At 41.3% G+C, this 57,671-nt stretch carries 52 protein-coding genes (2 of these 52 running past the window's edge); 26 read left to right on the plus strand and 26 right to left on the minus strand.

Annotation, left to right across the window (positions count from 1 at the left end):
* The 6 genes from R2Q66_RS07305 to R2Q66_RS07330 form a co-directional block, all read right to left on the minus strand.
* Positions 1–434, minus strand: the beginning of a protein-coding gene (locus R2Q66_RS07305) for a S9 family peptidase (protein WP_316747355.1). Its footprint begins 1,723 nt before the window's first position; only the first 434 of its 2,157 coding nucleotides appear in the window; its start codon is at positions 432–434; its stop codon lies beyond the left edge, outside the window.
* A 76-nt stretch (positions 435–510) separates the two neighbouring features.
* Positions 511–2,943 (minus strand): PQQ-binding-like beta-propeller repeat protein, encoded by a 2,433-nt coding sequence (locus tag R2Q66_RS07310; protein WP_316747356.1) that lies wholly within the window; start codon positions 2,941–2,943, stop codon positions 511–513.
* Between the two features lie 200 nt (positions 2,944–3,143).
* Positions 3,144–4,946, minus strand: coding sequence for a RagB/SusD family nutrient uptake outer membrane protein (locus R2Q66_RS07315; RefSeq protein ID WP_316747358.1), 1,803 nt, complete (start codon positions 4,944–4,946; stop codon positions 3,144–3,146).
* Between the two features lie 13 nt (positions 4,947–4,959).
* Positions 4,960–8,382, minus strand: a complete 3,423-nt coding sequence (locus R2Q66_RS07320) for a TonB-dependent receptor (protein WP_316747360.1) — start codon at positions 8,380–8,382, stop codon at positions 4,960–4,962.
* 178 nt (positions 8,383–8,560) lie between these two features.
* A complete protein-coding gene (locus tag R2Q66_RS07325; protein ID WP_316747362.1) occupies positions 8,561–9,475 on the minus strand; it encodes a FecR family protein in 915 nt (304 codons plus the stop codon).
* 58 nt (positions 9,476–9,533) lie between these two features.
* Positions 9,534–10,079, minus strand: a complete 546-nt coding sequence (locus R2Q66_RS07330; RefSeq protein WP_316747364.1) for an RNA polymerase sigma-70 factor — start codon at positions 10,077–10,079, stop codon at positions 9,534–9,536.
* 206 nt (positions 10,080–10,285) lie between these two features.
* Here R2Q66_RS07330 and R2Q66_RS07335 point away from each other — a divergent pair, with 206 nt between their 5' ends.
* From R2Q66_RS07335 to mazG, 7 genes are all read left to right on the plus strand, one after another.
* Positions 10,286–11,179: a DMT family transporter gene (locus R2Q66_RS07335; RefSeq protein ID WP_316747366.1), complete on the plus strand. Its 894-nt coding sequence runs from the start codon at positions 10,286–10,288 to the stop codon at positions 11,177–11,179.
* Between the two features lie 300 nt (positions 11,180–11,479).
* Positions 11,480–13,513, plus strand: coding sequence for a M13 family metallopeptidase (locus R2Q66_RS07340; protein ID WP_316747367.1), 2,034 nt, complete (start codon positions 11,480–11,482; stop codon positions 13,511–13,513).
* A gap of 116 nt (positions 13,514–13,629) precedes the next feature.
* Positions 13,630–14,292 carry a tRNA (5-methylaminomethyl-2-thiouridine)(34)-methyltransferase MnmD gene (gene mnmD, locus R2Q66_RS07345; protein WP_316747369.1) on the plus strand — a complete coding sequence of 221 codons (663 nt, stop codon included), beginning with the start codon at positions 13,630–13,632 and terminating at the stop codon, positions 14,290–14,292.
* Positions 14,293–14,410: 118 nt separating this feature from the next.
* On the plus strand, positions 14,411–15,361 hold the full coding sequence (locus R2Q66_RS07350; RefSeq protein ID WP_316747371.1) for an aldo/keto reductase: 951 nt from the start codon (positions 14,411–14,413) through the stop codon (positions 15,359–15,361).
* 123 nt (positions 15,362–15,484) lie between these two features.
* The gene (locus tag R2Q66_RS07355; RefSeq protein ID WP_316747373.1) at positions 15,485–16,600 is read left to right on the plus strand and encodes an AI-2E family transporter; all 1,116 of its coding nucleotides are present in this window, start codon (positions 15,485–15,487) and stop codon (positions 16,598–16,600) included.
* An 18-nt stretch (positions 16,601–16,618) separates the two neighbouring features.
* Entirely contained in the window at positions 16,619–16,915 is a 297-nt protein-coding gene (locus R2Q66_RS07360; protein WP_316747375.1) for a hypothetical protein, read from the plus strand.
* Positions 16,916–16,926: 11 nt separating this feature from the next.
* A complete protein-coding gene (gene mazG / locus R2Q66_RS07365) occupies positions 16,927–17,733 on the plus strand; it encodes a nucleoside triphosphate pyrophosphohydrolase (RefSeq protein ID WP_316747377.1) in 807 nt (268 codons plus the stop codon).
* Between the two features lie 140 nt (positions 17,734–17,873).
* On the opposite strand, the gene R2Q66_RS07370 is transcribed toward mazG, so the two are convergent.
* Positions 17,874–19,175, minus strand: a complete 1,302-nt coding sequence (locus tag R2Q66_RS07370; protein ID WP_316747378.1) for a DEAD/DEAH box helicase — start codon at positions 19,173–19,175, stop codon at positions 17,874–17,876.
* A gap of 121 nt (positions 19,176–19,296) precedes the next feature.
* On the opposite strand from R2Q66_RS07370, the gene R2Q66_RS07375 reads away from it, so the two are divergent.
* A complete protein-coding gene (locus tag R2Q66_RS07375; protein WP_316747379.1) occupies positions 19,297–19,764 on the plus strand; it encodes a DUF2059 domain-containing protein in 468 nt (155 codons plus the stop codon).
* A 101-nt stretch (positions 19,765–19,865) separates the two neighbouring features.
* Here the strand turns inward: R2Q66_RS07375 and R2Q66_RS07380 are convergent, their stop codons facing one another.
* The 4 genes from R2Q66_RS07380 to R2Q66_RS07395 all read right to left on the minus strand — a co-directional run bounded on the left by R2Q66_RS07380 (position 19,866) and on the right by R2Q66_RS07395 (position 25,855).
* A complete protein-coding gene (locus R2Q66_RS07380) occupies positions 19,866–20,924 on the minus strand; it encodes a hypothetical protein (protein WP_316747381.1) in 1,059 nt (352 codons plus the stop codon).
* 114 nt (positions 20,925–21,038) lie between these two features.
* Entirely contained in the window at positions 21,039–22,817 is a 1,779-nt protein-coding gene (locus R2Q66_RS07385) for an ABC transporter ATP-binding protein (protein WP_316747383.1), read from the minus strand.
* A complete protein-coding gene (locus R2Q66_RS07390) occupies positions 22,801–24,537 on the minus strand; it encodes an ABC transporter ATP-binding protein (RefSeq protein ID WP_316747385.1) in 1,737 nt (578 codons plus the stop codon). Before R2Q66_RS07390 ends, R2Q66_RS07385 begins: the two co-directional genes overlap by 17 nt.
* Positions 24,538–24,634: 97 nt before the next feature.
* On the minus strand, positions 24,635–25,855 hold the full coding sequence (locus R2Q66_RS07395) for an ABC transporter permease (RefSeq protein ID WP_316747387.1): 1,221 nt from the start codon (positions 25,853–25,855) through the stop codon (positions 24,635–24,637).
* 338 nt (positions 25,856–26,193) lie between these two features.
* On the opposite strand from R2Q66_RS07395, the gene R2Q66_RS07400 reads away from it, so the two are divergent.
* Both R2Q66_RS07400 and R2Q66_RS07405 read left to right on the plus strand, forming a co-directional pair.
* Positions 26,194–27,489 (plus strand): DUF1343 domain-containing protein, encoded by a 1,296-nt coding sequence (locus R2Q66_RS07400; RefSeq protein ID WP_316747389.1) that lies wholly within the window; start codon positions 26,194–26,196, stop codon positions 27,487–27,489.
* A 21-nt stretch (positions 27,490–27,510) separates the two neighbouring features.
* Positions 27,511–27,726: a hypothetical protein gene (locus R2Q66_RS07405; protein ID WP_316747391.1), complete on the plus strand. Its 216-nt coding sequence runs from the start codon at positions 27,511–27,513 to the stop codon at positions 27,724–27,726.
* A 40-nt stretch (positions 27,727–27,766) separates the two neighbouring features.
* Here the strand turns inward: R2Q66_RS07405 and R2Q66_RS07410 are convergent, their stop codons facing one another.
* Positions 27,767–28,822, minus strand: coding sequence for a DNA topoisomerase IB (locus tag R2Q66_RS07410; RefSeq protein ID WP_316747393.1), 1,056 nt, complete (start codon positions 28,820–28,822; stop codon positions 27,767–27,769).
* Between the two features lie 60 nt (positions 28,823–28,882).
* Between R2Q66_RS07410 and fmt the strand changes: the two genes are divergently transcribed.
* Entirely contained in the window at positions 28,883–29,791 is a 909-nt protein-coding gene (gene fmt, locus R2Q66_RS07415; RefSeq protein WP_316747395.1) for a methionyl-tRNA formyltransferase, read from the plus strand.
* Between the two features lie 18 nt (positions 29,792–29,809).
* On the opposite strand, the gene R2Q66_RS07420 is transcribed toward fmt, so the two are convergent.
* Positions 29,810–30,649 carry an aminotransferase class IV gene (locus tag R2Q66_RS07420; RefSeq protein WP_316747398.1) on the minus strand — a complete coding sequence of 280 codons (840 nt, stop codon included), beginning with the start codon at positions 30,647–30,649 and terminating at the stop codon, positions 29,810–29,812.
* On the minus strand, positions 30,650–31,681 hold the full coding sequence (locus R2Q66_RS07425) for an RluA family pseudouridine synthase (RefSeq protein ID WP_316747400.1): 1,032 nt from the start codon (positions 31,679–31,681) through the stop codon (positions 30,650–30,652).
* 346 nt (positions 31,682–32,027) lie between these two features.
* On the opposite strand from R2Q66_RS07425, the gene R2Q66_RS07430 reads away from it, so the two are divergent.
* A complete protein-coding gene (locus R2Q66_RS07430; protein ID WP_316747402.1) occupies positions 32,028–32,912 on the plus strand; it encodes a 1-aminocyclopropane-1-carboxylate deaminase/D-cysteine desulfhydrase in 885 nt (294 codons plus the stop codon).
* A 51-nt stretch (positions 32,913–32,963) separates the two neighbouring features.
* Here the strand turns inward: R2Q66_RS07430 and R2Q66_RS07435 are convergent, their stop codons facing one another.
* The 4 genes from R2Q66_RS07435 to R2Q66_RS07450 all read right to left on the minus strand — a co-directional run bounded on the left by R2Q66_RS07435 (position 32,964) and on the right by R2Q66_RS07450 (position 37,163).
* Entirely contained in the window at positions 32,964–33,800 is an 837-nt protein-coding gene (locus R2Q66_RS07435) for a DUF6266 family protein (protein WP_316747404.1), read from the minus strand.
* A 251-nt stretch (positions 33,801–34,051) separates the two neighbouring features.
* Entirely contained in the window at positions 34,052–36,424 is a 2,373-nt protein-coding gene (locus R2Q66_RS07440; protein ID WP_316747406.1) for an alpha-L-rhamnosidase C-terminal domain-containing protein, read from the minus strand.
* Positions 36,425–36,561: 137 nt separating this feature from the next.
* Entirely contained in the window at positions 36,562–36,819 is a 258-nt protein-coding gene (locus R2Q66_RS07445) for a hypothetical protein (RefSeq protein WP_316747408.1), read from the minus strand.
* An 86-nt stretch (positions 36,820–36,905) separates the two neighbouring features.
* Positions 36,906–37,163 (minus strand): hypothetical protein, encoded by a 258-nt coding sequence (locus R2Q66_RS07450; RefSeq protein ID WP_316747410.1) that lies wholly within the window; start codon positions 37,161–37,163, stop codon positions 36,906–36,908.
* A gap of 318 nt (positions 37,164–37,481) precedes the next feature.
* On the opposite strand from R2Q66_RS07450, the gene R2Q66_RS07455 reads away from it, so the two are divergent.
* The 6 genes from R2Q66_RS07455 (at position 37,482) to R2Q66_RS07480 (ending at position 41,759) form a co-directional block, all read left to right on the plus strand.
* Positions 37,482–37,802: a metalloregulator ArsR/SmtB family transcription factor gene (locus R2Q66_RS07455; protein ID WP_316747411.1), complete on the plus strand. Its 321-nt coding sequence runs from the start codon at positions 37,482–37,484 to the stop codon at positions 37,800–37,802.
* A 1-nt stretch (position 37,803) separates the two neighbouring features.
* Positions 37,804–38,271 carry an SRPBCC domain-containing protein gene (locus tag R2Q66_RS07460; protein ID WP_316747415.1) on the plus strand — a complete coding sequence of 156 codons (468 nt, stop codon included), beginning with the start codon at positions 37,804–37,806 and terminating at the stop codon, positions 38,269–38,271.
* Positions 38,272–38,295: 24 nt separating this feature from the next.
* Complete coding sequence (locus tag R2Q66_RS07465) at positions 38,296–38,862, plus strand: DUF4256 domain-containing protein (protein WP_316747533.1); 567 nt, start codon at positions 38,296–38,298, stop codon at positions 38,860–38,862.
* Between the two features lie 283 nt (positions 38,863–39,145).
* Positions 39,146–39,766: a hypothetical protein gene (locus R2Q66_RS07470; RefSeq protein ID WP_316747417.1), complete on the plus strand. Its 621-nt coding sequence runs from the start codon at positions 39,146–39,148 to the stop codon at positions 39,764–39,766.
* 257 nt (positions 39,767–40,023) lie between these two features.
* Positions 40,024–41,355 carry an L-lysine 6-transaminase gene (gene lat / locus R2Q66_RS07475; RefSeq protein ID WP_316747419.1) on the plus strand — a complete coding sequence of 444 codons (1,332 nt, stop codon included), beginning with the start codon at positions 40,024–40,026 and terminating at the stop codon, positions 41,353–41,355.
* Positions 41,355–41,759, plus strand: coding sequence for a hypothetical protein (locus tag R2Q66_RS07480; RefSeq protein ID WP_316747421.1), 405 nt, complete (start codon positions 41,355–41,357; stop codon positions 41,757–41,759). Before lat ends, R2Q66_RS07480 begins: the two co-directional genes overlap by 1 nt.
* A gap of 37 nt (positions 41,760–41,796) precedes the next feature.
* Here R2Q66_RS07480 and R2Q66_RS07485 read toward each other — a convergent pair whose 3' ends face one another.
* The 4 genes from R2Q66_RS07485 to R2Q66_RS07500 form a co-directional block, all read right to left on the minus strand.
* On the minus strand, positions 41,797–43,158 hold the full coding sequence (locus R2Q66_RS07485) for an acyl-CoA dehydrogenase family protein (protein ID WP_316747422.1): 1,362 nt from the start codon (positions 43,156–43,158) through the stop codon (positions 41,797–41,799).
* 77 nt (positions 43,159–43,235) lie between these two features.
* Positions 43,236–43,952: a bacillithiol biosynthesis deacetylase BshB1 gene (gene bshB1, locus R2Q66_RS07490; RefSeq protein WP_316747424.1), complete on the minus strand. Its 717-nt coding sequence runs from the start codon at positions 43,950–43,952 to the stop codon at positions 43,236–43,238.
* Between the two features lie 26 nt (positions 43,953–43,978).
* Entirely contained in the window at positions 43,979–44,476 is a 498-nt protein-coding gene (locus R2Q66_RS07495; RefSeq protein WP_316747426.1) for a glutathione peroxidase, read from the minus strand.
* A gap of 3 nt (positions 44,477–44,479) precedes the next feature.
* A complete protein-coding gene (locus tag R2Q66_RS07500; RefSeq protein ID WP_316747428.1) occupies positions 44,480–45,097 on the minus strand; it encodes a DUF4294 domain-containing protein in 618 nt (205 codons plus the stop codon).
* Between the two features lie 344 nt (positions 45,098–45,441).
* Between R2Q66_RS07500 and R2Q66_RS07505 the strand changes: the two genes are divergently transcribed.
* The 4 genes from R2Q66_RS07505 (at position 45,442) to R2Q66_RS07520 (ending at position 50,850) form a co-directional block, all read left to right on the plus strand.
* Positions 45,442–47,652 carry a bifunctional (p)ppGpp synthetase/guanosine-3',5'-bis(diphosphate) 3'-pyrophosphohydrolase gene (locus R2Q66_RS07505; RefSeq protein WP_316747430.1) on the plus strand — a complete coding sequence of 737 codons (2,211 nt, stop codon included), beginning with the start codon at positions 45,442–45,444 and terminating at the stop codon, positions 47,650–47,652.
* A gap of 64 nt (positions 47,653–47,716) precedes the next feature.
* Entirely contained in the window at positions 47,717–48,208 is a 492-nt protein-coding gene (locus R2Q66_RS07510) for a transcriptional repressor (protein WP_316747431.1), read from the plus strand.
* A 32-nt stretch (positions 48,209–48,240) separates the two neighbouring features.
* Complete coding sequence (locus R2Q66_RS07515; RefSeq protein ID WP_316747433.1) at positions 48,241–49,518, plus strand: adenylosuccinate synthase; 1,278 nt, start codon at positions 48,241–48,243, stop codon at positions 49,516–49,518.
* A gap of 78 nt (positions 49,519–49,596) precedes the next feature.
* Positions 49,597–50,850 (plus strand): anthranilate synthase component I family protein, encoded by a 1,254-nt coding sequence (locus R2Q66_RS07520; protein ID WP_316747434.1) that lies wholly within the window; start codon positions 49,597–49,599, stop codon positions 50,848–50,850.
* Positions 50,851–50,911: 61 nt separating this feature from the next.
* On the opposite strand, the gene R2Q66_RS07525 is transcribed toward R2Q66_RS07520, so the two are convergent.
* From R2Q66_RS07525 to R2Q66_RS07540, 4 genes are read right to left on the minus strand one after another with little or no spacing between them, the layout of a single operon-like run.
* The gene (locus R2Q66_RS07525; protein ID WP_316747436.1) at positions 50,912–51,739 is read right to left on the minus strand and encodes a M48 family metallopeptidase; all 828 of its coding nucleotides are present in this window, start codon (positions 51,737–51,739) and stop codon (positions 50,912–50,914) included.
* A 12-nt stretch (positions 51,740–51,751) separates the two neighbouring features.
* Positions 51,752–52,399, minus strand: coding sequence for a glycerol-3-phosphate 1-O-acyltransferase PlsY (plsY, locus tag R2Q66_RS07530; protein ID WP_062550114.1), 648 nt, complete (start codon positions 52,397–52,399; stop codon positions 51,752–51,754).
* Between the two features lie 52 nt (positions 52,400–52,451).
* Positions 52,452–53,294: a carboxylating nicotinate-nucleotide diphosphorylase gene (gene nadC, locus R2Q66_RS07535; RefSeq protein WP_316747438.1), complete on the minus strand. Its 843-nt coding sequence runs from the start codon at positions 53,292–53,294 to the stop codon at positions 52,452–52,454.
* 36 nt (positions 53,295–53,330) lie between these two features.
* Positions 53,331–53,723, minus strand: a complete 393-nt coding sequence (locus R2Q66_RS07540; protein WP_316747439.1) for a DUF4783 domain-containing protein — start codon at positions 53,721–53,723, stop codon at positions 53,331–53,333.
* A gap of 173 nt (positions 53,724–53,896) precedes the next feature.
* On the opposite strand from R2Q66_RS07540, the gene gpmI reads away from it, so the two are divergent.
* From gpmI to R2Q66_RS07560, 4 genes are all read left to right on the plus strand, one after another.
* Positions 53,897–55,417, plus strand: coding sequence for a 2,3-bisphosphoglycerate-independent phosphoglycerate mutase (gene gpmI, locus R2Q66_RS07545; RefSeq protein WP_316747440.1), 1,521 nt, complete (start codon positions 53,897–53,899; stop codon positions 55,415–55,417).
* Positions 55,417–55,947: a hypothetical protein gene (locus R2Q66_RS07550; RefSeq protein ID WP_316747441.1), complete on the plus strand. Its 531-nt coding sequence runs from the start codon at positions 55,417–55,419 to the stop codon at positions 55,945–55,947. The genes gpmI and R2Q66_RS07550 overlap by 1 nt, the downstream gene beginning before the upstream one ends.
* Before the next feature lie 312 nt (positions 55,948–56,259).
* Positions 56,260–57,471, plus strand: coding sequence for a PAS domain S-box protein (locus R2Q66_RS07555; protein WP_316747442.1), 1,212 nt, complete (start codon positions 56,260–56,262; stop codon positions 57,469–57,471).
* A 59-nt stretch (positions 57,472–57,530) separates the two neighbouring features.
* A protein-coding gene (locus tag R2Q66_RS07560; protein WP_316747444.1) for a response regulator crosses the window boundary here: on the plus strand, positions 57,531–57,671 show its 5' end (the start). Its footprint extends 255 nt past the window's final position; 141 of the gene's 396 nt are visible here — the first part of the coding sequence; the start codon lies at positions 57,531–57,533; the stop codon falls past the right edge of the window.

Here is a 57,671-nt window from a genome sequence, read left to right on the forward strand (position 1 = left end):
ACTTCCACATTTGTTTTGGAAGCCAATTCTGCACTTAATATGGTTTTAAAAGAATTATTAGCAGGATTAAAGGCCACTTTAGCCCCTTTCAGGTTCATCATCCAATCTGCACCCTGGTTAAACTGAATCACCGGCATCGCCTTTAGCGTGTCCTGTTGAGCTGTTCTAAGCTTTTGGTTTAACTGAGCCAGAGAAAGAAATGCTTTTTCTTCTTTTGCTTTAAAACTTCCCGACATCCATACCGCGCCATTGGCCTCACGTTTAGCATATACATAGTTTTCAGTTCCGTAAATGAACTGTAGCTGAGATAAATTTTCAGGGGCAAGAGTGGTACGTGCATTACTCATTGCGTCCTGCATGGTCAGCATTTTATTCTGGGCAATCCCATAAAATGAGAGGGCCACCAACTGACATAGTAAGATTAATTTCTTCATTGTTTTATAATTGATGGCCCAAATGTAGCAATTAACCAGCTATAGCTGGTTAATTGCTACAACATTGCAACATAAGCTACTTGAGCTCAAAGCCATAAACATTGCCTGCAAAATCAGCCAGGAAAAGCTGTTTTCCATGTAATGCAGGATCGGCAAATACCGGTGCACCAAGGTTTAGTTTTTGCAATACTTTTCCTGAATCTTCATTGATCCTATATAAATAACCATCAGAAGCGGCAAATAATAACTGCTTGCCATATTTTACCACCGTACTTTCTACCGTGCCGGATTCCGGACCAGTATAAGGTGCCGAATATACCAGGGCATTACCCGTTGGCCTGTTCCAGACTTCTTTTAATGTTTTCAAATCATAAGCCACTACTCCATCAACTGAAGTTGGCATAATCAGGTATTTATCAGTGATTAAGGGAGTAGCCATTACTTTAAAATCGTAAGTACCCTCAATTTTACCGATGTTCTTTCCGGTTAATGGATCAAGGATAAATATGGCATTTAAGCCCGTGATGTACACTTTTCCACCCGCGTAAATTCCGGTGCTGCTTCTGAAACGAAGACCTTCATCACTTCTTTTCCAAAGTAATTTCCCGGTTTTACGGTCGTGCCCAAACAAGCTCTGCCAGTTACTTCCGGTGATCAGCACCTCTCCTGCCATTGTCATTTTCTCTGGTGTACCTTCGCCACCATTCCAGTCTTTATTGATCCAGATTGTGTTTCCGGTAGCCACTTCTAAGGCTTGTAAATAAGAACCGTAACCGGTATAATAAATCCCTTTGTCTACAATACCACCAGAAATATAGCCTGGCAGACTTTTCATTCCAAGGTCTTTTTTCCAGACCAAAGTACCGTCAGCAGCCTTTAAAGCATAGGTAAAACCTTCCATATCGGTACCTAAAATAATACCACCATCATAAGAAAGGGCATTTTTTACCGAGTTACGGGTTTTATAATGCCATAAGATTTTACCGCTTACCGGATCTAAAGCAGTGATCCCACATTTCAAGTTATTGGCATCATCAATGGTGGCGACAAATAATTTGCCATCGGCAAGAATCGGACTAGCTTTCCAAACGCTACCTTTAATGTTATTTACCCATTTTAAAGCCAATGAAGCTGCTTGATCATTACCTGATTTACCAGATAAACCTGCATTTGCAGTCTTCCCTGATGGTGTATTTAAAGGCATTGTAAAGCCTTGTTTCTGAATGTACTCCCTGCCATCCTGATAAATTACTTCCGTCTGAATCGTATAGCTTTTCCCTTTACTCATTTTAGCGACAGGCACTTTTCCGTACCAGCTCCAATCAGTGTTTGCCACTAATGGCGAAGTCGCAATCTGGTTCCCTTTCTCATCATAGATGATACTTTTCGCTGATTTCACCGTAGTTTCAGAATCATAAATATTGGCACTAATCAGCAGCTGACCATCTTTCACTAAGACCATATCCGAAGCATTAGGACTGTTTACCACCAAATGATCGTGCAAATACGTATAATGAGGCTTGATTTCTTTAATCCCATCCTTATCAATTTCAATTGATAAAAACTGTGCGGCAGAATTGTCAATTCCACCCATGCTTGGAGAAGCAGTAGAAACATACTGGATACCCGTTTTATCACTCTTTCTCACAAAGTTATTGTGCCAGTGACCGTAAACCCAGGCTTTCAAATTGTTTTCATTCAGGTTGATGGAATCCTTTTTTCCTTTCAACACAAACTGGTCGTTATAGGTTAACAGATCATGGTTGAAAATGATCACCGGTTTATTTTTATCGGTAGCAGCAAGGTCTTTTTTCATCCAGCTGATCACCTCATCCACGGTATAAGAAGGTTGTACATCACCGGAACGCATTGGCGTCACGATAAAATGCGCAGGTCCCGCATCAAATGAATAATATACCGGGCCAAAAAGCTCTTCAAACAACTCCTCACCATAAGCACCTTTAACCAGGTCATGATTTCCAATGCAGTAAAAAATCTGTTTTCCCAATGCTTCCGGAGTGACCTGACTGGCATGGAAATTAAGTCCTTTCTCATAACAAATATCACCCGTATGGACGATAAAACTGACATCCTGTTTCTTAGAGAAGTTCTTCAGATTGGCAATCCAGTCGTTGTATTTAAAAGTTTCTGTATCGGTAATTTGCAACATCTTCACCGAAGAACCAGCGCTGGTTGGGTCAGGAAGCAGTCCGAAGTTATAGGCGGCTACCTTATCGTCAATTTTAAGGTAATGTTTGTCCGACAGCTTATATCCGGCAGGAACAGTTACAAATACAAAGCGGTTTTTAGCATGTCCCGGTAAAAAGAAATTACCCTCTGCGTCGGTTTTCAATACGTTTTGTCCGTCAGAAACGGAAACGCCTTTCATTCCTTTTTCTCCGCTCTCCCAGGTCTTATTTTTATTCTCATCCAGGAAAACTTTTCCTTTGTATTGCGCTCCCGCAGCCGAGGCCAGGAAAGCAAAAACTACTGTAAAAATTAATCTCATTGGGGTTTCATTTTAGTGTTTATAATAATGGTGTGTGGTTCGTATCCTTAAAAAATGGTTGGTACCATAATGGTTGCTGACCTAATGGTTGGTATCATAAAAAAGCAGCAGGTATTTAAACCTGCTGCTAGATGAGGGCATTAAATCATAGGTCTAAACTACCTTTTCTTTGCTAAACTACCCGCAAGTTCTTTGCTACATTACCAGCCAAAAACTTGTTTCAACTGCGGGTTAACTACAGTTTCTCCAATTGGAATCGGTCGGTAATAATATTTAGGGCTAATAAAATTCCTTGGCTGATCTCTGTCCCTGGTAAAGGCGATGAAGCCTGAAGTACCATTGGTCAGGTAGAAATTCTGATCTTTTCCTGTTTTATCTTTCAGGTAATATTTAGACAACTTGTCTCTTTCCACAGCTGGAATATTGGCAATAGAAGATTCATCATCCGGAGAAGGCAGGATCGCAATATCAGGTTTACCATCACCGGTTACATCCAGTCCACCCAATGCAGGAACATACATTCCCTGCTGACTATCCTGGAATAAGTTACCGCATTTCCAACGATTTAAATCATTGAAACGGAAACCTTCACAAGCGGTTTCTACCCTTCTCTCGCGACGGATTTCGAGCAATACTGCACCGCTTGCATTTGGATAAGCAGCGGCTAAAACAGGGTCTAAAGCAACACTCATCGTCAATGCAGGCATTTGAACCCTGTTACGTAACAGGTTAATCGTCTGGTCAAGGTCTCCCTGATTGATATTCCCTTTTTCTGCTTTAGCTTCTGCATTGATCAATAAGATCTCTGCATATCTGAAAATCGGCAAACCCGTATAATTCATCTCCCAACCTAATCTTAGCGCAGGATCACGAGGATAAAACTTGATTTGATTGTAGCCACCTAAAGTAGGTTTGATCCGGTAAGGCTCATCAATAGTACTTGCACCTCTAAAACCCGGGTTAATAATTGTTTCAGCCATTCTCGGATCACGGTCTGCGAAAACTTCCGTATATACCTTCGTATTAAATCCTGGAGTTGAGGTAAAAGGCGTACCATCTTTTTTCAGATAAGTATCTGCCAGATTTCTGCTCAATGACCAGGTATAATCCAATACCGTATGGGTATTATTTCCTACGTTTAATTCCTTATTATAATCCGCCCACATGATCATTTCCTTATTCGTGGCCAGACTTGGGCTTACAAACAGAGATCTATAATCCAGCGCACCATTACCAGTACTCACTAAAGTAAAACCACCCTCTTTCATGATCTTGTCGGAAGCGGCAACTGCTGCATCCAGGAAGCGCTGATAATCACCAGTCAGCCCGATTTCATCATGATACTTTCTGAAAGTACCCTCATGCAAAGAGAACCTCGATAATAAAGCCAATGCCGCCCATTTAGTGACCCTGGTATTCGCAGCTTTTGTTTTTGAATCATCTTTGATATTGGCTACCGCATAATTCAGATCGCTTAAAACAGAATCTACCACCAATGCTCTTGGGTCTTGTCCTTTGTATAAATCAGGATCCGTTTCCGACAATACATGGCCATACCAGGGTACATTATGGTATTTCTTTATCTTCTCAAAGTAGAAGTTAGCGCGGAAAAACCTAGCGATTCCAACAAAGTGTTTGATCAGGACCGGATCACCTTTAACCTGTCCGATATGATCCAACATGAAGTTGATTTTTCTTAAATTTTCCCAGTCCTTTTTGTCCCAGCCACCAATATTAGAGGAAGATATACTCCCTCTTAACATGATATCAACTTCCCCATCTGCGTTATAATTGGAAATATTGTCGGAATTGATATCAGAATAGCTGGCACCAAGCTGGCCGTAAAAACCATTGCTATAAGTCTCCAAATCTATTGGTGATTGAAAAAAAGCACCTTCAGTAATTTCAGTTTGTGGGTTCCTTTGCAGGAAGTCCTTCTTGCAGGCAGTTAGCCCTATGGTCATTAATCCTAATGCAAGGATATAAGTTGTTTGTAATTTCATGATCCTTCTTGCGTTAAAAATTAAGGTTTAAACCAACAGAATAGGTCTTTTGGAAAGGATAAATCGCGCCATCCAATCCTTCAGGGTCTAGCCTGGCTTTGATGTGCGAAACATCAAAGATATTCTCTGCACTGAAGTACACCCTAAGCTTATCCATTTTCAACTTGTTGGTTAACGATTTTGGAATTGTATAACCGAGGGTAAGATTTTTCAACCTCAGGTAAGAAGCATCCTGAAGGTATTTCGTTTGTGGATTTCCCAATTCCGTAGCGTCTTCGGCGATATAAGCCTTCACACGTGGGAAATAAGCATTCGGCGTTTCCGGAGTCCAGCGATCCAGGTTATGCACCTGCACATTGGTCCATGGTTGCGCATATACGCCCCAGAAGTAATGATTACCCGCACCAGGGTACCAATCTCTTTTGCCTACACCCTGGAAGAACACACGAAGATCGAAACCTTTCCATCCGGCACCAAGATCGATTCCATACTGATATCTGGCCTCGCTGTTTCCGATGATTTTCTGATCTCCATGATCTGCAAGCGTATTTTTTCCCTTATTAATTTTACCGTCGTTATTGAGGTCTCTAAACTTTAAATCGCCTACATCAAACTTGTAACCGGTATCATCGGCACCAACTGCACTCTGGTCGGCATGACTCGCCAGTTCTTCTTTCGACTGGAAGAAACCTTCTGTTTCTAATCCCCAGATTTCACCGATTTGTTTTCCTACGTAATAATCACTGATCACACCATTAGGGTTATCAAATTTGGTGATATAACTGCGGCTATCTCCCATATTGAAACCAACATTATAGTACAGCTGACTGTTGTTGACCATGAAACCATCTTTCCATCCGATTCTCAATTCCCATCCTTTAGTTTTCAAATCAGCGGCATTTACCTTCGGTTCTAAGACCCCAAAAGCGCCCGGAAGAGTTTTTCCTCTGGTCAGCATTCCTTTGGTATACCTGGTATAAGCATCAAAAGTCAGGTCCAATCTGTTTTTAAACATGCTGATGTCTCCACCAAAATTCATCGTAGAAATCCTTTCCCAGGTTAAACTCTGGGCCACTGATCCCGGAGGATTTACGGTGGTCGGTCTGTTACCGTCCAGAATCTGACCGATTTGTCCGGAGCTCATCGTTGGGATATAAGAATAAGCGCCCACATCCTGATTACCCAAAGCACCATAAGAAGCACGGAATTTCAACAAGTCGATTTTCAGTTTTTCTGCTACAGGCTTAAAAAAGTTTTCATTACTGATCACCCAGGCCACCGAAGCAGAAGGGAAGAATCCCCATCGGTCATCCGAAGGAAAACGGGAAGTACCATCGTAACGGCCGTTCAGTTCCAGGATATACTTGTTGTCGAAAATATAGTTTAAACGATAAAACCATCCTCTAACCGCCCATTCTTCCATCCGTTCTCCCATGGTCATCGCACCGGTAGCCAGGTTAATAGAAGGCAAAGTCCCGCTGATTAAGTTTGTGCGACTTGCATAACCATAGCTCCAGTTTCTGGTTTCCTGATTGAAACCAGCAAGCACCTGCAGGTAATGTTTCTCGTTAAAAGTTTTATGGAAATCGGTATAGATGTTATAAATATTTTGTCTGAGGTGGCGTTCAGAATTTGTGGCAGATCCGGCTACATTACCACTATAGCTAATGGCAGCATTCGGCCCGGCTTTATAAGGAATTGCCAGATCAAAAGATCTTCCGGTAGTATCAATTTTCCTGACCGTTGCATCTGCTTTTAAATCCCATACGTCTTTAATCAGCGCTGCTTTTGCGGTAAAAGTAGTCTGGAAATTACTGGTTCTGGTTACCCTGCGGCCCCCACTTTGCATTTTCCCCAATAGGGCAGCTCCGGTAGAAGTCCAGCTGCCATCCGGATTAACAGGCACATCCAGCGAACTTTGTCTGTTCACATTATGGAAGAAACCTTCTCCATTGTAAGATGGCTCATCATAAGTACTGGTATTAAAAGCAGTATTATTCCCAATGGTTAACCATTTTGACAAATTATAATCTGCTTTAGCACGAAGGTTGTAACGGTCGTATTTATCATTACCATATTTAAACATCCCTTCATTTCTAAAGTACTCCGTAGACAGATAATAACTCAGTTTATCGTCTTTTTTGGAGATATTCAGGTTGGCATTATACGTAGGTGCGTTAGCATTATAAACCTCATCCATCCAGTTTGTACTTCCATAATACATCCAGGCATTTGGATCCGATGGGGAAACAATCACTGAAGGTAAAGACGGGTTTGCCGAACGTTGTCTGGCATATTCCCTGATGTTTTCCGGATACAAATCGTACAAAGGATAAGCAGCATCATGTTTATACTCCATTACTTTCAATGGGTCGGTCACAATATCCGGTACTTTACCTAGCTGTCTGATCGCATAATACGTATTAGCATTTATTTTTAAATCTTCGCTCTTAGCTGATTTTGTAGTAATTAATACGACACCAAAAGCACCTCTGGCCCCATAGATCGCTGCCGATGCGGCATCTTTCAATACGGTTACATTCTCGATATCTGCCGGATTTAAAGCCAACAGTTCCTCACTGGTATAGGGTACGTTATCTACCAAAATGTATGGAGAACCACCATTTAAGGAAGTAAATCCACGGATATTAAATTTAGGGGCTTTGTTCACCTGTCCGTTGGAAATGGTGATATTCAGGTTGGGAATCAAGCCTTGTAAGCCTGCGCCAACACTGGTAATTGGTCTGTTTTCCAGATCTTTTCCGGAAACACCGTCCACCGCACCACTCAGGTTTACTTTTTTCTGCGTTCCGTAACCCACCACCACAACTTCATTCAGGAACTTATCATCGTCTTTTAACACGATATTGATTTGTTTGCGTGTACCGATCACCACCTTTTGCTCCGTAAGACCAACATAGCTGAACACCAATACATCTGCCGGCGAACCTGCTTCAATCTGGTAATTACCATTTCCGTCGGTCGTGGCTGCTTTCGCTGTTCCCATGATCCGTACAGATACACCTGGAATAGGCAATCCTTTTTCATCCGTCACCATCCCTTTGATTAAAATGGCTTCATTGATCCAGGATAAAGTTGGCAGGGCATCCTGATCACGTCTCTTAAAAATCACGATGTTGTTATCGGATTCGCGGTAAGAAAAAGGAGTCCCCTTCAACAGGTCAAATAATACTTCGTTTAAAGGTTTACCAGAAACCTCCATTTCAATCCCTTTCACCTTTCTCAATTCGTTGTTATTATAAGAAAAATCCAGTTTACTGGTCTTACTGATTTTCTCTATAGCTTTTTCTAAAGATTCGCCTTTTAAGTGAATACTCACCTTAACATTCTTAAGCCCCTGGCTTAAAGCTGTTTCCGCAAAAATGGTTCCAGCGGAAGCTAGCAATGTGGCAAACACTATTAATCCTACTCTCATTATCTTAAGAATTAGTGTAGTAATGTTTTTTTTCATATTTTTAATTCGTTTTAAAATTTCATTGAAACATAGCACGGCCTTCTGGTGAATTTTTCGAAGAGTTTCCCAATTGCTGTACATTCTGATCAGTATCTGTTAGAGCAGATACTGATCTTCTTTTTTTGAGTACTATTAAAGTTTAATTACATCCACTACCTGTGATCAGCACCTCCTTTTCTTCTTTAATCTGATAAGTAATTCCTTGTATTTCCTTGATGAGGTCTAAAACCTCTTTTAAGCTTTGTTTCGTATTGAAGCGAATGCTATTCTGGCAGTTTTTAAATTTCTGCTGATCATATTTGATCTTCACCTGGTAGGCGTTTTCTACAGCGAGCACCAGGTCTTCAAAATAAGCCGCATTCAGGATCACATTGCCATCATTCCAGGCTTTGCGCTCAGTAGCTTTTACTTTGACTACGGTCGGTTTCCGGTGATCTTTGTTATAAATTGCTTCCTCATTTTGCTCCAATACGCTGGTCTGTTGATGATCGTCACTTACGGCAACTTTTCCGCTGACCACTGCTACACTCATGGTAGACAATGCCTGATAAGATTTCACCACGAAAGAAGTCCCCAATACATTGGTCTTAATTCCAGCGGCTTCTACCACAAAAGGAACCTTATCGTCATGTACGATATCAAAGAAACCTTCACCTTCTAACAGGTAAACCCTTCTTTTCTCTCCGAATTTCTTTGGGTATTTAAAGGTGCTGGCAGAATTTAGCCATACCGTAGAACCATCCGGCAGGACCAATTTTCTGGTCTCCCCTTTAGCCACGGTAACCGTAATATAGCTATCGCCGCCAAATGGTTGTAAAAACAACAAGCCTGTGGAGATCAAGACAAAACCAACTGCCGCAGCGATAGTCAGCATTGTTTTTTTCCTTCTCAGTTTTAGGATTCGATCCTGCCCTTCCCGGATTTCTTTAGTCGCCTGGATACGTTCCAGAATTTCCTGACCTAAGCTTTCCTTCTCCTGTAAATTTTCAAATACACCAGCAGCGTCATCAATTCCGAATTCTTTATATAGCTCGTTTTTTTCTTTCTCGTTCATATACTAAATACATAACGAACGAGGCGGAAAGAGGTACTATGAGAAAATAATCTTTTTTTTATCCCTGGAATGGATACTTGAGGCGCAGTCTTTTCAGGGCGCTGGTAATTTGATTCTTTACCGTTTGGGAAGAAATAGAAAGGTGACTGGCAATCTCATTCACAGAAAGTTCTTCTTCTCTGCTCATTTGAAAAACTTTACGCATCCCCACAGGCATGCTCTGGATTTCCAGTCTCAAATGACCGGCCAGCTCTTTAGTCGTGTATTGTTCGAAAAGGGAATGATCAGTTTCGTCGGTAATCTTTACAAACTCTACATCGTGCTTCACACGCAAAGTTTGCCGGCGCTGGAGATCCGTCAGTTTATTTTTTAATATGGTATAGATGAACCCGATAAAAGTGGTGGTAATTTTTAAAGAATGGCGTTTCACCCAGATCACCATAAACAGGTCATGAACCACATCTTTTGCTTCTTCCCTATTGTTCAGCTTCTTACAGGCAATTGCATACACCACCTCCCAATAGCGCGAATAAATCTCATTAAACGCGTCGTTATTGTCTTCTCTCAATAAGGCTAGCAATGCCAGGTCTGTTAGCTGTTTCAATAAAAAAGGTATTAGTTTGATTTATTTGGTGATCCAATATATAAATTTAAATGCAAAAGTACAGGAATAGAAAAATAGAGCGATCATACTAACCGTTAAGTTTTCATTAAGTTCTTACACAGAAAATTGACTAAAAACTCTTTTTATCGCTTTCTTAAGCTTAAAAGCTTCCAAAAAATCAGCAAATTTCTTAGGTTTAAATCGAAATGACAAAAGGGACAATCAAGACCATTGGGATCGGGGTATTATTTTCAATGCTTTGGGCATCTGCATCTGTAGCTACTAAATTCGGGGTACGGTCTGCACCGCCACTGATCCTGGCCAACCTTCGTTTTTTCCTCGCGGGAATCGTGTTACTCGGCTATTGTTATGGGATCAGTAAAGATAAAATCTATCGCCTGCCCAATGCGACAGAATGGAGACAGCTGGCCATTTTCGGCTTCCTCAATACCGCGGTTTACCTTGGATTGTATGTCTATGCCATGAAATTTACCGCGGCAGGCATTGGTAGTTTAGCCGTTTCCACCAACCCTTTACTCATCGTGCTTTTTTCTTCCTGGCTGATGGGGAGAAAACCTTCCGCAGCAGAAATATTAAGTATTGTACTTGGCATGACGGGGATCGCTTTCGCCACCTATCCATTATTAGGGAATCAAAGTACCAGCCTGATGGGAATAGGATTGCTCATGCTCAGTATGGTGGTCGTTTCTTTTGCCAGCGTTTACTATGCAAGAGTCACCTGGACCTTACCAAATCTGCTCATCAACGGATGGCAGGTTACCCTGGGTGGCTTCTTCCTGCTCCCTGTAACCATTGTTTTTGGTGATTTATCTTCCTTCCAGCCTGACACCACCTTTTGGTATTCGGTACTATGGCTAAGTCTTGCCGTTTCTGTAGTCGGCCTGATCTGCTGGTTTTTCCTCCTCAAACTCGATACCGTAAAAGCCTCTTTATGGCTGTTCCTTTGTCCGCTATTCGGTTTCTTTTATGCCTGGTGGCTGATGAATGAACCCATCACCTGGTATACCATCTGCGGAACCTTCCTCGTGGTTTTAGGCCTGTATATCGGTCAGCGACAACGCCTTAAAAAAGCAGCATAAACAAATTCTTTTGGATCTTTATATCATAATTTTCATAGCATCACACAATAAATTGTGTTAAAATATGTTAAATAGATATTAAAACCCAAGACATGAAAGCGATTAAGGTAGTTGTATTTACGGGGGTCATATTCAGAATGCTAGGTTTAACCAAGATATATTACTGGTTCAATAAGTAATATTTTTAGTAGATATATGATTTGTTTCCAGCGATTTCCTACATTCATCCATTGATGGATAAGGCCAGAATTGTTATGGGATAATTACAACCCGATCCATCTACTATTAACTAACTATTTTATGACTACTAAACTGAAAAGCTATTTTGCTGCTTTGGGGATTCTGGCTGCCAGCTATTCTGCAAATGCTCAAGCACCAACGAAATTCATCGATCCTGCAAATATGGATCTTACCGTTAAACCAGGTGATGATTTCTACCAGTATGCCAGTGGCACCTGGATCAAAAACAACCCTGTTCCTGCTAAAGAAACACGCTGGGGAAGCTTCAATGCGCTCCGCGATTTCAATATCAATGCTGTAAAAGGATTGGTAGAAGATGCAGCTGCCGACAAATCCGCGCCCGCTGGTTCTGTAAAAAGACGTGTAGGTGATTTCTATGCCGCTGCAATGGACAGTATCACCATTGAGAAACTAGGTTATACACCGATTAAGGCCGACCTGGAGAAAATCAAGCAAATCAGAGACCTTCAAGGTATTCTTGACCATGCCGCTTACCTGAGAACTACCGGACTGGCTTCGCCAATGTTTAGTTTTTATATTGGCCAGGATAGAAAAAACGTCAACAAATATATGCCACAACTTGGACAGGGAGGAACTTCCTTACCTGACCGTGATTATTACCTGAAAGATGACAGCAGAAGTGTCAAAATCAGAGAAGCTTATGATAAGTACATGACTACTTTATTTACTTTAACAGGTTATAGCCCTGCTGAAGCAAAGAAAAAAGCCGCTACCGTAATGGCCATTGAAAAGCAACTGGCAGAAGCGCAAATGCCAAGAGTGGAAATGCGTGATCCACATAAAACCTATAATAAATTTACCGTTGCTGATTTTAGCAAATCTACCCCTCAGTTGAACTGGGTAACGATGCTCCCTAAATTTAAAGTCAACGGACAGGATACGATATTGGTTTCTACCCCTAAATTCTTTGTCAGCCTGGACGGTTTACTAAAAACTATTCCTGTGGCCGACTGGAAAACTTACCTGGAGTGGAATGTTTTAAAATCATCTGCATCTAACCTGAGCAGTCCTTTTGTAAATGCTTCTTTTGCCTTTACTCAAGCACAAACCGGTCAGAAAGTACAAACGCCAAGATGGCAACGCATGTCGCAGCTTACCGATGGTACTGTTGGCGAATTGCTGGGACAATTGTATGTGGCGCAATATTTCAAGCCAGATGCGAAAGTCCGCATGACCGAATTAATTGCGAACCTTAGAAAAGCATTTGAGATCAGAATCAACAATCTGGACTGGATGAGCGACGTAACCAAAGGAAAAGCACTGGAAAAATTAAACGCTTTTGTTCCTAAAATCGGTTACCCGGACAAATGGAAAGATTATGAAGGTTTAACGATTACCCGTACTACTTACCTGCAAAACCTGCGTAATGCTGGTGCATGGGGCTATAATGAGATGGTTACACAACTGGGTAAACCAGTAGACCGTACCCGTTTCGGAATGACACCTCCTACCGTAAACGCGTATTACAGTCCAACGATGAATGAAATTGTGTTCCCTGCAGGAATTCTACAGTTCCCTTTCTTCGATCCTAATGCGGATGATGCAGTAAACTATGGCGGTATCGGTGCAGTGATTGGTCATGAAATGTCTCATGGTTTTGATGATTCCGGAAGTCAATATGACAAAGACGGAAACTTACGCAACTGGTGGACAGCAGAAGACAAGGTTAAATTTGAAGCAAAAACTAAAGCCCTGGGCGAGCAATTCGATGCTTACACCGTTTTAGATACGATTCATGTGATCGGGAAACTAACCATGGGCGAAAATATCGGTGACCTTGGTGGTTTAAATGCAGCTTACACCGCCTTTAAATTAACCAAACAAGGACAATCAGAAGATAAAATTGATGGTTTCACACCTGATCAACGCTTCTTCTTATCCTGGGCTCAGGTATGGAGAGGAAATGTATTGGATGAAACCGCAGCACAGCTGATCAAAACAGATCCACACTCGCCTGGTCCATTCAGAACCATTGGTGCACCCGTAAATATGGATGCCTGGTATAAAGCTTTTGATGTGAAACCAGGTGATAAATTATACAAAAAACCTGAAGACAGAATCAGAATGTGGTAATTCAGATCTATCTTTAAAATTCGTTCATTAAGCTAAAGCGCGGTCTCCTGTTTAAGGAAGGCCGCGCTTTTTTGTTATCTTGCGGCTTATCTATAAAATGCCGCTCAACTGTAAAAATGAATATCATAACTTTAACTGCCGACGGTTCCAATACGTTATTTAACGAAACAATTGGCGAACATTACCACTCTAAACATGGTGCTTTACAAGAAAGTAAACATGTATTTATTGATGCCGGATTAAAACACGTAGCCGAAAATCAACGCGAAATCTCCATTCTGGAAATCGGATTCGGTACAGGACTTAACTTCCTGATGACGCTGGAATATGCAATAGCGAATAACCTGGAAGTTAAATACACCGGATTAGAGGCTTTCCCTTTAGAAATGGATGCCTTAAAATCTACCGGTTATCAGCAATATGTTCCTGAAAACATCTGGAATAGTTTAGAAAACAATTATTTAGCAGCCCTAAAAGCACCGGTAACCCTTTTGCCTGGTCAGGAGTTAACGATCCCTCATATCACCTTAGACCAGTTTCAAGCCCCGGCTACATTTGACCTGGTTTACTATGATGCCTTTTCCGTACAACACCAACCGGAAATGTGGTCGGATGACATCATTGCCCATACCTGTAGCTTCCTGAAACCTGGTGGAACCTTCGTCACCTATGCCATCACCGGAAAATTAAAACGTGCTTTAAAAAGCAATGGCTTTACCATTGAAAAGCTACCTGGCGCACCTGGAAAAAGAGAAATGCTACGTGGAACCAAGTTGTAACTAATGTCATTTTCCATGGCTGAATTATCGGTCGTACAACAATTTCTTCTTTTTTGTTGTTAAATAGATACGCCCTTAATAATTAAAGACGAACAATTAAAACAACAGATAGCTGGCAATGGAAAAAAGAAAATTAGGCAACTCCGATTTATTTGTATACCCGATCACTTTTGGTGGGAATGTTTTTGGCTGGACCATAGACGAAGCGAAATCCTTCGAAATATTAGATGGCTTTACCGAAGCCGGTTTCAATTTTATTGATACCGCAGATGTGTATTCCCGATGGAATCCCGGCAACTCCGGTGGAGAATCGGAAACTATCATCGGTAACTGGATGGAAAAACGAAAAAACCGTACGGAGGTGATCATTGCCACTAAAGTAGGCGCAGATATGGGTCATGGGAAATCGCTTTCCAAAAAGACCATCCTGGAAGGTGTAGATGCTTCCCTGAAAAGATTAAAAACAGACTATATAGACCTTTATCAGAGTCATTACGACGATCCGAATACGCCGATAGCGGAGACGCTGGAAGCTTATGACGAGCTGATCAGAGCAGGGAAAATCCGCTGGATTGGTGCTTCAAACTACTCCGCAGCACGTTTACAAGAATCTTTAGAGATCGCGCAGAAATTGAGTCTCCCTAAATACCAGACTTTCCAGCCTGAATATAATCTATATTCCCGTGAAGGATATGAGAAAGAACTAGAAGCGGTAGTGCTGGAGCATAAACTTGGTGTCATCAATTATTACGCCTTGGCCAGTGGTTTCTTAACCGGAAAATACCGCTCCGAGGCCGACTTAAATAAAAGTCAGCGTGGCGGTGGAATTAAAAGTTACCTGAACGACAGAGGTTTCAAAATACTGAAAGCATTGGATGAAGTATCCGAACAATACAATGCCACACCGGCAAGCGTATCCCTGGCCTGGCTCCTTGCCCGACCTTCGATAACCGCGCCTATTGCCAGTGTAACAAGCCTTTCTCAATTGGAAGACCTTAAAAAAGCAGCAATGCTAAAATTAAATATAGAAGATATCGCCATTTTAGACGAAGCAAGTAGCTGGAAATAATCCTCCCCTACCTGTAAAAATAATAAGACATCTTTCTAAATGCCTTGCTAAAGAATATTTGGCAAGGCATTTGTCTTTATCTGTAAATTACTAAATTAGCCTGGCTTAACACCTAAAACAGATATGAAGAACAGCTCTAGTCAACCATTTAACGCTAAATTAGCGATAGTCCTGTTCTCTATTATTTCTTTAGGATACCTCGCCATATTAGGACAAACGATCCTTGCACCCTTACTGACCTCCTTCTTACTGGCGATTTTACTGTTACCAATGGCCAATTTCCTGGAACAGAAATGCCGCCTGAAAAGAAGCATGGCCTCCATCATTTCCGTAGTACTGATGATTGCGGTGATCTCTAGCATCCTGTTTTTTCTGGTAAATCAACTCACAGACCTTTGGCAAGACTGGCCCTTATTAAAACAGCAAGGCGAAACCTCCTTCCATGAGCTGCAACAATGGATCTCTTCCAATTTTGGTGTTAATGCACAAAGACAAATCGAATACGTGAAAGAGGGCGCTTCAAAAGCATTGTCTACCAGCGCAGTTTTTGTCGGCGCCACCCTACTCACCTTATCCACTTCCCTGTTATTCCTGTTTTTCCTGTTGCTGTTTACTTTCTTCCTGCTAAACTACAGAAGGGTCTTGTTCAGCTTTTTAACTTCCGTATTCGAAGAACAACACACGGAAAAGGTAAGTGAAATCGTTAGACAAATTCAATACATTATCAAGAAATACATCACCGGACTTTTCCTGCAAATGGTCATTGTAACCAGTTTAATGATGCTGGTGCTTTGGTTATTAGGCGTAAAATACGCGGTTTTACTCGGTTTAATCACCGGAATATTTAACATCATCCCCTATATCGGGATATTTAGTGCTTTAGTAATCAGCGTACTGATCACCTTTGCCACTGCCGGTGCCGCCAAAGTGCTGCTGGTCATTATTGCCTTTATTGCGGTTCATACCGTAGACGGGAATATATTGATGCCCTTAGTGGTGGGCTCTAAAGTGAAGATCAATGCCTTGTTTGCCTTCATCGGAATCGTAATCGGCGAAATGGTCTGGGGCATTTCAGGGATGTTTTTATGTATCCCCTACCTGGCTATGCTGAAAATCATTTTCGACCGTGTAGACTCCTTAAAACCCTGGGGAATCCTCCTTGGCGGCGAAGATAAACCCGCGAAGAAAAGAAAGGTTTACCGACTTAGCAAGAATATCAAACTAGAAGAACAAGAATAAATTAATCAAGGGGATTTCATGAAAGAAAACCGTTCGCCACACATTTTAAACACTTCAGCTAACCTTTTAGGGCTTTGTTTTATTGTATTGACCTCGATTAAGGTCTCTAAAATGCAGGATGTTACCTTAATTGATGAAACCACTGCATTGGCCATTCTCTTGTTTATGACCAGCTGCATCCTTTCCTTTATCTCTATGGGAAGACCTCCGGGCAGTAGCCAGCGATTGGAAAAAACAGCGGATATTATCTTCTTATCCGGCCTGGTCGTTCTTTTTTTAACCACAATGATGATTACCTTTAACGTCATTAAATAAAACACTATATAATGCCCAATCATATCGCCCCATTAACGGCTGCTGATCCAGCAACCGCCTTCCAAAGGTTATTAACCGTATTAGATACCCTTCGTACCGACTGCCCATGGGATAAAAAACAAACCATGGAAACCCTTCGTCACCTCACGATTGAAGAAACTTACGAATTATCCGACGCCATCCTTGAAGGTGACCTGGAAGAAGTAAAAAAAGAACTTGGTGATGTGATGATGCACCTGGTGTTCTATGCCAGAATCGCTTCCGAAACCAATGATTTCACTATCGTTGATGTACTGAACAGCGTTTGTGATAAACTGATTAACCGTCACCCGCATATTTATGGCGACGTGGAGGTTAAAGATGAACATGATGTAAAACGCAATTGGGAACAGATTAAGCTTAAAGAAGGCAACAAATCTGTGTTAGCAGGTGTTCCGGCAGGCTTACCTTCCCTGGTTAAAGCCAGTCGCATTCAGGAAAAAGCCAGAGGTGTTGGTTTCGACTGGGACGATAAAACTCAGGTTTGGGATAAAGTAGAAGAAGAACTTCAGGAGTTCAAAAACGAATACAATACCAAAGACAATGAGGCAATAGACGTAGAAAAGGCAGAAGAAGAGTTTGGAGACCTGCTGTTTTCCCTGATCAATTATGCCCGTTTCATCAATATCAATCCAGAAAATGCACTGGAAAAAACCAATAAGAAGTTCATTAAAAGGTTCCAGTACCTGGAAAGTAAAGCCAAAGAAAATGGTAAAGCGCTACAGGATATGACCCTTGCCGAAATGGACGTGTATTGGAATGAAGCCAAGAAAGTTTAATCCATCAGAACAAGAAAGTTTAGCCAATCAGAAGATCATCCAAACGCTGATAGCTGCTGTAAACCTTGATCACTATACATAAAATAAGCCCTTAGTTCAATTCAGAACTAAGGGCTTATATATTTTAACCGGTTTTTAGATTAACCGTGTTTCTTTTTCATGGTCATTTTAGCCTTCTGGCCGATACCATAGTTATAATCTTTTGTATTGCTTTCCTTCTTGTCGTGGAAAGCGCCACCGCCATTATTAGGGGCAACATTCTTCTCCTTAACAATCCTGCTTTTATCAATACCACCAACTTTTGCTACTTTATCGATCACCAATCCTTCTGGTAAATCCATAAGCGTTAACTTTTTACCAACAGCCTGTTCAATCTTTTTCACTTCAACCAGTTCCATGTCAGTCGCAAAAGTAATCGCTACTACATCTTCGTCGCCGGTTTTAATGACTCTGCTTAGGAAAGTTTCCTTTTGCTCAGGAACCTCGAAATGGAATATGAAAGGAATACCAGAAAGATCCAGACTAGCAGTACCTTCGTTGGCAACGATTAATATTCTGGCTTCAGGAATTTCCTTGAAATCTTCAATATGGTCAAATCCATCCTCGTCAAAGAACAATGGATTCAATACAGAAACATCGCCTGGTCTTGCAGAATGCAAGCTTTTACCCAACTTCTGCGCAGTTAAACGTGTATTTACAAATACTACTACCTTATCAAATACCTCGTCATCTCTCAACAACAGGTTAAGCAAATTCACTTTAGTTTTATGATTAGGAACTGTATACAGGATCAATTCATGCGTATTCGCTTGATTTTCACCAAGATCTTCCACTTCTAAAGTGGTTGGGAAATGTAAGAACTGATCAATCATGTTGTGCAGTTTCTCATGAAGAACAGTTGTAAAGATCAAATGCTGACATTTACCTGCGCTTCTTGCCAGTTCACAAACCGGAAGTTGCATTCCTTGTTTCACAATCATTTCCGCATCGTCTACGATAAACATTTGCAACTTGCTCAGATTTAATCCTAGTTTCAGGTAAATAGCACGTGCTCTTGTTGGTGTAGCCACCACGATATCCACGCCATCTACCAGATCCAGTACATCCTGCTCTGTTCCACCGTTTCCGTATAGACCCATGATACGGAGGTTTTTATTTCTATTTAGCTTCTCAAATTCTTCAATCACCTCTAATACCTTTTCCATGGAAGGAACAAGGATCAGCACTTTTGGCGCTTCATCTGTGCTGTATTTCAGGCGCATTAGAACCCCAAGCACATAGTTCGTAGTTTTTCCTGAACCTTCAGGGCCAACAGCCACGATATCCTGTCCGCCAAGAATTCTTGACATTGTTTTTGCCTGAATCTCTTTCGCAGATATATATCCGGCATCAGTCATTGACATTACCAGTTGCTTGCTTAGTTTTAATTTCTCTAATGACACAGTTTCTCTATTAATATTATTATTCTGCAAATTTACGTAATATTTACTTGAGGTCTGTAGCCTTTTATAATTCGGGAAACATATTACTGGAAATATCAGATAATAGCCTTTAATTTGAAGGATGAAAAACATAATAACTACGATAAAAAAACCACTACTCGTACTTGCATTACTAATTAGTACCAGTATGTTTTCCTTTGGACAGGATAACAATTCCTATAAAGTAAGTCTAAAAGAAATGATGGATGCTTCAGGTTCTGCTGAATCCTACAAAGTTGCCATCATACAAACCATAAAAATGCTCAAATCTCAAAAAAGCACTGTTCCGGAATCTTTCTGGCAGGAATTTGAGGCTACATTCATTAAATCGGCACAAGAAGACCTTTTTGAGCTGTTGCTTCCAATCTACCAAAAGCACATTACAGAGGCCGAAGTTAAAGACATCACTAAATTCTATCACACCCCTACAGGAAAGAAGTTTGCTGAAAAAACTCCTTTTATCCTACAGGATTCTATGGCCGCAGGGCAGCAATGGGGTATGAAATTAGGAGAACAGTTGGCGAAAAAAATGCAGGAAAAGGGTTATTAGTATCCAAACTCCAATTGATCTGATCACCGAATGGTTTATTTTAAACGGTATATTTTAATCTGAAAGACGGGCAGCAATACCCGTCTTTTTAATACTTCCCCCTATAACGTAGCTAGTATTGCACTCATCTTACTCACATATTCATCCATTAGCTTCTTTTTGACCACATTCTTTTTTTCAGTAGTCAACTCTCTTAAAAATTCTTCCCTGACCAATGCCTCATTTCGCTCTTCATGTTCCTTCCACATTCGATCATACGCTGCTTTCAACATTTTTGTTTGGAGCTCTTTAACCATTTCCTTTCTAATTTCATCACCTGCCGGCCCCTGTAATTCTATTCTGGCATTAATCAGCGCTTCTTCCCGCATAAACTCACTAACCGCATCCCATAATCTTCCCATATTGTTTTCTCCTTGTTTTAAGTTATCAATCTCCAGATCAAACTGATGGTTGATCTCCGGATCCTTTATGTAAATAATTTGTTTTAAAAACCCTAAAAAACTCAGCATCTGAGCTGCATCATACTTCCCAGTGGCCAACATTGCCTTGAAAATCATTAGTCGTTCCTTCCCTAGCGCCGCTTCTGACACCTTATTTTCCAAATGAGCTTTCTGCGCCGCTAAAACCACCAATGCAAAAGGATTATCCATAGCTAGTAATTCTCCAGCAGAATGCTGAAAAATCTGATACCCCTGGTATCGGTATGCCAATCCCGTCCCTAATAAACTGGAATGATAAGTATCAGAAAACTGCTGATTTTCAGCGCCGCTAAAGATTGCGAAAGCAATTACCGGAACCTTAAACCGATCTACCAGCCGATAGTAATACTCAAACATCCGAAAAGGGAAACCGGAACTATACTTCCCCTGAATTTCCAGATGTAGCAAAAACCACTGAAAGGCCCCATCCTTCATAAAAACCTTAACCAATACATCCGCCAATCTAGTCCCTCCTCTACTCAGACGCTCTGGATAAATCTCCAGAAGTTCCTTATCCATATACTCAAATCCCCTTTCCATATCGAAAAGCAGATCTGCATCCTTATAAAAAAAACGTAGCATGTGAGGGAAAGACTCTTCCATAGCAGCCTTTAATAAAAGATCCATTTTCTTAGGAATCTTTTGGCCGGAAATAAAGGAAGAATCAGATTTACTAACCATTGTCTTATTGGATCTAATCGAATATTAAGATTAAAAACCAAACAAACAACATTAAGGTAATTTATTTACATCAAAAAGAAATCAAAAACAGGAAATAAGTATAAAAACGACTACTTAACTTTTACGTTTACCTTTAAGTAACAAGTCCATCGCATGATCTAGCGTACCTGCCCTCGTCACCTCACCAGAGTTGACAAAGAAAATCTCATCGGCATTCTCGATCGTATTTAAACGGTGTGCGATGATCACCAGAGTCGTTTCTTTAGGAAGCTTTTTGAGAATAGCACTCAATAACTGTTCGGTAATGGTGTCAATATTAGCGGTTGCCTCATCCAGAATCAGTAATTCCGGATTTCGTAAAACTGCCCTCATAAAGGCAATCAACTGCTTTTGTCCCAGACTAATGTTATCAGAACCAGAAGTAACCGCAGTATCCAGTCCATCTTCAAAAATGGCCAGTAAAGCATCTAAATTCGCTTCCCTGATCACCTCCTCCAACTGCGCATTGGTATAATCTTTATACTTACTATTACCATATAAAATATTATCCCTTACTGTTCCTGTAAACAAGAACGGCTCTTGTAGGATGAAACCAATCTTAGCCGCACGTTCCTCATTACTATATGAACGAATATCCTTGCCGCTCAGTAAAACCGTACCATCCGTAGCATCGTATAAACGCGCGATCAAGGAAGCTGTAGTTGTTTTACCACCACCTGTAGGGCCAATTAAAGCGTAAGTCTTCCCTTTCTCCAGACTAAAACTGATGTCATGCAAAATCTCTTTGTCGGCCGTATAAGAAAAGTGGACATTCCTGAATTCCAGCAGCGCATTAGAAGTTAAGTTACTTCCAGCTAATTGTTGCAGATTTCCATCCAGTTGTTGCAGGTCGTTTTTCATTGATAAAATCTGAGAAATCCTGTCCCAACCAGCCATGGCGACCTGGAAATTGGCCCATAAAGCCGCCAATTGTCTTAATGGGTTGTAGAAGTTGGTGGCATAAGAAAAATAACTCACCAATAATCCGATACTAAACTGCCCTTGAGAAATCAGGAAAATACCAAAAAGCAACACGATCAATTGTGCCATGCTGGAGAACAATCCATAGACCGGCATTAAAATATTATTGGCCAGACCGGCACCTATTGCCGTCTTATAATTATGGCGATTCGCCTCATCAAATCTTTTTCGGAAATAGTCTCTTCTGTTAAAAGCAATGATCACCTTAAAGTTGTTCAGACTTTCCTGAATCTCGGCACTCATTCCGCCAACACTTTTCAGGTTGGAAGCATTTCTTTTTTTCACCCATGGGGATACCAGTGCGGTAAAAACCAGGATCAGCAATGCCGGAACCAGGGCCGCAGCACCCAGCTCAAAATTGATCATCAATAAGAAAATACCGGCACCCGTCATGGTCACAATACTGCCAATAAACTGCATCAGCGATTGGGAGAAGAACTGGTTGATCTTATCCGTATCATTGTTTACTCTGGAAATCAGGTCTCCGGCTTTATTCTCATTAAAAAAGGCCACAGGAAGCTCCTGAAGCTTATTGAAAACCGCATTTCTTAACGTATACAACATCCGTTGCCCTACGCCACCCATCAGTTTCGTCTGGAAATACCCCGTACAGAAAGCCAGCAGGTACATGCACAGGATAATTCCTGTAAAAAGCAATACCCCGTCATAATCTTTGGTTCTGATATAAGCATCAATTGTATGTCCGATCAGTAGCGGTCCGGTTAACAGCAAACATGAGTTCAAAAGAATAATTCCTGAGGCCATCCACAGGTTTTTCTTTTCCTCGGAAATCAATTCAATCAGTTTTTTTAAAGCCTGAAAAGTCGACTGTTTTTCTTCCTGGCCACTATGCTGGTTAAGATTGTAATTCATAATTGCTGGTACTCTGTTGTGAGTTAAAAATTTGAACGTACTCCGGACTGGTTTTCAACAGTTCCTCATGTTTCCCTTGTGCCACGATCTCGCCTTGCATCAACACAATTACCTTATCGTAATGCGTTACTGCGGCAATTTTTTGCGTTACCGACAATAAAGTAATGCCCGGATAATTCTGCTGCACATTTTCTAATATTCTCTTTTCCGTATGATGATCTACACGGGAAGTAAAATCATCCAGTAGTAAAACCTTAGGATTTACCGCCAATGCTCTGGCCAGCATGATGCGCTGTTTTTGTCCGCCGGAAAGGTTAGATCCCCGCTCAGAAACAATGGTGTTCAGCTGATCCGGCAATGCCGTTATAAAATCATGTAATTCTGCGGTAGCGATTGCTTTTTCCAGCGACTGGTCCGTTACCGTATCACTAAACGCAATATTCTCACGGATACTCATGTTAAAGATAATGCTGTCCTGGAACACAAAACCAACCTGCTGGTGGAAAGCTTCCGGATTATATTCTTTAATATCATGTCCGTCGAAGCGAACTTCCCCGGCATCCGGAGGAATCAATCCGGTAAGGATATATAGTAATTGTGACTTCCCAGCTGCTGTTGGACCGATGATGGCGGTTTTAGAACCTGCTTCCAAAGCGAAAGATATATTCTTTAAAGCCGGTTTCTGTCCATAAGACACGGAAACGTCTTTTAACTCGATTGCTCCTTTTAATAATTCGGTAATTTTCCCTTCTGCCGGACTTTCCGCAATATTCAAAACCCCTTCAATTCTTTTATAAGAAGTGGTGGCTTGCGCGATCACATTACTCATGAAACCAATCACCAGAATAGGAAAAATCAGTAAGCTCAGATAACTGTTAAAAGCGGCAAACTCCCCTAAAGACATCGTTCCCTGGATCACAAAATGACCACCCAGAGCCAGAATCGTTAAACCGGCCAGATTGGCAACAAAAATAATCAGTGGAATCAAGCCTGCAAATAACTTTAAAATCGCCAGTCCAAGGTCTCTGGCTTGCGCATTGGCGGATAAAAACTTACTATATTCCAGTTGTTGCGAATTGATCACACGAATCAATGCTGCGCCTAATATACTTTCGTTGATCACCTTATTGAGCCAGTCGATCACCTCCCTCGCCTTTTTAAACAGGGGTTTCACCTTGTTCAATACCAGATAAAAAGAAGTCCCGATAATAGGTACAATGGCGATTACAGCCAAAGCCAGGCGCCAGTTTAAACCTAACAACAGGATACTCGCCCCTATAATCAGGAAAATCGAAGAGGCAATGGAAACGATGGCTTGTGCGACAAAAGATTTGATCGCATCCACATCGGCAGTCAGGTTGGTTAATAATTTTGAAGGGTTTGCCTTTTCTATATAGGCATGACTCTGGCGGGAAATCTGATCAGAAAGCTGCGTTCTCAGGTCTTTAGCCACGCGTTCTGAAGCATAAGTCTGCACCACACTCTGTAAATAAGTAAAGATAAAGATCAGCAGGATGGCCACAGAAAACTCAATCAGCACCGGCTTAATCAGAAAAGTACCTGCCGTATACGCATCAATCCCGTTTGCAATCAATTTAGGTAACAATAAGTTGACCCCATTACTCAGCAATGCCAGGAAGATCAGCAGATAGATCATTCCACGATAAGGCTTCAGCAGGCTAAAAACACTAGATTTTTTCTCTTTTACTGTTGCTTTCATATTTCAATTTTTCTCTATTTAAAAGACCTAAAAGGTCTTATAAAGCTGTATTTCCGCAGCACATAAGTACTGGATATTAAACAAATAACCTAACAGATTACTTAAATCGGATCGCTTTTAACGGTGATATTTTACTCACCAGTAAAGAAGGAAGGATCAATACCACAAAACAGATCACTACGATCCCAATATTCAGGGCAAAAACATCTATAAAGTGGAGTTCGATGGGTACGTAAGATAAATAGTAAGAACCCTGATCTAATTTAAAAACATGGGTATATTTCTGTATAAAGCCCAATCCTAATCCGAGGATATTCCCTAACAACAAACCAATACCAACCAGGTATACGGCATTGTACAGGAAGATTTTGATGACACTATAATCTGTCATCCCAAAAGCTTTCAGCATACCGATCATATTGGTGCGTTCCAGAATCATGATCAGCAAGGCGGTAATCATATTGATCACCCCAACAATCATCATCAGAATCAGTAAAACCCGGGTATTGACATCCAGTAAGGAAAGCCAGGTAAAGATGGCCGGGAAAAATTCAGATACGGATTCCGACCGGAGGTTTACCTCCAGGTTCTCATAGATTCCGGTAGAAACTTCCTTTAATTTAGCAAAGTCTTTAATCCGGATTTCCAATCCACCAATTTCATTCGGTCCCCAGTTGTTCAGTCGGCGAATCACATTCAGGTCGCCCAGCACAAATCCTTTATCGATTTCCTCTACGCCAACAGCATAAATTCCAACAATCTTAAACTTCCGGTTTCTTGGCGGATCCTGAACAAAGTACATGATAAAGTCATCACCGGTTTTCAGTTTTAACCGGTTTGCGGTAAACTGGGAGATCATGATCTCTTTCATTGCCGCGGCACTATCGGCAAAATTGATCACCTTCCCGCTGACCAGATGTTTTTTGATATAATCCCAGTTGAAACTTTTATCGACCCCTTTAAAATTTATACCTTCTACCTCATCGTTCACCGAGATGATAGCTGGTTTTGTCGCATAAGCCTGATAAAACTCCACATTGGGATTTGCCTTTAAATGCTCCAGTGTTTCTCCTCCGGGAACAAAAGGAGTCTGTTCAAAGGAATTATTCAGGTCGAATTTGAAGATGCGTACATCACCGATGTAGCCCCTCACCTTTTCCTGAATCTCGGTTTTAAATCCTTTAATGATGGCTACAGAAAGCATCATGACCGCTAAACTGAGCATTACGCCTGCAATTGCAATGCGAACAATCAGCTTAGAAAAAGTACGTTCAGATTTGATGGCTATACGCCTCGCTATGAAATATTCTATGTTCAAACTTTTGCTATAAATAGTGACTTAGCAAAAATACGCCGGGTGCATTTTTACAGCGATAAAGTTGCGAATATTATATGAGTTTCACCAATTAAATTAAAGCCTGTTAATCCCCTGAAGAACGAAGATTTAAGACACAAAGATATCTAAATATCAAGACACATAAATACCTAAGCATATTTAAATCTTTATCATGAGGATATCTCAATATTTTGATAAGATTGACATCTAAAAATCTTTACATCTTCCCCCATTTAGATCATACCTCATTTTTCTTATCTTTATCCTTCTATAACAAGCGATCAACAAACTAAAACAAGCGATCAACAAACCATTTCCCAATGAAAACATCCCGTTCCTCTTTCCTTTTACTTGCCGGTCTAAGCCTCAATTTAGCCGCCTGCGCAGCGGGTCATCCGACCAATACTGCTCCTACTGCTGTTGTAGCAACAAAAGCAAGCGCAAAAATCAGCAAAGAAAAACCGCTACATAAAGCTAAGGTTCAGGAAAACGACATTCGTACCGGAGCGGAGCAAACGGAGAAATACCTGCCTTATCTGAAAGGTAAACGCGTAGGTATGGTGGTTAACCCAACCTCTGTTATTGGTACAGAAACCACGGTAGACAGTCTGCTAAAATTAGGCGTAAACATTGTGAAGATATTTGGCCCGGAGCATGGGTTCAGAGGAAATGCCAGTGCCGGAATCCATGTTAACGATGCAATAGATACTAAAACCGGGATTAAAGCAGTCTCCTTATATGGCAAACATTCTACACCGAGCAAGGAAGAACTAGCCGATGTGGACGTGATGATTTTTGACATTCAGGATGTAGGTGTTCGTTTTTACACTTATATCAATACGCTGCAACATGTGATGGAAGCTTGTGCAGCACAAAACAAAGAAGTCCTGATTCTGGATCGTCCAAATCCCAATGGTTTCTATATCGATGGCCCTATCCTTGATCCGAAATTGGTTTCCGGAATTGGCTTACAACCCATCCCGATTGTACACGGACTTACCGTTGGAGAATACGCGCAAATGCTGAACGGAGAAGGTTGGCTAAAGAACAAGCAGAAATGCAAAATCAAAATCATTAAAGTGGCCAATTATAACCACGACCTCCCTTATGAGCTCCCGGTAAAACCATCACCCAACCTCAATACGGCACAATCTATTCTGCTATACCCAACCACCTGTCTTTTTGAAGGCACTTATTTAAACCATGGTCGCGGCACCTTATACCCTTTCACCATACTTGGTGCTCCGGCATTAAAAGGAAAATACAGCTTTAGCTTTACGCCAAAAAGCATCAAAGGGATGGCAGAAACCCCGATATTCCAAAATAAAGTTTGCTACGGACTAGACCTGAGAAACTACGATACAGAAAAAATCCGCAGCAGTAAAGCCTTAAACTTAAACTGGCTGATCGAATTGTATCAGGCTTCCCCAAATAAAGCAGATTTCTTCAACTACAAACTCAGCAATCAAATGAATAATTTTGATAAACTAGCTGGTGATAGCAGTCTGAGGCAACAAATCATTGCCGGAAAATCTGAAAAAGAGATTCGTGCGGGCTGGGAGCCTGGCTTAACGCGTTACAAAACAATGCGCAAGAAGTACTTGTTATACCCTTAACAACTCCTTTAAAAGAACAAGATGATGAATAGCGAAGCGAAAAAGAAAAGCGACAAACCGGGTAGCAATTATGAAGAAGAAATTCCAAAGGATAAAGTCCCGGAAGGCGGTAAAGCTGTAAAAAAACCGGAAGACAAGGATTATCAGAAGGAAGAAGCCGACTTTAAAAACCCTGCTAAACAAAGAGAAGAAGGCGAACAGCCTGTTCATCCTGTTAAAAAGGCACCGAAAGAATAATAAAAGAGACTCCATACCCTACCAACAGGCCCTGAATGATTCAGGGCCTGTCTTTTTTCATTGCTTTCAGGAATTGCATCAATACTTTTTCCTGCAATTTGATGCCGGCAGCCGTATCTAACTCCGCTACATTAATTCTTTTCAAATATTTCCCGAGTTGGTCATTTTCAAAAGCTTCCAATAAAACCGGATAAACATACGCACTCTTACAGACGGCACGCGTATTTCCGAGCTTTGCTGCTACACGATCCAGCACTTCAACAATCACCTTTTTTTTAGGTTTTTCAACATCAGAATCTTCAGCAGCACTTACTGCCAGCTGCCGCATCGCCTCCAGCGTACCACCCCAGGTTCGGAAATCCTTTGCCGTAAAATCATCCCCGGTAACTTCTCTGATGTAATCATTCAGCTTTCCGGAGTCCACAGCGCGACGCTCCTTCCCTACGGTATAATATTGGAACAGATCCTGTCCGGGAATCTCTTTGCATTTCTGAACCATGCGCGCCAGCGTTTTATCCGTTAAATTCAACTCCTGCTGGACTCCTTTTTTTCCAGTGAAACTCAATTTCAACCGATTCCCATTGATTTTTACATGTTTATTTTTCAAGGTACTGAGCCCGTAGCTACCATAAAGCTGTTCATAGGTCGAATTGCCAACCCTGATTAATGTTTTCAGCATCAGCTGTATGCAGATGGCCAGCACCTTTCTTTCGTCCATCTCCCTCCGTCTCAAATCCCGCGCAATCTTTTTCTGCGCGGCTGGCAATGCTTTGCCAAAATCCAGCAAGCGGAAATATTTCCTGTCGGAACGTCTGGAAGTCCATGCAGCATGGTAACGGTATTGCTTTCTTCCGGCCTGATCAATACCCGTAGCCTGTAAATGGCCATTCTTACGAGGGCAAATCCAGACCTCCATCCATGCCGGAGGAAGCACCAACTGCTGAATTCTTTCCAGATCTGAGGAGGCGACAATGCTGTTCCCTTCTTTATCTTCATAATGAAAATTGCCGGGCTTACCTTTTCTGTATATCCCAGGTTTAGCGTCTGTTAAGTACACCAAACCGCTCGATTTAAGTTCTTCCGAGGTCTCTACCATACAATTGAATAAAATAAGCGTGATATTATTTGTTATTTTTGTCCTCTAAAACAATGGACAATGAGATTAGTTTTTATGGGTACGCCCGATTTTGCCGTAGCTTCTTTAAATGCTTTAGTAGAAGCAGGATTTAATGTAGTGGGGGTGGTTACTGCCGCCGACAAGCCTGCCGGAAGGGGTCAAAAGCTTCAGGAAAGTGCCGTAAAACAATACGCTGTAGCCAAAGGATTAAAAGTATTACAGCCTTTAAAGCTGAAAGACCCTGAGTTTATTCAGGAATTGAAAGATTTACAAGCAGATTTACAAGTGGTGGTTGCTTTCCGCATGTTGCCGGAAATGGTCTGGGATATGCCTGCCAAAGGAACAATCAACCTGCATGCTTCTTTATTACCACAATACCGTGGTGCTGCACCGATCAATCATGCCATTATCAATGGCGAAAAAGAGAGTGGCGTGACTACCTTTTTCCTGAAACATGAAATCGATACAGGTGATGTGATCTTCTCTGAACGCGTTGCGATTGGCGAAGATGAAACTGCCGGAGAATTACATGATCAGCTCATGAACGTAGGCGCAGGCCTGTTGGTGAAGACGGTAAAAGCGATTGAATCAGGAGATTATAAAGAACAGCCACAGGTTCAAAGCGATTCGCTGAAACATGCACCAAAAATATTTAAGGAAAATTGTCTGATTAACTGGGACCAACCTGCAAAGACGGTTTACAATTTAATCCGTGGATTAAGCCCATATCCTACTGCATTTACCAAACTTGGTGATAAAACAGTGAAAATATTTAAAGCGGAGCTGGATACTGAAATGCCGGACATCGCAGTAGGAAAATTCCTTTCAGACGGAAAGACTTACCTGAAATTTGCCGCGAAAGACGGTTATATTAAACTAACAGATCTTCAATATGAAGGTAAAAAACGAATGACCGTAGAAGAATTTTTAAGGGGTATGCGTTTGTAAACCCCTTACGCCTTCTATTTACATTTCATTTAATCTCGCACTTAACTGTTTCGAGATTTCATTGAAATAACGTTTCCTGCCATATCCCATTACCCACCTGATCCCTCCGGTTGCATTTGTGATGAAGACCTCTTCGGCCGCATTCAACACTTCCGGATTAATCTGAGCTTCGGTTAATGGGATATTATGGCTTTTAGCCATGCCCATGACCACACTTCTCATCACGCCGGCAATACAACCTTCTGATAATGCAGGGGTATAAATCTGCTTGTCATACACCACAAAAATATTGGAACTGATGCTTTCGCATAGAAATCCCTGCTGATTTAAAATAAAAGCCTCATCCAGGTTATATTGCTTCTTATACAAACCCGCCATCACAAATAACAGGGAATTGGTGGTTTTATAGTTAGAAAGCTTATTTACAGGTTTAGTGATTTCATCATAAACATCAATGATTAGTCCTTTTTTATTCAGGTCGTACGTGCTTTGCGGAAGCGGGGTCGCCTCCAGTACATAGCCGGATTTATTGCTATCCGGTGTATATAAACCTGCGCCAGCTCTGTAAACCGATAAGCGGAACCGCACATTATCCTTCAGTTTATTTTTTTTACAGAGTTCTGCTGTTTTCTGTTTCAGGAAATATTCGTCCATCAGCTCGGCACCATCCATTTTCAAAGCTTTCATGCCCGCCTTTAAGCGATCTGCATGGAGCTCTGGAAATTTAAGTACGCCATTGTTCATACGCATAGATTCAAACAGACCATCGCCATATCTGAACGCCCGGTTTTCCACCCCAATTACAGGGTGGTTTGCCGCTACGAACTCGTCATTATGTAAAATATATTCTTGTTGCATTTAGGAAGGCTCCACGATATAGTTTCTCCATTTGTTCAATACTGAATCAAAATCAGCTGGTAAAGGCGCCTCAAATTCCATATACTCCTTAGTTGTAGGGTGGATGAAACCTAAAGTTTGCGCATGTAAAGCCTGACGAGGAATCATGTTAAAGCAATTCTGTACAAACTGTTTGTATTTATTGAAAGTCGTTCCTTTTAATATTTTATCACCACCATAGTTGGCGTCATTAAATAAAGGATGTCCGATGTGTTGCATATGCGCTCTGATTTGGTGTGTACGGCCCGTTTCCAGTTGACAACTGATTAGGGTTACATAACCTAAACGCTCTAAAACCGAATAATGTGTTACCGACCACTTACCTTTTTCTTCTTCATCATACACATCCATCACAATTCTGTTCTTCAAACTGCGACCAATATATCCGGTAACGGTACCATTTTCTTCGATATCACCCCATGCCATCGCAATATATTTACGCGTAATGCTGTGGTCAAAAAACTGTTTCGCCAGTTTAGTCATGGTGATTTCGTTTTTACTGATCAACAGCAAGCCCGAAGTGTCTTTATCGATACGGTGTACCAATCCTGGTCTACCTTCATTTCCCGGCAATTGCGGTAAATTTTCAAAATGGTAGGCTAAAGCATTCACCAATGTACCGGTATAATTATTAAATCCAGGGTGTACCACCATTCCTGCTGGTTTATTCACCACCAACAAATCATTGTCTTCATAAACAATATCCAATGGGATATTTTCCGGATAAACTTCCGTATCTCTTGGCGGATGAGGGAACACGATAGAAATTTCATCTTCCGGTTTCACCTTGTAACTCGCCTTAATTGTAGCTTTGTTAACCAGCACATTTCCAGCCTCAATAGCGTTCTGAATACGGTTACGGGAAGCATTTTCCATACGCCCCATTAAAAACTTATCTACCCTTAATAAAGACTGTCCTTTATCAACAACAATATTAAAATGTTCGTATAAATCCTGCTCTTCTAATTCCTGCACCTCGTTGCTATTTTCCATGAAATCTATGTCTGTTTGTGATTAGGAAAGCCATATATAACAATGGTTCCATACTGCAAAACTAATCTTTAACAATTACATAATTGAAAAAAAATAATTTGGTCTGCTTTTTGTTAACAGGCATAGCAATTCCCGCCTGCAATTTTTTACCGCTTTATCCGTGTTTACACACCCAAAAAGGCTCACAAACTTGCTATGAACCAGGCTGGTTAACTTTAATTACAGGATTATGAAAAACTTTGCACAGAACGTTAAGATCATTCTCAATTTCTTTCCTTACCTATTAAAAATGATCTATTTTAAGCCTTGACCATCAGCTTAAAAAAAGGCTTATATATTTGCAAACATGTTTACAGATATCCATAGCCCACTTCAACAATTAAAACATCCCCTCCTTCCCCAACTCTGGATCAAAAGAGATGATTTGATTGACCCTTACATTTCAGGGAATAAATGGCGTAAACTAAAATATTTATTATCGAAAGCCCGAACGGAGAATAAGCAGCACCTGGTTACCTTTGGTGGTGCTTATTCTAACCATTTACTCGCTACCGCTGCTGCTGCATCCAGAGCAGGATTAAAATCTACCGCTTTTGTACGCGGAGAAATCGTGAAAAATGAAATGTTAATGCTATGCCAGCTTTTTGGGATGACCTTAATCTTTGTCGACAGAACCAGCTATAAAGACAAAACAAGCTTATTTCAACAGTATTTTGGCGAAGATCCCGATGCCTTCTTTATCGATGAAGGAGGCGCAAGCCTGGAAGCTGTAACCGGGTGTGCAGAGATCATCGCCGAACTTCCAACCGATATTGACCATATTTTTTGTGCCGCAGGAACAGGAACTACCGCAGCTGGATTGCTAAAAGGCATCCATGCCCGGGGCTTAAAAACGACCTTACACGTAGTGCCAGCGCTAAAGGGTGCTGAATTTATTGCGGAAGAGATTTTCAATTACCTGAGGCATACCGATCAGTTGATCCTACATACAGATTACCATTTTGGAGGTTATGCCAAAACAAAACCCGAACTGATTGATTTCATGAAAACCTTTATCAGAGAGCAGGGTGTATTAGTTGATCCGGTATATACCGCAAAAATGATGTATGCGATCTATGATCTTGCTGAAAAAGATTACTTCAAAAAAGAAGACAAAATAGTTGCCCTTCACACCGGCGGACTGATGGGAATCCTTGGTATGAAGGATAAATTCCTTTTAAACCCGCTTTAATGACCTCAGGAACTAGCTTATCACAAATTGTGATAAGCTCCTTTTCTCAGATTAGCCATCAGAAACCACATCAGAATCTGGTTGGGGAAAAAGTTTAGTTAAGCTGTCTGTGGAACTTTTATTGGGTTTTAGCCCTGATTTTTGTGTTTTATGTTTGATGACCTCAGCTGTCTGTTTTTTGATTTTGAGGACTCCCTTTGTATCAATGGCTTCCTTTTTAACGATAGCTTCCTTTGTAGCAATGACTTCCTTTTTAGCGATACTACCAGCATAAACACTGTCTGAAATTTCCGCTGCATCCTCACTAACAAAAGAAATATAGGCCACTACGCGTTCATTGGCAAGATTAGGGTCAATGTGAACGCTTTGTTTTCCATCTTTTCTATGGGAACCGCTGAGGATATGGGTCTGTTGACCCTGATCCGGCCAGTAGAGCAATACCATTGCCCGGTCGTTTCGATTACCCCAGGCTAGATCTGCAGGGACTTCCCAGCTGAATTCAATTACTGCCCCTACCTGCTTTATGGACGGTTTTTCTGCCTTTAACAGCGTTCCCATACTCAGCATTGCCTGAGGATAATCCAGTTGAGCCTCAGGATATACACCGCTTACTGCGTGTTTTTTATTATAGGAAACGGCTTCATTATAGTAGTTCCTGTCGGTGCCCACAACTTTTAACCGGAAGCCGACTTTAATAAAAGTGCTGATGGGAAGTAGGAATTTGTTTACGATGGTCATGCGGTCGCAATTGACCTTTCTGGCAGGGCTCAGGGGTTTGCCACTATGACCAATCGTTCTGATGACGTTTTTACCGTTCAGTTCATAGCCGACTAAGTTGCCTACCCGGCCGTTAAATCCACCAAACAGTCCATTTTGTAAACTTCCCATAGTGTTTTATTTTTATTGGCAATCAACATGTTACCGACGGTAATGTAGTCATTATCCCGATCTCTATTCTTGTTAGTTTTGATATAAACTTAGAATATATTAAATCTAAATACAATCTCTGGTCATCCTTAATTCATGGTTGAAAGGTCAATTAGACCTAGGAAGGATTAATCAACCATTAATTGACCATGGTTGAATGATGTAGTGGATTAAGCCACATAAGGGTATCATGCCGGAAGGAGGAGGAAGGATCAGAGCTGAATGTCCTGTTTCCCCCCATGTAGATTAATTTCCTTCCCTTCCCAATAAAAAGTACCGTTAAGTTTTTCCGGCAGCTCTACCTTTCCACGAATCCCATTTCCACTGGGATCTCTTTGCAGGTCTACACGGATCATCCCATCCGGATGAGGCATACAAGCCCTAACCCATTTCAATGCCCCAAGGGCTGGTGCTATATTTACTTTTCTAAAGCCAGGTGCGCTGGGCATAATCCCGCAAATGGTGGCCAGAAAATCATAATCCGGACTAGCACTCCAGGCATGACAATCAGATCGGGTTGGTTCCGGTTTTTCCGCAAAAGTAGTTAAGCTCAGATCCAGCATTTTACGCCATGGCTCCAGTTGCCGCGTATATTCATTGCCCATGCCTGCCCTTTTCAGTGCTTGCACCAGATAAAACCGATAGAAGAAAGTAACCTGACCGATACCCGGCTCGACTAGCAATTTAGCCAACATATTTTTGGCTTCCTGTTGCCGGATAGCACCACTTAATACCGCCCATATACCGGCATGCTGACTATAAGAACGTCCTTCCGGTGTATCGGAAAATAAACCCTTTTCCGTATTAAAACACTGCTGGTAAGTCCCGATATTCAGTTGGTTTGCGTTGACAAATAAAGCCGCAGCCTGTTCTTTTTTCCCAAAAGCATTGAACAAAGTAGCCGCTTGCTTCATCGTATAAGCACATTGCAGGGAAATGATGGACGAATTGCCATTTTCAGCGCCGGGAGCTACGCCCCAATCGTTAAAATTATCCCAATCCACAAAGTTCCACCACTTCATTGGCCCTAACATTCCTTTATCCTTATCGATTCGGTTTTCGTACCAGGTCATTATTTCTGAAATTGCCGGCAGAAACTGTTTTACAAAAGCATCATCTCTCCGATGCATCCAGTAATCATGCACCATAGACACCCAAAACAAAGAAAATGTAGGAATTATTTGTAGCCGGTTGCTCGGATAACGCCCCTGAGTTAGTCCCTCGGGTGTTCTGGAATGATAAAAATCGGTAATGGCCTTCCGCATCAGGCGGTCATCACCAGAAAGATATAAGGATATCAGTGCCTGAATTCTGGCATCCCCTGTATATTGTAACTGCTCATAGTAAGGGGTATCATAATACAATTCTCCTGCACAAAGCTGTGCCGTTCGCCAACCAGTTTCCCATATCTTTTGCAGGGAAGGATCGCTACTTTCAAAAGTTGCCTTTAACTCCAGAGGATAGCCGGTACTTTGTCCATAAAAATCATGAACGACCAAAGGTTCATTTTGCGTAGAGATTTCCATTTCCACATAGCGGTAAGCCTTCCACCACAAAGGCCTGAAGAGTTGTTTCTGACCACCTCCAGCGATAAACAGGTCGTAATTACCCAGAATCTGCTTACCATCCACCTCATTCCGGTTTCCCTTATTGCGATCCTGATCAAACAAGGCTTCTGCATAAGTGAGTTTTATAATTGCCCCTTTACCACCACTCAGCAACAGTTCCGGATAAGCCGTACAAGCCACCTGGTGGTCGAATAATATTTTCAAAGATTGATGTGCGGGTAGCTGAAAGGCAGCCCCGCCTTTTAAAAACGCCGGGGAAACAGACCGCCCTTCCGTCCTTCTAATGACTGGAAAACGGGTTATCTTTTCTGTAAACAAAGGAATGGTTCTGGGCGCCATTGTCCATAAATTATCCGTTCCATAACCAACAGGAACACTAACGCTAACCGGAAGTGCAGCGGACCAATTCCGGTCATCATAACCCGTTTCCTGCCATCCCCAGGGGTACACTGTACCATCCACCCGATCCCCCGGACCAACCACCATATACGCCTGCAACCTTTCCCGATTGTCAAGGGAGGTTGGAGAATAGGCTTTATTTTGTAACACCAGCCAGGAGGAATCTGTATTTACAAGCCCCTCTTTAGCGGTATTTCCCTGTAAAAGAAATCCGGTTTGATTTGATATCTGGGCTACCGGTGCCAGTTCGCCCATATTCCACACCAATGCGGCAATGGTATTTTTCCCGGCCTTTAAATAAGGTGCCAGGTCTACGCTTTCATAATACCAGTTGAATAAATCGCCACGGGCCGGGCCGGAGCAAACCGGGTTTCCGTTTACAAATAACCGGTAGCGGTTATCTGCACTGACTTGGACCACAAAAGATGCTGGCGCCTGATTGAGCTGGAAGTTTTTCCGAAAATGATAAACGCCATAGCCTCTTTGAGGCGCATCGGGATGGGTAATCCAGGAAGCCGCCCAGGAACCAGACAATAAAGAGGCATTTACAGGGATTTCCTGCCCCTGAGCAACGCAGGCTGCCATCAGGAATAGCGCAGTCATAAGTCTTTTAAACATGATTTAAGCGTTAAATGTAACGTCAGTCAACAGCGCTCCTCAAACCATGCATCTCCGACCTCTTGTTGAATTTATGTATTTCCCATAATACAGTGGTTAATTTCAGGCAACAAAAAAAACAAAATAAATGCGGATATCTATTCGGGCTTATTCAAATAATATTGATCAATTTGCTCACCAACCTGAGCAACCAAAGACCTCGCAACCAAGCCCTCAGCACACCAAATCCTACCAAGCCCGGTTTCCTCCGGCCAGACCTGCCCGATAGCCGTTTCCTGATCAAACAACCCATATTTTGATGCATCGAGGTCAGGAATCACTAATAATCTCTCCCATTGCCCCTCAATCAATACCTGAATATCAAAGGGCTCCCCTGGTTCTTCTATCTTTCCCATCTTATTGATTTTTCGTTAAAAAACTAGTACATGATACTGTTTCCTGAGTGCTTTTTACGAAACACAGGAAGCCGCCTTTCTAATGCTCAACTATTCGAAGGGTCGATCACCTGTTCGCTCAATCTCCTGCCTTCGAGTGCCATACCAATATTAATGAGAAATCTTGGGGCTACATGGTGATGATCGGCAGAACGCCAGGCACCAGACTGGGCGATAATAAAAAAACTAGCGCCATTTGGGTATTTAATCCTCATTCCATGCTTGCCCTGATAGTTTTCAGGTTTCGCATCCAGGTGTAATAAAACCCCTGTTCCAGGTTCTTTCACTTCGATTTGCATAATCATTTGTTTGAGTTAAATAATGGATGTCTTTTTCTTAAATCCGGTCTTTAATCATTAATAACTGATTCAAATTTGCAGGATTTTTCCTTTAATTTGGATCAATTATACGTAGTTTCTCCATCTCTAAAAACAAGTATAAAGAAGAATGGTTTCCCGGAATTCCGATTTTAGCAAAGCAATCCTTTATTCAACCGGAAGACACAAGAAACACCTATCCACTTATATTTCAATCGAATACAAACTAAAAAATCACATAAAAAAAACAAAAACACTTGCGTAGTTAAATAACTACACGTACATTAGTAGTCAAATAGCTACACGATGAATTTAAGACGAGATGTATTTCAAGCCATTGCAGACCCGACAAGAAGAGCCATATTGGTCTTAGTTGCCAGCCAATCTATGACTGCGGGAGCTATAGCGGCCAACTTTGATACGGCCAGACCAACGGTTTCAAAGCATTTACAAATACTCAGCGAGTGCGAATTACTGAAACAAGAGCAAAATGGCAGAGAAATTCATTACCATATTAATCCTGAGAAGATGAAAGAAGTGGCCGATTATATTGAGCCATTCCGGAAAATGTGGGAGGAGCGTTTCAACACTTTAGAAAATATCATGAAAACCTATAAAAGTGAATAACATGGAACAGAAGACAAAAATCCATGCCGAAGATGGCAAGCAGGAATTGGTGATCAGCAGAGCATTTGATTTACCCCTGGACTTACTTTTTAAAGCTTATGTAATACCCGAAATTGTAGCGCAATGGATGGGAACGAAAGTGATCGAACTGGAAAATGAAAATCATGGCAGTTACCGGTTTGAAACCAGCGATGCTGCAGGGAATGTAGTATTCAAGGCCAATGGCGTAATCCATGAATGTATTCCAAACCAAAAAATCACAAGAACATTTGAAATGGAAAACTCGCCTTTTGACACGCAGCTGGAATTCTTAGAATTTGAGAAACTTAGCGCCAATACCAGTAAACTCCGTATGCACATCATCTACAGATCCGTTGCCTTAAGAGATCAGATGATGAAAATCGGCTTCGCTCCGGGTCTCAATATGGCGCATAACAGATTGCAGGACATCCTCAGCAAATTAAAATAAGCACACATGGAAAAGAGAAACAATATGAATAGCAATAAAAAGGAGTTATCGGCCCCACAAAGTGAAGCCTTACTAGCCACATTAAAGGATCGTTTTGAGAAAAACATGAACCGTCATAAAGGTATTACATGGGCTGAAGTACAAACAAAACTACAAGCTAACCCTGAAAAACTATGGTCGCTGGAGGAAATGGAAATCACGGGTGGTGAGCCGGATGTTGTGGCTTACGACAAGGAGACCGGCGAATATGTTTTCTATGATTGTTCCGCAGAAAGCCCTAAAGGCCGCAGAAGTATTTGCTACGATTACGAAGCGCTGGAATCCAGGAAAGAACATAAGCCGAAAAACAACGCGATTGATATGGCAACAGCCATGGGCGTTGAGATTTTAACAGAAGCGGAATATCGGGACTTACAAACACTGGGGAAATTCGATTTAAAAACCTCTACCTGGCTGAAAACACCTGAAGAGATCAGAGCACTCGGTGGTGCCATATTTGGGGATAGACGTTATGATCATGTTTTCAAGTATCACAATGGTGCCGACTCTTATTATGCTGCCAGAGGATTCCGGGGAGCGTTAAGGGTTTAACCTTTCCCATACTATCATCATCGATTACGTAAACTCTATTGATCGTGATTTACCCTGATACTTGTCGGACTTTTGAAAACGCTTACCTGGAATGGCATGAAACATACAATGTTATGACAACTGACAGCTAAGTACCTAAAAACCTATTTGCAATACATGATATGTTTTTTAATAGTTATTTCGTTAGGAATGAGCACACATAGCTGAAATCTAAAATATAAAACCACCATCTTCAATTCTTTGGATTAAAGATTGTAACGGAGGCTGTTCTATATAAAGACTAATGGCAAAACAACAAAAACAGACATCAATGGCAGAAAAAGAACAATATGCTGTGTTAAAGTATATCAAAGAAAAAATATTAAAAGATTTTCCAGATGCATCATTGATTAATGAAAATAATAAGACGGTAAACCTTAAAATAGCTGACAGTAAAATACGATTGAAACAATCTTTTGATTTAAGTGGAACATTTCCAATCATCTATACTGATGATATTGATAATGTCCTACATGTGAATGAGTATATTGAAACTTTACACAACATTCATGAAGGAACAGAAGGTAATGAGAACCTTTACACATCATTAAAAACTGGTTCAATTTTAATTAATGGGGCATCTACAGACCTGATCTTTATTCTAAAAAATGTTACCAAAGGATTTCTGGAAGTAACAGGAAAAAAATATGAAGTATCAGCAGTAGTTGAGGTAAACCCTGAAAATGCTCTTTTACAACTAAAATTAGGTGAATATGAATTTGATGTTTTAGTTGAAAATGACCAATTCCTCGTAATCCTGACTCCTGATTATGATGAAAACACACCAACTTCAATTCAAAAGGAAATTAACAATGACGCTTTAAATATTCAACTTGAAGTTACTGCAATACATAAATCAGTTTAATAAAAAATACAACCAGTTTAAGCACCACATTAATTTGATGGTGCTTTTTTTTTAACCTGAAGTACTATGGTATCCGGCTAAAAAAGACAGAATCTCTTCAAAAAAAACAATACAATTTATTAGACCCGAAGTCGATCTATACCAAAATCATACTTTAAACGATTTAAAGTATGATTTTACCATTAGCCTCCAAAAACCGCCTGCATTTGTTTCTTTGGCACATTTTGTTAAATTTGATTAACCAAAAATAAAGCACTATGTATCAACTAACTGTAGGTCCGGACCAGGTAAAAGAGACTTTAAGCAAACATATTTTAGCGGACGGCTACGACCTCACCTACGATATGGAGAAAAGCCATGGCGCTTACATCTACGACTCTAAATACAACAGAAATTTACTGGACTTCTTTACTTGTTTTGCCTCCGTTCCCTTAGGATATAACCACCCTAAAATGATCAATGATGAAGCATTCAAGAAAAACCTGCTGTTGGCAGCCATGGCTAACCCTTCCAATTCTGATGTTTATACGCAGCAGTACGCGCAATTTGTAGCTACATTTTCTAAGATTGGGATTCCTTCCTACCTCCCGCATGCTTTTTTCATTGCCGGTGGTGGTTTGGCTGTCGAAAATGCCCTAAAAGTAGCGATGGACTGGAAAGTGCAAAAGAACTTTGCCCGAGGATATAAAGAAGAGAAAGGTTTTAAAGTACTCCATTTTGAAAAAGCCTTTCATGGCCGCACAGGGTATACACTTAGTTTAACGAATACACTGCCGGATAAGACCAAGTGGTTTGCAAAGTTCGACTGGCCTAGGGTTTCTGTCCCTACCGTAAAGTTCCCTTTGCAGGATGAAAATCTAAAGAAAGTAATCTCGACAGAAGAAGCATCCATTGCACAGATTAAACAGGCTTTTGCAGAAAATAAAGATGAAATCTGTGCGATCATTGTAGAGCCGATTCAATCGGAAGGTGGCGACAACCATTTGCGCGAAGAGTTTTTGATTCAATTGAAAACCCTTGCTGATGAAAATGAAGCCTTTCTGATTTATGATGAGGTACAAACCGGTGTAGGCTTAACCGGAAAATTCTGGTGCCACCAACATTACAGTGAAAAAGCACGTCCGGATATTGTGGTTTTTGGCAAGAAGATGCAGGTATGCGGAATTTTAGTGGGCGATAAAGTGGATCAGATTGAAAACAATGTGTTCCATGTGCCTTCAAGAATCAATTCTACCTGGGGTGGGAACCTGGTAGACATGGTTCGTTCTACTCAGATTTTACAGATCCTCGAAGAAGATCAGCTTTGCAATAATGCGACAGTTGTTGGTCAGTATCTGAAAGAAAACCTGGAACAATTCGCTCAGAAACATGATAAGATGAGCAATGTCAGGGGAAAAGGCTTACTTTGTGCCTTTGACTTCCCAAGCAAAGAAATGCGCAATGCTTTTGTCCAGAAAGGAATGGAAAACAACGTGATGTTTTTAGGCTGTGGAAACCAGACCATCCGTTTCAGACCATCGCTCTGCATAGAGAAAAAGCATATCGATGAAGGAATGGAGGTGATGAATAAAATTTTACCAACTTTATAATGCGTAATAAAAAGTTAAATATTTTTCTGAGTGTACTGATTTTAGTGTTAGTGGGATGGATGATGAAGGGCACCTTTAGTCAACCGGGGATTGACAATCTGAAAGGAGAGTTTACCGAGGTGGCGCATTACCGGAACGAAAACAATACCGGCCCGATCCAATACGTATTTACGGTGACGGTAAAAGACACAATCTGGTCTGAAATGGAGACTTATGGTAATTTCAAACCCCACCACAAAGGGGGAAATACCAAGGTTTATTTCTTTAGGAAAGGTACAGCGGTGCCAGATCAGTTAAGCCCGGGAAAAGTAAACTTTGACCCTTCTTATAATGGTGCTTGTATTGCCCTTTACGAAAAAAGCGCAATGGGCAATACAAGTTTAACCAAATACCCCTTCAGGTAAAACCGCGCTTCCACTAAGGTTTTACCTCAAAAAAAGGTTATACAAAGGCAGAAAAGCCGGTAATGGCTCTGCCTACGATTAAAGTATTGATCTCTTTGGTTCCTTCATACGAGTAAATTGCTTCTGCATCCGCAACGAAACGGGCCACATCATACTCCAGTAAAATCCCGTTTCCACCCATTACCTCCCTTGCCCTGCTCACCACATCTCTGGTTCGCATAGAACAAAACACCTTTGCTAAAGAAGCATGCTCGTCGGTTAACAGGTTTTGATCCTGAAGTTGCGACAAGCGAAAACAAAGCGTCTGCATGGCGGTCAGGTTGGACAACATTTCTACCAGATGGTTTTGTATCAATTGAAAAGAAGCGATAGGCTTACCGAACTGCTTCCTGGTGCGTGTATAATGCAAAGCGCTTTCATAGGCTCCTCTGGCGCAGCCTACCGCCTGCCAGGCCACACCTGCCCTGGTCATCTTTAACACCTTGGCGGTATCTTTAAAGGAATTTGCATTTTGAAGACGGTCTTCTTCTGTTACCTCACAATTGGTTAACGTAATCAGTCCATTCTGCACAATCCGCAGCGCCATCTTGTCCATCATTTTCTCTACCGCAAAACCTTTGCTTCCTTTTCTAACCAGAAAGCCTTTTACCTCCTGATCGTCCAGGTCTCTGGCCCAGATAATGGTGACATCAGAAAAGGGCGCATTGCCAATCCATTTCTTCTGTCCGTTTAAGATCCATTTGTTCCCCTGACGCTTTGCTGTGGTGGTTAAACCGCCCGCTACGCCCGAGCCAACTTCCGGCTCCGTTAGTCCGAAAGCCCCGATAGTTTTCATTTGCTGCATCCCTGGCAACCATTCTTCTTTCTGCGCTTCTGAACCTAACAGATAGATAGAACCCATCGCCAGACCGCTTTGCACGCCAAAAAAAGTGGACATAGAAGTATCTACCCTGGCCATTTCCATCGCCAGTATCCCTTCCATTAAATTCGATTTATTTGGACAACCATACCCTTTATAGGTTAGGCCGCAGATGTTAAGCTCCGCAATTCCGGGGATCAGTTCGAAAGGAAATTCTGCTTTCAGCCAGTATTTATTGACTACAGGTTTCACTTCTCTTTCGAGGAATTCTCTTACTTTAAGCTGTAAGGCACGGTCTTCGGCTTTTAAAGCCTCCTCACCGAGGTGGTAAAAATCACCCTCAATAGGTGGGAGCTCCCGTTGTTTATGCGGTGTCCCGATCATTTTCATGAGCCCTTGCAATTGTGTTTCGTCCAGATTGGATACCGAATCTACAATTTTAGTGAGGTCGACCTTTTTAGAAAGGGCTTCCAGTTTTTGGAAGTCTACACTTTTAAAAAGCGTGTACGCATTTTTAAGGGAAGAAAAGATATTCGCCATATTTCGCTGTTTCTTTTAAAAACAGCGAAAAGACGATTTTGTTAGTTTTCAGCGATTTGTCTGCTTTTAGAACAGGACTAGCTCAAATTGAAAAGATCATTTACACCCAGCAATTTACGGGAAGTAAAACCTTCTCCATAAGTGGCTCCGATAGATTTACCAAACTCACGGGCACGGCCAATCACACTGTCGAAGAACTCCGGTGAAGAGATATAAGTTTCCTGTTCTTCATGATCCGGATTAAAAAACTGTGTTTTAAAAGCTTTGATCGAGTCTATTTTGGTTTGAATATAAGGCGTAATGTCGATGATGATATCAGGCTCGATATACCTGTCCTGAATGTATTGTAATACCAATCTTGGTCTCCAGGCTTCCTGAGCTATCCCATCAATTTCGGTATGGATTTTAGGAAGACCGGATAGGAAACAGGCATCATTACTCAGATCACCGGCACGGCCATGATCCGGGTGTCTGTCGTGCAGCGCATTCGTTAAAATAATTTCCGGCTGATATTTGCGGATCATCCTGATGATGGCCAGGCGATGTTCTTCATCATTGGTAAAGAAACCATCTCTGAAACGCAGGTTTTCGCGGGCATGGATGCCCAGAACCTTTGCGGAGTCTGCGGCTTCCTCATCTCTGATTTCTGCCGAGCCTCTGGTACCCAACTCTCCTCTGGTAAAATCAATAATTCCCACTCTTTTACCGAGGGCAATGTGTTTTGCTATTGTTCCGGAACAACCTAATTCTGCATCGTCCGGGTGAACGGCAAGGACTAATATATCTAATTTCATAACGTTTAAAAATTGTTTAGAAGCGCTTATCCCAATCGCTGGATCTTCTTCTTTACTTTATTGGACAATGGTTTGGTGAAGGGAAAGAAATAGTCCACCACTTCCCCCTTTTTATTGATCAGGTACTTATGGAAATTCCATCTTGGCGTAGACGACACGTTTCCGTTGAGCTTTTTATCACCCAGAAATTTGAATAGAGGATGGGCATGATCTCCGCGTACCATCGTTTTCTCAAACACAGGAAATTCTACCCCATAATTTAGCTCACAGAACTCCTGAATTCCGGCACCTTCTAAAGGTTCTTGTCTGCCAAAATCATTGGAAGGAAAGGCAAGTACTTCAAAATCCTGAGCTTTCAGTTCCTCTCTCAACTGCTGCAATTCCTTTAGCTGAGGTGCAAAACCACAAGCCGAAGCGATGTTGACAATTAGTAAGTTTTTATCTTTAAAATCTGAAAGGTTCTTTTCTTGTCCATTGATTAATTTTACCTTAAACTGGTGTATACTTTTTGGGTGATCCGACATATTTTATTGGTAAAACCCGGAAGAAAGAATGATCGCTTCAATGTCCCGTTCTTCCGATGGGTTGTATTTACTTTTTAGGTTATGGCCAACAACTCTGGCTACTGATTGGTATAAAAAGGCGGTAACGCCTCCTTTAGTTTCTTTTACAATTTCATAAGTGGTACGTCCTACTTCCCGGTCGATCAGCTTCGTTAAAATCTGTCCCTGAGAAATGGTTAGTTCCTTAATTTCGCGGTTAAACATGTCTTTAATCTCTTTATCACACTGTTTAACGAGCACTTTTTGTGATTTTTTATCGGTTGCCAGCGCCAGATCTTTCTCCAGCTGCTCATACCTTCGCTTGGCAAAAAGCGCATAAGGCATCACCTTCATCACATTGTAACGCAAGCGGTTATAAGCGGCACGATCTGCGGGCGTCTTGAATACCCGGTAAGCATAGATCACCACCTCATTTAATGGAATCCAGGGAATCATCTCCCCTCCTTCATTTGTAGAAGCCACACGGATGGTATCATTTTTTCCCAATACAGGATATTTCACGGGTTCAGTACCGGTCTGCGCTTTCGCAGAAGCAGCTGTAATCATGACAATTGACAGAAAAAACAACCTATAAAATTTCATAAATTTATACCTCTTCAAGTTAAGGCTAATTTAATATAATATTTGATTACCAAGTCTAAGATAAAGTTTCCGGTAGAAAAGCTTATCATCCTGACGTAAATTAAGCAAATGAAATGCCAATGGTCTTTCTACAAAATGACCGGTTAAGAACGAACAAGAAATAACGTTAGAAGAAACTTAAAACTGGATGAATTATTGTGTATGTCTATGGGATCTTTACAAAAAGCCTATATTAACAAAAGTATAGGGGCAATAAACTAGCATTTGAGTAAAATTTTAGGTTCATTTGCCATTTGAAGCGCGATCCATAACCGATAACATTACCGAAAAACAATTATAGATTGATGAAGAACACACTAGTGATTGATTTAGAAGCAGAGAAGCAAGAGATACTGAAGCGATACCGTGCGCTTTTGCGTGCCTGTAAGCCAACACTTCAGAGGGGGGATAAAAAGGAGATCAGAAAGGCATTTGATATGGCCTTAGAAAGCCATAAAAACATGCGTAGAAAATCTGGTGAGCCTTATATTTACCACCCTATTGCTGTTGCGCAGATCGCCGCAGAAGAGATCGGACTAGGAACCACTTCGATTGTATGCGCCTTATTACATGATGTTGTAGAAGATACAGACATCACACTGGAAGATATTGAGCGCGAATTTGGTAAGAAAACTGCCAAAATCATCGATGGTCTGACCAAAATATCCGGTGTTTTTGATTACAACAGTTCCTTACAGGCGGAGAATTTCCGCAAGATGTTACTGACACTGGCAGATGATGTGCGGGTGATTCTGATCAAACTGGCCGATCGTTTACACAATATGCGGACGATGGACTTTATGCCCAGACATAAGCAGTTGAAAATCGCTTCTGAAACCATTTACCTTTATGCTCCCCTGGCCCACCGCCTGGGATTATATGCCATTAAATCTGAGCTGGAAGATCTTTCCATGAAATATCTGGAGCCAGACACCTATAAATATATTGCCACACAACTGAATGAGAAAAAAGCCGAAAGGACTTTATTTATCAAAAGATTTGTGGAACCTATCAATGAAATTCTGGCGGAACAGGGACTGACGGCCAATATATATGGTCGCCCGAAATCTATCCATTCCATCTGGAACAAGATGAAAAGTAAAAACATTCCTTTTGAGGAAGTGTATGACCTTTTCGCCATCAGGATTATCCTGGACAGTGCGCCGGAAAATGAAAAAGCAGATTGCTGGAAGGCTTATTCTATTGTTACCGATTTATACCGTCCAAATCCGGATCGTTTGCGCGACTGGGTTTCTTCACCGAAAGGAAACGGTTATGAATCGCTGCATACTACTGTAATGGGCCCTAAAGGTCAGTGGGTAGAAGTTCAGATCCGTACACAGCGGATGAATGAGATTGCAGAAAAAGGTTTCGCCGCACACTGGAAATATAAAGAATCCAGCAATGACAACGGCCTTGATCAATGGATCATGAAGGTTAGAGAGATGTTGAACAATCCGGAAGCGAATGCTTTAGACTTCCTGGATGATTTCAAAATGAACCTCTTCTCTGATGAGATTTTCATCTTTACCCCAAAAGGAGCCTTATTGCAATTGCCTTTGGGCGCTACAGCATTAGACTTTGCCTTTGAAATCCATACCGATGTAGGTGCCAAATGTATTGGTGCAAAAGTGAATCATAAACTGGTTCCTTTATCCTACAAACTACAGAATGGGGATCAGGTAGAGATCATCACCTCGAGTAAACAGACGCCAAAAGAAGACTGGCTGAACATTGTGGTGACGGCTAAGGCTAAATCAAAGATCAAATCTTCTTTAAAAGAAGAAAAAAGAAAAATTGCGGATCAGGGTAAAGAAACTTTGGAGCGTAAGTTGAAATCTTTAAAGATCACTTACAATACAGACAACCTGAATAAGCTGACTTACTTCTTCAAATTACCTTCTACGCAGGAGCTTTTTATTGCCGTTGCGAAAGGAAAGATTGAGTTGAAAGACCTGAAAGATTACCTGGCTAGTGAAAAAGAGATTGAAAACAGGGGTTCTTCGGAGAAAAGCGACAATCAAAAGATTGAAGCTTTACTGAGCAAAGTAAAAGGGCCGGAGTCTGATATTCTTTTGATTGGTGAAGACTTGCAAAAGATCGACTATACCCTGGCTGCCTGTTGTAATCCGATTCCTGGTGATGATGTTTTTGGCTTCGTAACCGTGAATGAAGGAATCAAAATCCACCGTACCAATTGTCCGAATGCCGCACAGCTGATGGCCAATTACGGCTACCGGGTGATCAAAGCGAAGTGGAACCGTCAGCAGGAACTCACGTTCTTAACCGGATTGCATATTATCGGAATAGATGACGTAGGTTTGATCAATAATATCACGAAGGTGATTTCCGGAGATTTCAAGGTAAACATGCGTTCTATTACCGTCGACACAGATAATGGCATCTTTGATGGCTCAATTATGGTCTATGTAAATGATAAAGAACACTTAGACAACCTGATCAAAAATCTGTTGGAAGTAAAAGGCGTAACGGCTGTTACCCGTTTTGATGCCTAAAAAAACGAATAAAACATACAGGTATATATAAAATATTGGTACCTTTGAAAGGAGTTTAAAAACTATGTCTACAAACCACAACAGCGAGTTAGTAAGAAAAATTTTCGAAGCTTATCTCGAAAATAAGAGTCTGAGAAAAACACCGGAACGTTTTGCCATCTTAGAAGAAATATATTCCAGAGATGACCATTTCGATGTAGAGACCCTCTATATCCACATGAAAAACCAAAAATACCGTGTTAGCAGAGCTACTGTTTACAACACGTTAGAATTGTTGGTTTCTTGTGATCTGGTAACTAAACATCAGTTTGGTAAGAACATGGCACAGTTTGAGAAATCTTACGGCTATCATCAGCACGACCATATTATTTGTATTGACTGCGGGAAAGTAGTAGAATTTTGCGATCCGCGCATTCATCAGATACAGAGTATGGTGGGTGAATTGCTGAAGTTTGAAATTAAACACCACTCACTGAATCTTTATGGCGTTTGTTTCGATTGCACTGCAAAGAATGCAATGAACAATCAGAATAACGAAATAAAACATGCAAGTTAACATATCCAATTTATAATATTCAAATTTAAATAATGACGCAAGTAGACGTGCTTCTGGGCCTGCAATGGGGCGATGAAGGCAAGGGAAAAATTGTTGATGTATTAAGTCCTCAATATGATTTGATAGCTCGTTTTCAAGGCGGTCCGAATGCCGGACATACTTTAGAGTTTGATGGCAAAAAGTTCGTTTTAAATACTATTCCATCTGGTATTTTCAATGAAAAAACAATGAATCTTATTGGTAATGGTGTGGTTATTGACCCGATCATTCTAAAAAGAGAGTTAGACAACCTTAAAGCTGCCGGACATGATCCGATTGCAAAAGGGAAATTGGTTATTGCCCGTAAAGCGCATTTGATTTTGCCAACGCACCAGTTACTGGATGCTGCAAATGAGCAAAGAATGGGTAAGGACAAAATCGGTTCTACACTAAAAGGTATTGGCCCAACTTATATGGACAAAACCGGTCGTAACGGATTAAGAGTAGGTGATACTACCCTTCCTGATTTCAAGGAACGTTACAACAAATTAGTAGAGAAACATAAAGAGATTCTTTCTCATTATGAATTCGAATACGATCTGACTGAAAAAGAAGCTGCATTCTTTGAAGCTATTGAGTTTATCAAAAGCATCCCTCATGTAGATAGTGAGCATTATGTAAATGGTTTCCTGAAAGAAGGAAAGAAAGTATTGGCAGAAGGTGCACAAGGAACATTACTGGACATCGACTTCGGTTCTTATCCATTTGTAACGTCTTCTAACACAACTACTGCTGGTGCTTGTACTGGTTTAGGTATTGCGCCAAACAGAATCGGCAATGTATACGGTATCTTCAAAGCTTACTGTACACGTGTTGGTGGTGGTCCGTTCCCTACGGAACTGGATGACGAAGTTGGTGAAAACCTACGTCAGGTGGGTCATGAATTCGGAGCAACAACAGGCCGTGCCCGTCGTTGTGGATGGATTGATATCCCTGCATTAAAATATGCAATCATGTTAAACGGTGTAACTGAGCTGATCATGATGAAAGCAGATGTATTAGATGGTTTCGATACCATTTATGCCTGTACTCATTATGAGCACAATGGTGAAACTATTGACTATATGCCATACGACATCATTTCTGTAAAACCTACGCCAGTTTTAAAAGCGATCGCAGGTTGGAAAACTGATGTAACAAAGATCAATAAAGTAGAAGAAATTCCTGCAAATCTTGCAGCTTACATTGCTTTCCTTGAGAAAGAACTGGAAGTACCGGTAAAATATCTTTCTGTTGGACCAGATAGAGTTCAAACGTTAGAATTGATCTAGAAATTATTTTCTGATATCCGAAAGGCGGCCAATGGCCGCCTTTTTTTATACCCGCTTTTCCCTTACCTTTGCAACGAAATGAGCCATCTGGAATTATCGTTATTTAAAAGTAAGGCGCTACACTGGGCCAATACTTTTGACATCTGCTGCTGTTTAGACTCCAATAATTATACTGACCCTTACGGGAAATTTGATTTTATCATTGCCGCAGGTGCTACACAGGTACTTTCTAAGGAAATTGGAGGTGCATTTGAAGCCTTGCAAGCTTTCTACGAACAGCATAAAACCTGGATGTTCGGTTTATTCAGCTATGACCTGAAAAACGAACACGAGGAGCTGCAATCCAATCATCCGGACTTTCATCAATTCCCTCCCTTATTTTTCTTTGTTCCTCAATATCTGATCGCCTGGAAAGATGGCCTGGCACAGGTAATTCTCGGAGATCCGAAAGTACTGGAAGAGATCGCGAATTTTGAAGTTCCGAAGCCTAAATCCTTCCCTCCTTTGAATATTCAGGCTTCCATGGATAAAGACAGCTATTTAGAGAAAATCAAACAGCTACATCAACACCTCAGCAGGGGCGATATTTACGAGGTTACTTATTGTCAGGAGTTCTTTGCTGAAAACGCAGCCATTGACCCTTTGTCTGTATTTGAGCAGCTCAATACGTTATCTCCTACCCCATTTGCCGGTTATTTCAAAATCAATGACCAGTACATCCTTTCCGCCAGTCCGGAAAGGTTTCTTTGCAAACGCGGTAACCAATTGATTTCTCAACCGATTAAAGGCACTGCCCGACGTAGTCAGGAGGCCCTGGCCGATGAGCAGATCAAACAGGCTTTAAGTGAGAATATAAAAGAACAGGCGGAGAATGTCATGATTGTAGATCTGGTTCGCAATGACCTCACCAAAAGCGCCTTAAAAGGAAGCGTTAAAGTGGAAGAACTTTTCGGTATTTACAGTTTTCCGCAAGTGCATCAAATGATTTCTACCATCAGCTGTGAGCTGAATCCGGAGCTACATTTCATTGCAGCCATCAAGAATACTTTCCCGATGGGTTCTATGACCGGTGCGCCGAAGATTCGTGCCATGGAACTGATAGAAAAGTATGAACTGAGTAAAAGGGGTGCTTATTCCGGCTCTTTCGGCTATATCAGCCCGGATGGGGAATTCGACTTCAATGTGATCATCCGCAGCATCCTTTACCAGGAAAGTAACAAACACCTGTCGTTCCAGGTTGGTGGCGCCATTACTTATGCGGCAAATGCCAATGATGAGTATGAAGAATGTATGTTGAAAGCGTCGGCCATTATCCAGACCTTATCCCTTTAAGAAAAAAAAAAGGCCGCTACCTTGAGGTAACAGCCTGATCATTATATTTTCAAAAGCAGTACTATCTGATTGGTTTTCCGGTACTGGAATTCATATAAGTTTTTGCTTCCGGTAAGAGTCGCTGAATCTGTGCAATACGAGTGGCATCAGAAGGGTGCGTACTTAAAAACTCAGATGGTTTTTGAGCACCTGCACTTGCGGCAGACATGCGTTGCCAGAAAGAAATGGCACTGGAAGGATCATATCCGGCCATTGCCATAAAGATCAGTCCTAATTTATCCGCTTCCAGCTCTTGTTTTCTGGAGTTTGGTAACAAGACAAAACCTTGTGCACCTAAGCCATAAGCCTGGTTGATGATAGATTGCGCCATTTGAGATTTACCTGCCGTAGCAGCGCCTAAAAGACTACCTCCAGCTTGTGCTAAAGTAGCCTGAGAAGCTCTTTCCGAGGAGTGCTGTGCAATCGCGTGCGCAATCTCGTGCCCCATAATCGTGGCTAATCCTGCATCATCCTTCGCAATTGGTAGAATACCGCTGTAAACAGCTACTTTCCCCCCTGGCATACACCAGGCATTGACCTCTTTGCTATCAATCAGGTTATATTCCCAGTTGAAACCTTTGATCTGGTCGGCATAACCATTGGCATTCATATATTTCGTAACCGCAGCCTGAATCTTCTGCCCTACTCTTTTTACTCTTGCCGCATCTGCATTGTTAAGCACCTTGGTTTTAGGATCTCTCAACATCGAGGTATAGCTCTGAGCGGCCACATTCTGCATTTCGCTTTCGCTCACAATACTCAGTCTGCTACGTCCGGTTAAAGGAACTGTAGAACACGAGGAAATGGAAAGCATTGCCGCAGCAATGACCATTAAATTTAAAGCTTTCATGAATTCTTTGTTTTAGGTTGTTTTCTTTTTAAACAGGTAAACTTTGGATTCTTTGCCCATGAGGAGTCGCTCCAGGTTCTTTTGGTGGGTGACCAGAATAAGTATACAAACACACATTCCGTATAGTACTTCCGATTTAACGGAAGAATGGAGAATGAATATAATGCTCAATGGGAAGGTAAAACCTGCACATATAGAGCTTAGAGATACATATTTGGTCGTTAAAAGCACGACTACAAAAACAAGAACACAAAGCATTGCTGCCGGAAAGTTAACTGCCAAAATCATTCCAAAAAGTGTGGCAACACCCTTACCTCCCCTAAAGCCCGCAAATATCGGGAACAAATGTCCCATTACAGCAGTTACTCCGAGTGCAAGTTCGTAATTGATAAATTGAGAAGAGTTTTGAGGCCCCGTAACGGATAGCCCTATAAAATAGGCAAGCTTGGTTGCGGTATACCCTTTGGCGATATCTATCGTCATCACGGCAAGTCCTGCACGTTTCCCCAATACCCTGAAAGTATTGGTTGCACCGGCATTTCCACTACCATACTCCCTCACGTCGACACCGTAAAATGCTTGTCCCAGCCATACCGCAGTTGGTATAGACCCGAATAAATATGCTAAAATTACTGCTGATATAGAATAGACCGAAATCATTAACTGCAATTATAGTAAAAAAACAGAATCAAATTCTGATGAATTAGGTTGTTTAACATGCTTTTAAACTCATGTCTAAACTTTTAACAGAGTGGGTTAAAGCGCCCATAGATATAAAATCTACCCCACAAGCCGCGTATTGGGCTACATTTTCTTCTGTGATTCCACCAGAGGCTTCTGTAACAAATCTGCCATCGATTACTTTTACGGCTTCTTTCAGATCCGCAAAGCTAAAGTTATCTAACATGATTCTGTCTACACCTCTATTTGTTAAAACATCATTTAACTCCGAAAGGTTTCTCACTTCTATCTCAATTTGCAAATCTTTTTGCTGATCTGCTAAATATTGATTGGCTGCTTTGATCGCATTCGCGATTCCACCGGCGTAATCTACGTGATTGTCTTTGATCAGGATCATATCATATAAGCCGATACGGTGATTTACTCCACCACCAATTACAACCGCCCATTTCTCCAGATACCTTAATCCAGGTGTGGTTTTACGGGTATCTAACAGTTGCGTAGGGTATCCAGCCAGCAGACCAACGATATGATTGGTTTTCGTGGCAATACCACTCATCCTTTGCATACAGTTTAAAACCAGTCGCTCGGCAAGTAAAATAGAATGTGTGCTACCAGAAACCGTCAGTGCAATATCTCCATATTTTACTGCTGCTCCGTCTGCCAGGTTCAGTTCTACTACTAATTTATCATCTATATAGTTGAAAATCGCTACTGCAAGCTCTATACCTGCAATAATCCCATCCTCTTTAATCAGCAATTTTGCTTTGCCTTGTGCATTGGCCGGGATGGTAGAAAGTGAGGTATGATCTCCATCGCCTAAATCTTCGGCAACAGCGTTCTTTATGAATTGATCTATGATTTGCTTATCCAAAACTTAAAATTAAATCCAAAAATAGCATTTTTAGTATTATTTATCCGGCTCTATTCTCAATTCCGTAATAAAAAAAGCATTATTGGATTTTTTCATGGTAATGGAAACGCGGAATTTCCCATTCTTAGTCTGTAGGAGGAGGATGCCAAATCTAAAGTTCGGATTGGCATTGATGGTATGTGTAACTGATGATTTTACCGGAGGATACTTGGTGAAGAAATTCCTTAGGATTTGTTCTGCCTGTGCTTTAGAGTAGACATCTTCTTCATCGATAATGATAAGCTCCACTGAAGATGAAAAATTTACAGCCACCTCTTTAGCATTACCAGTTTTAAAATAACCAGAAAGATTTTCAATAATATCGCTTTGAATGGCAACAGCAGAAGAAAAAGAGGTAAACAGAATCGTAAAAAAAAGTAAGGGCTTCATATTCTCTATATAGCTAACAGGCCAATGTTACATAAATTATGCCATTATTGACCAGAGCCGGGAAAACAAAGATACTACAGTTGAATTACAATTAGGCTCAAATAAAACACACAAACCGCTTATATTTGTTAGATTGATACACAATCGTACGACAGATCTAAAATTAATTCAAGATGAATAATAAAAAATTAGTGCTACTTATTCTTGACGGCTGGGGCTACGGGAACCAGGACAGTTCCGATGCCGCTTATGCAGCTAATACTCCTTTCTTTGACTCTTTATTGAAAAACTATCCTAACTCCAAACTGGAAGCTTCGGGCGTAGCGGTAGGATTACCGGCCGGACAAATGGGAAACTCGGAAGTTGGACATATGAATTTAGGTGCAGGCAGAGTGGTTTATCAGGAACTAGGCAGGATTAATAAAGCAATCGAAGACAGAACGCTTCACCAAAACCCGGTGTTGCTGGATGCCTTTAACTATGCAAAACAAAACAATAAGGCAGTTCATTTCATCGGATTGGTTTCTGATGGAGGGGTACATGCCCATATCAATCACCTGAAAGCATTATGCGATGCCGCTGGTGAGCAAGGATTAAGCGATGTATTTGTACACGCTTTCTTAGATGGTAGAGATACCGATCCGAATTCCGGATTGAACTTCATCAAAGACCTGGAGCATCACCTGGAAAGTTCTACGGGTAAAATTACCAGTTTAATTGGCCGTTATTACGCGATGGACAGAGATTCGCGCTGGGAAAGAGTAAAACTTGCTTATGATCTGCTGACTAAAGGTGTTGGACAACCAACTACCGATCCGGTAACAGCTATTGAGCAATCCTATAGCGAAGGCATCACAGATGAGTTTACCAATCCTATTGTTGTGACTCAACCTGATGGCAGTCCGGTAGCCACCATACAACCTGGTGACGTGGTAATCTGTTTCAATTACAGAACAGACAGAGGCAGAGAAATTACCGCGGTATTGACTCAAAATGATTATCCTGAATTCGACATGCATAAATTGCCATTGTACTATGTGACGATGACCACTTATGATGAGAACTTCGATAACGTAAAGGTGATGTTTACCAAAGATGATCTTTCGGAAACTTTAGGAGAAGTATTAGAGAAAAACCACAAGAACCAGATCCGTATTGCGGAAACGGAAAAATATCCTCATGTTACTTTCTTCTTCTCTGGTGGAAGAGAATTATCATTTGAAAACGAAAAGAGAATACTTATTCCATCACCAAAGGTGGCTACTTACGACTTGCAACCAGAAATGAGTGCTGCAGGAATTACGGAAGCCATCAACAAGGAACTGGAGTCTGGCTGGCCGGATTTTGTATGTCTGAATTTTGCCAATCCGGATATGGTAGGTCATACCGGTGTTTTTGAGGCGGTAATTAAAGCGGTAGAAACTGCTGATCACTGTGCAGAGCAGGTGGTAAAAACAGGAATCGCAAACGGTTACTCTTTCATCATCCTTGCGGATCACGGTAACTCGGAATACATGCGTAATGCGGATGGATCGGTTAATACCGCCCATACCACCAACCTTGTTCCCTGCATTTTAATTGACAATGATTATAAAACCATCGCTGATGGAAAACTTGGCGACATCGCCCCTACGATCTTAAAGATTATGGGTATTGAGAAACCAGCGATCATGACCGGTAACTGCCTGGTATAATGAGAAACAATTTGTTATTATGTGCTTTCCTTTTGTTGTGTTATGGTTGTGGAAACCCAGGCCCTACCCAACAAAAGGAGGCACATCCTTATTTCGACCTTAAAGGATATTTTGCCGGAGAAGCGGCCAGGTTAAATCAAGCGAAACCCCGGATTCATAAAACGGTGGTCGTTAATGATTCTACTGAAAGTAAAGATCTGGTCATCGCCGACTGGCAAAAAGAACTGAGTATATTCTCTGATGCTGATCTTAATAAATCGGCATGGAAGGGGCTGTTCCAGGTGAAGAAAACGGATACGATGGAGCTGTACACCTCCAACAATGAAAAAGTTCCGGTAAAAGAGCTGAAAGTGATCAAAAGAAAAGGCCAGGTTTATGGCCTTCAGCTACTGATTCGCAATTCAAATACTTTATACACCTCTTCGGATACGCTGAGTTATTTCCCGGATAGCTTATACGACGTAAAAAAAGACCAGCACATCAGGTTACTTGATGAAAAGAATTACCGGATCACCGGGAGATTCAAATAGGAATTTTATTTAGTGATAAAAAGTCCCGCTTCGGAATTATCCGGAGCGGGACTTTTTGTATACCTGCTTTCTGGCAGGATTGGCATGATAATAGGCATATTCCTGTTGTAAATATGAGGAGTTTTTCGAGCAAAACGCCTGATAGTAGCAAGAGCGTCTCTTTTATGGCATACAACTAAATGGTTTATAGACAACCTGATACCTACAGCGTCAGATTTCGGGAAATAAATTCCTCATTTAATGTATTCATATCAGCGGTATAAATTCAGTTTAGAATTGACCCTTTGAAAAATGGCAACAATACAGTCATATTTGAACAAGTACAGGAAAACATTTCTATATGTTATTCCCGCTGATCATCAGTTCAGGCTTTTCAGGATCAGTCCATGGAAGCTGAATTTGTTTAGAGACACGCTGATGTACTGCCTTCCATTAGGTATGATCAGTGTGCTTTTGTTTGTGGTAAATGAGTTCGTTAATGGAAAAGTATTCTTTCCGGTATTTATAGTGGTTGTTATCATTTCTCTTATGGGCTTTGTAGTAAATAGAAAAATTAAACTGGATTACAAGATGGTCATTGTAGTGGCTTTGCTCTACCTGATCGCTACAATATACCTGCTGTTTGTAGGCCCTGATGGTCCTGGTGCGTTATATTTACTAATCATTACCTTTTTCACCGCCATGATCTTTCCAACCAAAGCAACCTATGTTCCTTTGGTAGTCAATATGGTCATTTGTGTGCTGATTGGTTTGATCATTCAGTTTAAGATTTTCCCAAATGCATTGTCTGACGCTTATAACCTGACTTTATGGATTGCCTATTCCTGGAATTTCATATTTGTCAGCTTTGTGAGTGTATTTATGATCAGTACCATTCTCAATGGCTTTGAAAAAACCCGGACTAAAGAAGCGATGCTGGTGAAAAAGCTGGATGCTTCAGAACGGTATTACCGGAATCTTTTTGATGCCAATCCGGTACCGATGTATATTTTCGAGTTAACCAGCGGTAATTTCCTAAAGGTGAATGAAGCTGCAGTTAAAAAATACGGGTATACGCAGGAAGAATTTCTTGCGATGAACATCACGAAAATCAGGCCCGCCTCTGAGATCAGCAAGCTGATGGACATTTTTAGTACCATAAAAACCAGGGAATATTCGGGAATTCTGACCCATATGGATAAAAACGGGAAGGTGTTTCCGGTAGAAATCGACACCACCATTGTGAATATTGAGGGAATAGATGCCCGGTTGGTATTGGCTACAGACGTTTCGAAAAGAATGAATTATGTGCGGATGATTGAAAAGCAGAATCAGGATCTAAAGGACATTGCCTGGATTCAGAGCCATAAAGTAAGGGCACCATTGACGAATATTATGAGCTTAACTGAAATGATGTTGCAGCAGCCACATGCCGACCATATAGACCTACTGTATATGTTAAAAGACTCTACCGCAAAGTTGAACGAGTCTATTGCCTCTATTGTACACCAGGCGGAGGGGCAACAACCGCTGCCACCAGAATAAACAACAACAGCTAGTTACATTAATTAAGAGAATGATCACCAACGAATAAATATAATCCAATGAAAAAATTTTATCTGATAGATGACGACACTATTTTCGTCTTTTTAACAAGAAAGACGTTACAGGTTGCCAATCTAAGTACCGACCTAACCGTCTTTGAAGATGGAAAAAAAGCATTATTAGATTTGGAACTAAGTGCA

It is taken from the genome of Pedobacter gandavensis (assembly GCF_032677645.1).
GTDB classification, from domain to species: domain Bacteria; phylum Bacteroidota; class Bacteroidia; order Sphingobacteriales; family Sphingobacteriaceae; genus Pedobacter; species Pedobacter gandavensis_A.

Excerpts from the sequence above, each read along its gene's own strand:
- R2Q66_RS07310 (WP_316747356.1), bottom strand. The coding sequence starts at position 2,943 with ATGAGATTAATTTTTACAGTAGTTTTTGCTTTCCTGGCCTCGGCTGCG.
- R2Q66_RS07315 (WP_316747358.1), bottom strand. The coding sequence starts at position 4,946 with ATGAAATTACAAACAACTTATATCCTTGCATTAGGATTAATGACCATA.
- R2Q66_RS07320 (WP_316747360.1), bottom strand. The coding sequence starts at position 8,382 with ATGAGAGTAGGATTAATAGTGTTTGCCACATTGCTAGCTTCCGCTGGA.
- R2Q66_RS07325 (WP_316747362.1), bottom strand. The coding sequence starts at position 9,475 with ATGAACGAGAAAGAAAAAAACGAGCTATATAAAGAATTCGGAATTGAT.
- R2Q66_RS07335 (WP_316747366.1), top strand. The coding sequence starts at position 10,286 with ATGACAAAAGGGACAATCAAGACCATTGGGATCGGGGTATTATTTTCA.
- R2Q66_RS07340 (WP_316747367.1), top strand. The coding sequence starts at position 11,480 with ATGACTACTAAACTGAAAAGCTATTTTGCTGCTTTGGGGATTCTGGCT.
- mnmD (WP_316747369.1), top strand. The coding sequence starts at position 13,630 with ATGAATATCATAACTTTAACTGCCGACGGTTCCAATACGTTATTTAAC.
- R2Q66_RS07350 (WP_316747371.1), top strand. The coding sequence starts at position 14,411 with ATGGAAAAAAGAAAATTAGGCAACTCCGATTTATTTGTATACCCGATC.
- R2Q66_RS07355 (WP_316747373.1), top strand. The coding sequence starts at position 15,485 with ATGAAGAACAGCTCTAGTCAACCATTTAACGCTAAATTAGCGATAGTC.
- R2Q66_RS07360 (WP_316747375.1), top strand. The coding sequence starts at position 16,619 with ATGAAAGAAAACCGTTCGCCACACATTTTAAACACTTCAGCTAACCTT.
- mazG (WP_316747377.1), top strand. The coding sequence starts at position 16,927 with ATGCCCAATCATATCGCCCCATTAACGGCTGCTGATCCAGCAACCGCC.
- R2Q66_RS07375 (WP_316747379.1), top strand. The coding sequence starts at position 19,297 with ATGAAAAACATAATAACTACGATAAAAAAACCACTACTCGTACTTGCA.
- R2Q66_RS07380 (WP_316747381.1), bottom strand. The coding sequence starts at position 20,924 with ATGGTTAGTAAATCTGATTCTTCCTTTATTTCCGGCCAAAAGATTCCT.
- R2Q66_RS07385 (WP_316747383.1), bottom strand. The coding sequence starts at position 22,817 with ATGAATTACAATCTTAACCAGCATAGTGGCCAGGAAGAAAAACAGTCG.
- R2Q66_RS07390 (WP_316747385.1), bottom strand. The coding sequence starts at position 24,537 with ATGAAAGCAACAGTAAAAGAGAAAAAATCTAGTGTTTTTAGCCTGCTG.
- R2Q66_RS07400 (WP_316747389.1), top strand. The coding sequence starts at position 26,194 with ATGAAAACATCCCGTTCCTCTTTCCTTTTACTTGCCGGTCTAAGCCTC.
- R2Q66_RS07405 (WP_316747391.1), top strand. The coding sequence starts at position 27,511 with ATGATGAATAGCGAAGCGAAAAAGAAAAGCGACAAACCGGGTAGCAAT.
- R2Q66_RS07410 (WP_316747393.1), bottom strand. The coding sequence starts at position 28,822 with ATGGTAGAGACCTCGGAAGAACTTAAATCGAGCGGTTTGGTGTACTTA.
- fmt (WP_316747395.1), top strand. The coding sequence starts at position 28,883 with ATGAGATTAGTTTTTATGGGTACGCCCGATTTTGCCGTAGCTTCTTTA.
- R2Q66_RS07420 (WP_316747398.1), bottom strand. The coding sequence starts at position 30,649 with ATGCAACAAGAATATATTTTACATAATGACGAGTTCGTAGCGGCAAAC.
- R2Q66_RS07425 (WP_316747400.1), bottom strand. The coding sequence starts at position 31,681 with ATGGAAAATAGCAACGAGGTGCAGGAATTAGAAGAGCAGGATTTATAC.
- R2Q66_RS07430 (WP_316747402.1), top strand. The coding sequence starts at position 32,028 with ATGTTTACAGATATCCATAGCCCACTTCAACAATTAAAACATCCCCTC.
- R2Q66_RS07435 (WP_316747404.1), bottom strand. The coding sequence starts at position 33,800 with ATGGGAAGTTTACAAAATGGACTGTTTGGTGGATTTAACGGCCGGGTA.
- R2Q66_RS07440 (WP_316747406.1), bottom strand. The coding sequence starts at position 36,424 with ATGTTTAAAAGACTTATGACTGCGCTATTCCTGATGGCAGCCTGCGTT.
- R2Q66_RS07445 (WP_316747408.1), bottom strand. The coding sequence starts at position 36,819 with ATGGGAAAGATAGAAGAACCAGGGGAGCCCTTTGATATTCAGGTATTG.
- R2Q66_RS07450 (WP_316747410.1), bottom strand. The coding sequence starts at position 37,163 with ATGATTATGCAAATCGAAGTGAAAGAACCTGGAACAGGGGTTTTATTA.
- R2Q66_RS07455 (WP_316747411.1), top strand. The coding sequence starts at position 37,482 with ATGAATTTAAGACGAGATGTATTTCAAGCCATTGCAGACCCGACAAGA.
- R2Q66_RS07460 (WP_316747415.1), top strand. The coding sequence starts at position 37,804 with ATGGAACAGAAGACAAAAATCCATGCCGAAGATGGCAAGCAGGAATTG.
- R2Q66_RS07465 (WP_316747533.1), top strand. The coding sequence starts at position 38,296 with ATGAATAGCAATAAAAAGGAGTTATCGGCCCCACAAAGTGAAGCCTTA.
- R2Q66_RS07470 (WP_316747417.1), top strand. The coding sequence starts at position 39,146 with ATGGCAAAACAACAAAAACAGACATCAATGGCAGAAAAAGAACAATAT.
- lat (WP_316747419.1), top strand. The coding sequence starts at position 40,024 with ATGTATCAACTAACTGTAGGTCCGGACCAGGTAAAAGAGACTTTAAGC.
- R2Q66_RS07480 (WP_316747421.1), top strand. The coding sequence starts at position 41,355 with ATGCGTAATAAAAAGTTAAATATTTTTCTGAGTGTACTGATTTTAGTG.
- R2Q66_RS07485 (WP_316747422.1), bottom strand. The coding sequence starts at position 43,158 with ATGGCGAATATCTTTTCTTCCCTTAAAAATGCGTACACGCTTTTTAAA.
- bshB1 (WP_316747424.1), bottom strand. The coding sequence starts at position 43,952 with ATGAAATTAGATATATTAGTCCTTGCCGTTCACCCGGACGATGCAGAA.
- R2Q66_RS07495 (WP_316747426.1), bottom strand. The coding sequence starts at position 44,476 with ATGTCGGATCACCCAAAAAGTATACACCAGTTTAAGGTAAAATTAATC.
- R2Q66_RS07500 (WP_316747428.1), bottom strand. The coding sequence starts at position 45,097 with ATGAAATTTTATAGGTTGTTTTTTCTGTCAATTGTCATGATTACAGCT.
- R2Q66_RS07505 (WP_316747430.1), top strand. The coding sequence starts at position 45,442 with ATGAAGAACACACTAGTGATTGATTTAGAAGCAGAGAAGCAAGAGATA.
- R2Q66_RS07510 (WP_316747431.1), top strand. The coding sequence starts at position 47,717 with ATGTCTACAAACCACAACAGCGAGTTAGTAAGAAAAATTTTCGAAGCT.
- R2Q66_RS07515 (WP_316747433.1), top strand. The coding sequence starts at position 48,241 with ATGACGCAAGTAGACGTGCTTCTGGGCCTGCAATGGGGCGATGAAGGC.
- R2Q66_RS07520 (WP_316747434.1), top strand. The coding sequence starts at position 49,597 with ATGAGCCATCTGGAATTATCGTTATTTAAAAGTAAGGCGCTACACTGG.
- R2Q66_RS07525 (WP_316747436.1), bottom strand. The coding sequence starts at position 51,739 with ATGAAAGCTTTAAATTTAATGGTCATTGCTGCGGCAATGCTTTCCATT.
- plsY (WP_062550114.1), bottom strand. The coding sequence starts at position 52,399 with ATGATTTCGGTCTATTCTATATCAGCAGTAATTTTAGCATATTTATTC.
- R2Q66_RS07540 (WP_316747439.1), bottom strand. The coding sequence starts at position 53,723 with ATGAAGCCCTTACTTTTTTTTACGATTCTGTTTACCTCTTTTTCTTCT.
- gpmI (WP_316747440.1), top strand. The coding sequence starts at position 53,897 with ATGAATAATAAAAAATTAGTGCTACTTATTCTTGACGGCTGGGGCTAC.
- R2Q66_RS07550 (WP_316747441.1), top strand. The coding sequence starts at position 55,417 with ATGAGAAACAATTTGTTATTATGTGCTTTCCTTTTGTTGTGTTATGGT.